This window comes from Lacrimispora sp. (assembly GCF_047605665.1).
Lineage (GTDB): Bacteria > Bacillota > Clostridia > Lachnospirales > Lachnospiraceae > Lacrimispora.
The window spans coordinates 57,672-115,342 of record NZ_JASGFH010000014.1 but is presented as its reverse complement, the minus strand read 5'-3'; the positions used below and the strand labels follow the sequence as shown (position 1 = coordinate 115,342).

51 protein-coding genes, 2 pseudogenes and 1 riboswitch (2 of these 54 cut by a window edge) are annotated in these 57,671 nt (G+C 45.6%); of the genes and pseudogenes, 45 read left to right on the top strand and 8 right to left on the bottom strand.

Annotation, left to right across the window (positions count from 1 at the left end):
• From QM657_RS12825 to QM657_RS12785, 9 genes are all read left to right on the top strand, one after another.
• A protein-coding gene (locus QM657_RS12825) for a response regulator (RefSeq protein ID WP_415067068.1) crosses the window boundary here: on the top strand, positions 1-968 show its 3' portion. The gene continues 550 nt to the left of window position 1, outside the view; only the last 968 of its 1,518 coding nucleotides appear in the window; its start codon lies beyond the left edge, outside the window; the stop codon is at positions 966-968.
• A gap of 199 nt (positions 969-1,167) precedes the next feature.
• Complete coding sequence (locus QM657_RS12820; RefSeq protein ID WP_415067067.1) at positions 1,168-2,337, top strand: glycoside hydrolase family 88 protein; 1,170 nt, start codon at positions 1,168-1,170, stop codon at positions 2,335-2,337.
• A gap of 25 nt (positions 2,338-2,362) precedes the next feature.
• A complete protein-coding gene (locus tag QM657_RS12815) occupies positions 2,363-3,736 on the top strand; it encodes a glycoside hydrolase family 28 protein (protein WP_415067066.1) in 1,374 nt (457 codons plus the stop codon).
• Position 3,737: 1 nt separating this feature from the next.
• Complete coding sequence (locus QM657_RS12810; RefSeq protein WP_415067065.1) at positions 3,738-5,798, top strand: TIM-barrel domain-containing protein; 2,061 nt, start codon at positions 3,738-3,740, stop codon at positions 5,796-5,798.
• Between the two features lie 90 nt (positions 5,799-5,888).
• Positions 5,889-6,779: a family 43 glycosylhydrolase gene (locus tag QM657_RS12805; RefSeq protein WP_415067064.1), complete on the top strand. Its 891-nt coding sequence runs from the start codon at positions 5,889-5,891 to the stop codon at positions 6,777-6,779.
• A 41-nt stretch (positions 6,780-6,820) separates the two neighbouring features.
• Positions 6,821-8,476 (top strand): glycoside hydrolase family 43 protein, encoded by a 1,656-nt coding sequence (locus QM657_RS12800; RefSeq protein ID WP_415067063.1) that lies wholly within the window; start codon positions 6,821-6,823, stop codon positions 8,474-8,476.
• A 219-nt stretch (positions 8,477-8,695) separates the two neighbouring features.
• Positions 8,696-10,684, top strand: a complete 1,989-nt coding sequence (locus QM657_RS12795) for an aconitate hydratase (RefSeq protein ID WP_415067062.1) — start codon at positions 8,696-8,698, stop codon at positions 10,682-10,684.
• A 190-nt stretch (positions 10,685-10,874) separates the two neighbouring features.
• Positions 10,875-11,042: a hypothetical protein gene (locus tag QM657_RS12790; RefSeq protein WP_415067061.1), complete on the top strand. Its 168-nt coding sequence runs from the start codon at positions 10,875-10,877 to the stop codon at positions 11,040-11,042.
• 66 nt (positions 11,043-11,108) lie between these two features.
• The gene (locus tag QM657_RS12785) at positions 11,109-12,401 is read left to right on the top strand and encodes an HAD hydrolase family protein (protein WP_415067060.1); all 1,293 of its coding nucleotides are present in this window, start codon (positions 11,109-11,111) and stop codon (positions 12,399-12,401) included.
• Between the two features lie 45 nt (positions 12,402-12,446).
• On the opposite strand, the gene QM657_RS12780 is transcribed toward QM657_RS12785, so the two are convergent.
• The 3 genes from QM657_RS12780 to QM657_RS12770 all read right to left on the bottom strand — a co-directional run bounded on the left by QM657_RS12780 (position 12,447) and on the right by QM657_RS12770 (position 15,544).
• Entirely contained in the window at positions 12,447-13,268 is an 822-nt protein-coding gene (locus QM657_RS12780; RefSeq protein ID WP_415067059.1) for an MBL fold metallo-hydrolase, read from the bottom strand.
• Between the two features lie 132 nt (positions 13,269-13,400).
• Positions 13,401-14,987: a flavodoxin family protein gene (locus tag QM657_RS12775; RefSeq protein ID WP_415067058.1), complete on the bottom strand. Its 1,587-nt coding sequence runs from the start codon at positions 14,985-14,987 to the stop codon at positions 13,401-13,403.
• On the bottom strand, positions 14,984-15,544 hold the full coding sequence (locus QM657_RS12770) for a PadR family transcriptional regulator (RefSeq protein WP_415067057.1): 561 nt from the start codon (positions 15,542-15,544) through the stop codon (positions 14,984-14,986). The genes QM657_RS12775 and QM657_RS12770 overlap by 4 nt, the downstream gene beginning before the upstream one ends.
• A 174-nt stretch (positions 15,545-15,718) precedes the next feature.
• Between QM657_RS12770 and QM657_RS12765 the strand changes: the two genes are divergently transcribed.
• Both QM657_RS12765 and QM657_RS12760 read left to right on the top strand, forming a co-directional pair.
• Entirely contained in the window at positions 15,719-16,036 is a 318-nt protein-coding gene (locus tag QM657_RS12765) for a type II toxin-antitoxin system RelB/DinJ family antitoxin (RefSeq protein ID WP_415067056.1), read from the top strand.
• The gene (locus QM657_RS12760) at positions 16,037-16,606 is read left to right on the top strand and encodes a Fic/DOC family protein (protein ID WP_415067055.1); all 570 of its coding nucleotides are present in this window, start codon (positions 16,037-16,039) and stop codon (positions 16,604-16,606) included.
• 82 nt (positions 16,607-16,688) lie between these two features.
• Here QM657_RS12760 and QM657_RS12755 read toward each other — a convergent pair whose 3' ends face one another.
• From QM657_RS12755 to pyrB, 3 genes are all read right to left on the bottom strand, one after another.
• Positions 16,689-16,928: a helix-turn-helix domain-containing protein gene (locus QM657_RS12755; RefSeq protein WP_415067053.1), complete on the bottom strand. Its 240-nt coding sequence runs from the start codon at positions 16,926-16,928 to the stop codon at positions 16,689-16,691.
• Between the two features lie 150 nt (positions 16,929-17,078).
• The gene (locus QM657_RS12750; protein WP_415067052.1) at positions 17,079-17,504 is read right to left on the bottom strand and encodes an aspartate carbamoyltransferase regulatory subunit; all 426 of its coding nucleotides are present in this window, start codon (positions 17,502-17,504) and stop codon (positions 17,079-17,081) included.
• On the bottom strand, positions 17,498-18,421 hold the full coding sequence (pyrB, locus tag QM657_RS12745) for an aspartate carbamoyltransferase (RefSeq protein WP_415067051.1): 924 nt from the start codon (positions 18,419-18,421) through the stop codon (positions 17,498-17,500). The genes QM657_RS12750 and pyrB overlap by 7 nt, the downstream gene beginning before the upstream one ends.
• A 242-nt stretch (positions 18,422-18,663) precedes the next feature.
• On the opposite strand from pyrB, the gene QM657_RS12740 reads away from it, so the two are divergent.
• The 7 genes and pseudogenes from QM657_RS12740 (at position 18,664) to QM657_RS12710 (ending at position 25,608) form a co-directional block, all read left to right on the top strand.
• Entirely contained in the window at positions 18,664-19,383 is a 720-nt protein-coding gene (locus QM657_RS12740; RefSeq protein ID WP_415067090.1) for an ABC transporter ATP-binding protein, read from the top strand.
• The gene (locus QM657_RS12735) at positions 19,370-21,190 is read left to right on the top strand and encodes a COG1361 S-layer family protein (protein ID WP_415067050.1); all 1,821 of its coding nucleotides are present in this window, start codon (positions 19,370-19,372) and stop codon (positions 21,188-21,190) included. Before QM657_RS12740 ends, QM657_RS12735 begins: the two co-directional genes overlap by 14 nt.
• The gene (locus QM657_RS12730; protein WP_415067049.1) at positions 21,180-22,541 is read left to right on the top strand and encodes an ABC transporter permease; all 1,362 of its coding nucleotides are present in this window, start codon (positions 21,180-21,182) and stop codon (positions 22,539-22,541) included. Before QM657_RS12735 ends, QM657_RS12730 begins: the two co-directional genes overlap by 11 nt.
• Positions 22,542-22,587: 46 nt before the next feature.
• Positions 22,588-22,669: riboswitch (ZMP/ZTP riboswitch) on the top strand.
• Positions 22,670-22,714: 45 nt separating this feature from the next.
• The gene (locus tag QM657_RS12725) at positions 22,715-23,428 is read left to right on the top strand and encodes an IMP cyclohydrolase (protein ID WP_415067048.1); all 714 of its coding nucleotides are present in this window, start codon (positions 22,715-22,717) and stop codon (positions 23,426-23,428) included.
• Positions 23,429-23,442: 14 nt separating this feature from the next.
• Positions 23,443-24,621 (top strand): phosphoribosylaminoimidazolecarboxamide formyltransferase, encoded by a 1,179-nt coding sequence (locus QM657_RS12720; protein ID WP_415067047.1) that lies wholly within the window; start codon positions 23,443-23,445, stop codon positions 24,619-24,621.
• A gap of 88 nt (positions 24,622-24,709) precedes the next feature.
• Positions 24,710-24,985: pseudogene (locus QM657_RS12715) on the top strand (sigma-70 family RNA polymerase sigma factor); the annotation flags it as partial.
• A gap of 143 nt (positions 24,986-25,128) precedes the next feature.
• The gene (locus tag QM657_RS12710; protein WP_415067046.1) at positions 25,129-25,608 is read left to right on the top strand and encodes a cytochrome b5 domain-containing protein; all 480 of its coding nucleotides are present in this window, start codon (positions 25,129-25,131) and stop codon (positions 25,606-25,608) included.
• Here the strand turns inward: QM657_RS12710 and QM657_RS12705 are convergent.
• On the bottom strand, positions 25,605-25,778 hold the full coding sequence (locus QM657_RS12705) for a hypothetical protein (protein WP_415067045.1): 174 nt from the start codon (positions 25,776-25,778) through the stop codon (positions 25,605-25,607). The genes QM657_RS12710 and QM657_RS12705 overlap by 4 nt on opposite strands.
• A gap of 85 nt (positions 25,779-25,863) precedes the next feature.
• Here QM657_RS12705 and QM657_RS12700 point away from each other — a divergent pair, with 85 nt between their 5' ends.
• From QM657_RS12700 to QM657_RS12585, 24 genes and pseudogenes are all read left to right on the top strand, one after another.
• Complete coding sequence (locus QM657_RS12700; protein ID WP_415067044.1) at positions 25,864-27,534, top strand: recombinase family protein; 1,671 nt, start codon at positions 25,864-25,866, stop codon at positions 27,532-27,534.
• Positions 27,494-27,898: pseudogene (locus QM657_RS12695) on the top strand (sigma-70 family RNA polymerase sigma factor); the annotation flags it as partial. The gene QM657_RS12700 and the pseudogene QM657_RS12695, both read left to right, overlap by 41 nt.
• Before the next feature lie 96 nt (positions 27,899-27,994).
• Positions 27,995-28,633: a TrkA C-terminal domain-containing protein gene (locus tag QM657_RS12690; protein ID WP_415067043.1), complete on the top strand. Its 639-nt coding sequence runs from the start codon at positions 27,995-27,997 to the stop codon at positions 28,631-28,633.
• Positions 28,634-28,752: 119 nt separating this feature from the next.
• A complete protein-coding gene (locus QM657_RS12685; protein ID WP_415067042.1) occupies positions 28,753-29,889 on the top strand; it encodes an ABC transporter ATP-binding protein in 1,137 nt (378 codons plus the stop codon).
• Positions 29,886-31,451 carry a glycine betaine ABC transporter substrate-binding protein gene (locus QM657_RS12680; protein WP_415067041.1) on the top strand — a complete coding sequence of 522 codons (1,566 nt, stop codon included), beginning with the start codon at positions 29,886-29,888 and terminating at the stop codon, positions 31,449-31,451. The genes QM657_RS12685 and QM657_RS12680 overlap by 4 nt, the downstream gene beginning before the upstream one ends.
• The gene (locus tag QM657_RS12675; RefSeq protein ID WP_415067040.1) at positions 31,448-31,726 is read left to right on the top strand and encodes a hypothetical protein; all 279 of its coding nucleotides are present in this window, start codon (positions 31,448-31,450) and stop codon (positions 31,724-31,726) included. The genes QM657_RS12680 and QM657_RS12675 overlap by 4 nt, the downstream gene beginning before the upstream one ends.
• Before the next feature lie 228 nt (positions 31,727-31,954).
• A complete protein-coding gene (gene licT, locus QM657_RS12670) occupies positions 31,955-32,782 on the top strand; it encodes a BglG family transcription antiterminator LicT (protein WP_415067039.1) in 828 nt (275 codons plus the stop codon).
• A 21-nt stretch (positions 32,783-32,803) separates the two neighbouring features.
• The gene (locus QM657_RS12665; protein ID WP_415067038.1) at positions 32,804-33,298 is read left to right on the top strand and encodes a PTS sugar transporter subunit IIA; all 495 of its coding nucleotides are present in this window, start codon (positions 32,804-32,806) and stop codon (positions 33,296-33,298) included.
• 102 nt (positions 33,299-33,400) lie between these two features.
• Positions 33,401-34,837 (top strand): N-acetylglucosamine-specific PTS transporter subunit IIBC, encoded by a 1,437-nt coding sequence (gene nagE / locus QM657_RS12660; protein WP_415067037.1) that lies wholly within the window; start codon positions 33,401-33,403, stop codon positions 34,835-34,837.
• 162 nt (positions 34,838-34,999) lie between these two features.
• Positions 35,000-35,236: a hypothetical protein gene (locus QM657_RS12655; protein ID WP_415067036.1), complete on the top strand. Its 237-nt coding sequence runs from the start codon at positions 35,000-35,002 to the stop codon at positions 35,234-35,236.
• 128 nt (positions 35,237-35,364) lie between these two features.
• Positions 35,365-37,131 (top strand): sensor histidine kinase, encoded by a 1,767-nt coding sequence (locus QM657_RS12650; protein WP_415067035.1) that lies wholly within the window; start codon positions 35,365-35,367, stop codon positions 37,129-37,131.
• Positions 37,124-38,701, top strand: a complete 1,578-nt coding sequence (locus tag QM657_RS12645) for a response regulator transcription factor (RefSeq protein ID WP_415067034.1) — start codon at positions 37,124-37,126, stop codon at positions 38,699-38,701. Before QM657_RS12650 ends, QM657_RS12645 begins: the two co-directional genes overlap by 8 nt.
• A gap of 47 nt (positions 38,702-38,748) precedes the next feature.
• Positions 38,749-39,285, top strand: a complete 537-nt coding sequence (locus QM657_RS12640) for a GNAT family N-acetyltransferase (protein ID WP_415067033.1) — start codon at positions 38,749-38,751, stop codon at positions 39,283-39,285.
• Between the two features lie 281 nt (positions 39,286-39,566).
• Complete coding sequence (locus tag QM657_RS12635) at positions 39,567-40,964, top strand: ABC transporter substrate-binding protein (protein ID WP_415067031.1); 1,398 nt, start codon at positions 39,567-39,569, stop codon at positions 40,962-40,964.
• 118 nt (positions 40,965-41,082) lie between these two features.
• On the top strand, positions 41,083-42,003 hold the full coding sequence (locus tag QM657_RS12630) for a carbohydrate ABC transporter permease (RefSeq protein WP_415067030.1): 921 nt from the start codon (positions 41,083-41,085) through the stop codon (positions 42,001-42,003).
• Positions 42,004-42,033: 30 nt separating this feature from the next.
• Complete coding sequence (locus tag QM657_RS12625) at positions 42,034-42,882, top strand: carbohydrate ABC transporter permease (RefSeq protein ID WP_415067029.1); 849 nt, start codon at positions 42,034-42,036, stop codon at positions 42,880-42,882.
• A gap of 10 nt (positions 42,883-42,892) precedes the next feature.
• On the top strand, positions 42,893-45,175 hold the full coding sequence (locus QM657_RS12620) for a GH36-type glycosyl hydrolase domain-containing protein (protein ID WP_415067028.1): 2,283 nt from the start codon (positions 42,893-42,895) through the stop codon (positions 45,173-45,175).
• A 160-nt stretch (positions 45,176-45,335) separates the two neighbouring features.
• On the top strand, positions 45,336-46,589 hold the full coding sequence (locus QM657_RS12615) for a 6-phosphofructokinase (protein WP_415067027.1): 1,254 nt from the start codon (positions 45,336-45,338) through the stop codon (positions 46,587-46,589).
• 19 nt (positions 46,590-46,608) lie between these two features.
• Positions 46,609-48,636, top strand: coding sequence for a PRD domain-containing protein (locus tag QM657_RS12610; protein WP_415067026.1), 2,028 nt, complete (start codon positions 46,609-46,611; stop codon positions 48,634-48,636).
• A 50-nt stretch (positions 48,637-48,686) separates the two neighbouring features.
• Positions 48,687-49,112, top strand: a complete 426-nt coding sequence (locus QM657_RS12605; RefSeq protein ID WP_415067025.1) for a PTS sugar transporter subunit IIA — start codon at positions 48,687-48,689, stop codon at positions 49,110-49,112.
• Positions 49,112-49,879 carry a nucleoside/nucleotide kinase family protein gene (locus QM657_RS12600; RefSeq protein ID WP_415067024.1) on the top strand — a complete coding sequence of 256 codons (768 nt, stop codon included), beginning with the start codon at positions 49,112-49,114 and terminating at the stop codon, positions 49,877-49,879. Before QM657_RS12605 ends, QM657_RS12600 begins: the two co-directional genes overlap by 1 nt.
• The gene (locus tag QM657_RS12595) at positions 49,863-51,296 is read left to right on the top strand and encodes a PTS mannitol transporter subunit IICB (protein WP_415067023.1); all 1,434 of its coding nucleotides are present in this window, start codon (positions 49,863-49,865) and stop codon (positions 51,294-51,296) included. Before QM657_RS12600 ends, QM657_RS12595 begins: the two co-directional genes overlap by 17 nt.
• Positions 51,293-52,549: a zinc-binding dehydrogenase gene (locus QM657_RS12590; protein WP_415067022.1), complete on the top strand. Its 1,257-nt coding sequence runs from the start codon at positions 51,293-51,295 to the stop codon at positions 52,547-52,549. The genes QM657_RS12595 and QM657_RS12590 overlap by 4 nt, the downstream gene beginning before the upstream one ends.
• Before the next feature lie 125 nt (positions 52,550-52,674).
• Positions 52,675-53,169, top strand: a complete 495-nt coding sequence (locus QM657_RS12585) for a PTS sugar transporter subunit IIA (RefSeq protein WP_415067021.1) — start codon at positions 52,675-52,677, stop codon at positions 53,167-53,169.
• Positions 53,170-53,264: 95 nt separating this feature from the next.
• On the opposite strand, the gene QM657_RS12580 is transcribed toward QM657_RS12585, so the two are convergent.
• The gene (locus tag QM657_RS12580) at positions 53,265-53,642 is read right to left on the bottom strand and encodes a NusG domain II-containing protein (protein WP_415067019.1); all 378 of its coding nucleotides are present in this window, start codon (positions 53,640-53,642) and stop codon (positions 53,265-53,267) included.
• Positions 53,643-54,019: 377 nt separating this feature from the next.
• On the opposite strand from QM657_RS12580, the gene QM657_RS12575 reads away from it, so the two are divergent.
• The 3 genes in view from QM657_RS12575 to QM657_RS12565 are tightly spaced (at most 4 nt apart) and all read left to right on the top strand, a layout consistent with a single transcriptional unit that may run on beyond the window.
• Complete coding sequence (locus QM657_RS12575) at positions 54,020-56,056, top strand: NAD(P)/FAD-dependent oxidoreductase (RefSeq protein WP_415067017.1); 2,037 nt, start codon at positions 54,020-54,022, stop codon at positions 56,054-56,056.
• The gene (locus tag QM657_RS12570) at positions 56,049-57,065 is read left to right on the top strand and encodes a polyprenyl synthetase family protein (RefSeq protein WP_415067016.1); all 1,017 of its coding nucleotides are present in this window, start codon (positions 56,049-56,051) and stop codon (positions 57,063-57,065) included. Before QM657_RS12575 ends, QM657_RS12570 begins: the two co-directional genes overlap by 8 nt.
• 4 nt (positions 57,066-57,069) lie before the next feature.
• A protein-coding gene (locus QM657_RS12565; RefSeq protein ID WP_415067015.1) for a hypothetical protein crosses the window boundary here: on the top strand, positions 57,070-57,671 show its 5' portion. 508 nt of this gene lie beyond the right edge of the window; only the first 602 of its 1,110 coding nucleotides appear in the window; the start codon lies at positions 57,070-57,072; its stop codon lies off the right edge, out of view.

Here is a 57,671-nt window from a genome sequence, read left to right as displayed (position 1 = left end):
ATTACTTAAGTAACCAGAAAACCGGCATTTGTTTTGTCAGAAAAGGAAAGATTGTAATCATCTTAAAAGGCATTTCTGCCAATGAAGCAAAGGGACAACTGGAAGAAATCATAAACGCAGCAAAAGAAGCAGTCCGGCACGATATTGTGATGATCATGGGAGAGCAGATTGATGAGGTGAGGCAAATACCTGCAGCATATGAGCGCTGTCTTGAAATGGAAGAATATCTCTTCTTTAATGATTATTTAAAATCCAGGATTTTAAAGGTTGGGGAATCAGTTTTTTCCTATCCAATGGAAGAAAGTAAATTGCGCGACGCGCGGGAAAAACTGATTCACGGAATCGTTGCTCAGGAGACTGAAGGGTTTGAGCAGCTCTATCAGTGGTTTATCCAGATGGTCTGCTTTATGGCGGAAGGAAAAAAAGAAGATGCATGCTTTTATTTTTGTACCGCCGTACGAATGCTGGAAGAGCGTTTTTTTGAATTAAATCTGGAAGGCTGTAAACCAGACATGAAAGCGTTGCTGGAAGAAAGCCGGAAGTGTGAAAGTTTTAATCAGTTAAGCAGGCATTTTAAAAGCATTTTTGCCGGATATTTGAACAAAATACAGCAGGCCATGACGAATCAGGAAAAGAAATCAATTATTCATGTGAAAGAATACATTGAGAAGCATTATAAGGAGGACTTAAATCTGCAAATATTAGCCGAAGAAATTCATATGAATCCTTACTATTTCAGTGCCTTTTTTAAAAAGCATACGGGGGAAAACTTCAAGACATATGTCAATAAAGTCCGGATGCAGCATGCCATTGCCCTGCTTCTGGGAACTGACATGAAAACATATGAAATTGCTGAAGCTACAGGATATAAAGATCCGCGGACGTTTACAGATGCTTTTTGTAAAATATACCAGGATACTCCTAATTCTTATCGTAAGAGGGTCATTGCTGAAGGGAAAAAACAATAGTATTTCATTAATACAGTATTTTTAAACAACGGTGGATTTAACGGATGGTCAGCCGTTGTTTTTAATTTCAGGCAGGAGTTTGATGGAAAAGCAGAATAAGTAAGTTGAAAGCAGCATGGTTTATTGTTTAATCAAGGGGCTTCCGGTATGATGAAAATCAAAGGAATGTGAATAAAAAAGCAGAGGAGTTAAAGTGATTATGTCAGTAGATGAAAGAACTGTTACCTGGGTAAATGAGGCGGAAAACAGAATTGCGGAAAAGATGGAGTGGCTCAGCGAAAAATCAAAGAATAAAATTCCCTATACCACCATCCATGGAGTCCATGATGACAAGAGCAGTAAAACACAGGAGTTCAGCCTGGATGATGGAATCAACTGGTGGACAAATGGTTTTTGGGGAGGAATGCTGTGGCAGATGTATCATAAAACCGGGAATGAGCGGTATGTGGATATGGCACGGGTCAGTGAAGAGAAGCTGAAACAATGCTTTACTGATTTTTATGGACTTCACCATGATGTTGGTTTTATGTTTTTATTGACTTATGTGGCTGATTATAGGCTTACAGGGAATGCAGAAGGAAGATGTTTCGGCTTGCATGCTGCCAATCTTCTGGCGGGACGTTTTAATCCGGTTGGCAAATTTATCCGGGCCTGGAATGGAGAACCGGGAGAGGGCGGAGCTGGAGATAACCGAGGCTGGGCTATTATTGATTCCATGCTGAATATCCCGTTATTATATTGGGCCAGTGAAGAGACCAGGGATCCGCGGTTTAAACATATTGCAATGATGCATGCAGATACTTTGATGGAATATTTTGTACGCAAGGATGGTTCCGTGCGTCATATTGTTCAGTTTAATCCGGAAACCGGTGAGATGGAACGGGATTACGGCGGTCAGGGGTATGGTCAGGGCTCCTCCTGGACCAGAGGCCAGGCATGGGGGCTTTATGGGTTTATGATGAGTTATATTCATACCGGAGAAGACCGGTATCTGGATACAGCGAAGCGGATTGCCCATTATTTTATCGCTAATATTCCGGAAGATGGATTGATTCCGGTTGATTTCCGTCAACCCAAAGAACCTTTTTGGTACGATGATACAGCAGCGGCTGTTGCCGCCTGCGGCTTGCTGGCAGTGGCGGATGCGGCAGGGGAATTTGAGAAGGAGATTTATCACCGGCCGGCTGTTAAGATGCTGAAAGCACTTTATGAAAATCACTGTGATTTTTCAAAGGACAACGATTGCTTTCTGCAAAAGTGTACGGCTGCTTATCATGATAAAACCCATGAGTTTTCAATTATTTATGGTGATTATTATTTCATAGAAGCAATCTTTAAGTTAAACGGGACCAGTGTATATCTGTGGTAAACAGCCGAACAGGAGGGAAATAACAGTGATCCAGAGAATTGCTGGTTCAGGAGCCATTGGTGATGGAAAAACGGTAAATACAAATATGATTCAGCAAGCCATTGATACCTGCCATGAAGCAGGGGGAGGTACGGTTCTGCTGGAACATGGGACTTATGTAAGCGGAACCCTGTATTTAAAAAGCGGTGTAACTCTGGAGATTGCAGTATCGGCTGTCTTGCTGGCAAGTCCGGATATCAGGGACTACGGGAAAAATACTCACTACAACCGCTATAAAAATGAGACAGATATGGACCGGTGCTTTATCTACGCCGAAGAACAAAACGATATCTGCATCAAAGGCCAGGGGCAGATCAATGGCAATGAGGGGGCCTTTCCAAATCCGGGCAGTATTTACAGGCCAATGCTGATGCGGTTTTTAAGATGTTCCCGGATTCGTCTTGAAGGAGTGAGGCTGATTGATTCTGCTGCCTGGAATACTGCCTTTCTGGACTCATCTTATATTTGGGTGAGAGATGTGGAGATTAAAAATTACCGGAAGTATAATGGTGACGGACTGAATTTTGATGGCTGTAACAATGTTTTTGTATATGGCTGCAGCATAACAGGAACTGATGATAACTTGTGCCTTCAGGCAAGCAGCAGAGAGTATCCGGTTGAGAACATTCATATCAGCAATTGTGAATTCACTTCCATCTGTGCGGCTATCCGGATTGGACTGAAATCAATTGGGGATATCCGCAGCGTTGTGGTTTCCAACTGTACCATGAAAAATGTCTGGAAAGAAGGAATCAAGATAGAGTGTACGGAAGGCGGTAATATCAGTGACATATCTATCAGCAATATCACCATGCGCAGTGTGTCAAAGCCAATCTATGTATTATTGAATAACCGTTATGAACCAGATCAACCTGGTAATTCTATTGATCTGGACCATGTGCCGGAGATCGGCACATTAAAGCGGCTGATGTTTACAAATATCATTGCTGCAGATGGACCGGAGCTTTTCGGGCCTCAGTACCGCTTTGGAAAAGATATTATGGGGGCACCCTGGTTCAATGGAATCAGAGTCGATGCAGAGGACAATCATAAAATTGAAGATCTGACGTTTGAGAACATCCGCTATAGCAGTGCCGGCGGAGTGAAGCTGGCAGATATTCCCGAAACGTATCCAAAAGTTTTGGATCAGTTGATATATCGTGATGAAATTGCCTCCGGCAATTATTATCCGGACTGGAGCAGGACGGCATTTCTGGATATCCGTAATGTGAAAGGACTGTATCTGTCCAATGTTGCGTTTGACAGTCAGAGAACAGATGAAAGACCTGCTTATCTGCTGGAAGGGTGTGAAATCCGAAAGCAGGAAATCTATGTTCAGATGAAAAAGGAAGGGAATTAAGATGCTGGAGAAAATCGCCAATGGTGTGTGGAAACTGGTTCTGGGTGAGCCGGAGGAATTGACACCTGTAAAGTACCGGAAATTTGATATTAACAAGGCTGGGCTTGAATCTCTGCTGCAGCGGGATGTGGTTCCGGAAGTATTTCAGGCTTTAGAGTGGAAAAAAACAAAAAGAGGAATTGCGGTCACTCTGCCAATGGAAACGACTGAAGATATCTTCGGTTTTGGATTGCAGTTGAAAAGCCTGAACATGGCCGGAAGGAAACGAAGAATCAGGGTGAATTCTGATCCGCCGGCAGATACTGGAGAGAGTCATGCTCCGGCTCCTTTTTATGTATCTTCAGCAGGTTATGGATTGTTTGCTGATACCTTCCGTTACGCTGATTTCTTTATGGGCACAAATTCCGTAAAAGGGAGGTCCGCAGGAAAGACAGAGGTGAATCAGATTCACCAAGAGTTTTCAGAATCAGCTCTTTATGCCCTGAAACGGGCAGGTGAAAAACGGACAATTATTATTGATATACCAGGTGTGAATGGAATCACCTTGTATATTTTTTCAGGAATACTAAAAGAAGCGGTGCAGCGGTATAACCTGTTTTCCGGCGGCGGTCCCCTGGTGCCTATGTGGGGGCTGGGTGTGTGGTATCGGACTTATGGCGGAAGTGACCAGGACAAAGTGATTCAGATGGCGGAAGCATTCAGAACGGAACACATCCCGGTGGATGTGTTTGGCCTGGAGCCGGGGTGGCATTCTCACAGTTATTCCTGTACATATGAATGGTCTTATTTATTCCCGGAGCCGGAAAAAATGATTGAGGCATTAAAGACACAGCATTATAAGATCAATTTATGGGAACATGCTTTTGTTTATCCGGCGGCTCCGATTTATCAGGATTTACTTCCTTACAGCGGGGATTATGAAGTGTGGAACGGGTTGGTTCCTGATTTTGCGGATGAAAAGGCAGTTGAGATATTCAGTGATTACCATGAAAAGAATCTGGTGGATAAGGGAATTATGGGCTTTAAGCTGGATGAATGCGATAACTCTGACTATAATCCGTCCAATTGGTCGTTTCCGGAAGTCAGTACATTTCCATCCGGCATGGACGGAGAGCAGATGCATAATGGAATCGGGCTGCTGTACCAAAACTTATTGGATAATATATACCGGAAGAAAAATTTGAGAACATTATCTCAGGTGCGTGCTTCCGGAGCATTAGCGGCTCCGCTTCCCTTTGTCCTTTATTCTGATTTATACGACCACCGGGATTTTATCCGGGGAATTGTTACTTCAGGATTTTCCGGAATGCTCTGGTCTCCGGAAGTAAGAAGCTGTGAAAATGGCGGGGATTTTCTCCGCCGGGTCCAGACGGTGATTTTTTCAGCACAGGCTTTATTAAATTGCTGGCGGATTCCCAATCCGCCCTGGAAACAGGTGGATGTGGAGAAAAATTTACGAAATGAATATATGAAGGAAGAAGTCTATTATACACAGGAAATCAGGCGGCTGCTGCAGCTTAGAATGAGTCTGCTTCCTTATCTTTACAGTGCCTTTATGGAATACCATTTATATGGTACACCTCCTGTCCGGGCAGTGGTGCTTGATTATCCGGAGGATTCAAAAGCAGCAGTCATTGATGACCAGTACTTATTTGGTGATAGTATGATGGTCTGCCCGCTGACCATTGAAGATGGAACCAACCGTACCGTATGGCTGCCAAAGGGGACATGGCATAACTTCTTTTCCGGAGAGATCTTTGAGGGCGGAAGGGAGTATCAAATCAGTGCAGAGCTGGAAGAAATTCCTGTTTTCGTAAAGAACGGTGCATTGATTCCTCTTGCCGAACCGGTGGAATGTGTAAGTCCGGACACTATATTCTGGATAAGGGTAAAATCATTTGGTAAAGGGGAACAGTGTTTTACATTATATGAAGACGATTTTGAATCTTTGGATGCAGAAAATGGAGCATATAACCAGGTTTTGATTTCAAGGGATCAAGAAGGCGGGATTTCCTGGGAACGCCGGGGGACACAACCCATTAGATATGAATTAGAAATATAATGAGACTGGAAAGGGGAAACAGATGTGAAAAGCAGTGTTTTTTTACCATTAGATAATCAGGGTAATGTTTTACATGCTCATGGAGGACATATGGTAAAGCAAGGGGACTGGTATTATTGGATTGGTGAAAACCGAACAGAAAATCATAAGGTATCATGCTATAAGTCCATGGATTTGGTGAATTGGAGTTTTTGCAATCATTTGCTTACCACAAACAGCCGGGTAAAAAAACACGATAGGGCCACTGATCTCACATTGGATATCAAGGGCCGGCAGGCAGATATTGGGACAGGATGCAATATTGAGAGGCCCAAGGTGCTCTATAATCCAAATACCGGCAAATATGTGATGTGGATGCACTGGGAATTACCGGATAATTATTGTGAGGCACGGTGTGCAGTTGCTGTCTGCGATACCATTGACGGAGAGTATACCTACCTGGGAAGTTTTCGCCCAATGGGCCATATGTCAAGAGACTGTAATGTTTTTCAGGACGAAGACGGAAGTGCTTATTTTATTTCTGCGGCCAGAGATAATCTGGATCTGCACATCTACAAACTGACAGAGGATTATCTGGCTATTGACCGGTTAGTGTGCATTCTTTGGCCGGGACAGGAGCGGGAGGCACCGGTATTGTTCAAACGGGGAAATTATTATTTTATGCTGACTTCCGGATGCAGCGGATGGTCGCCCAATCAATCTGCTTACGCCTATGCTAAGACAATAGAAGGGCCTTGGTCAGAATTGTATTCTTTGGGCGATGAGACAACCTATGGCTCACAGCCCACATCGGTTCTTCAATTGAAGAATTCCCAAACAGGAAGCTTGGAACATTGGTATCTTGGAGACCGGTGGAAAGGAAGCGGAGAAAAGTATTACATGTCTGAATATGTATTATTGCCATTGCATTTTAAATCGGATACGGAATTGCATCTGGAGTGGAGAGAAAACTTGAATTTCAATATAGTCAGCAGCGGATAAAACTGATCTGTAGTTATTACCGATAGAAGGAGATAAGATAAATGATAGTAAAGAATCCGGTTTTAAAAGGTTTTCATCCGGATCCATCAATTATCAGGGTGGAAGATGATTACTATATTGCAACATCAACATTTGAATGGTGGCCGGGGGTATCCATTCATCATTCCAGGGATCTGGTACATTGGGAGTTACTAACCTATCCGCTTAGCCGCATTTCACAGCTTGATCTTCGAGGTGTTGGGCCTTCCCAGGGGATATGGGCACCGTGTCTTACTTATCATCATGGAATTTATTATCTTGTTTATACAGTAGTCCGGTCTTTTTATTGCAATATGTATGATACTAATAACTTTATGGTAATGGCAGATAACATTTTAGGGCCCTGGTCAGAACCCATTGCACTAAATAATTTTGGTTTTGACCCCTCATTATTTCATGATGATGATGGCAGAAAATACATGGTCAGCATGGTTACGGATCACCGGGTACCGAAAAAATATGCTGGAAGGCTGGTTTTACAAGAATACAGCAGTGAAAAAAAGTGTATGATTGGTCAGCCCAGGGAAATCTATGCAGCGAAAGACATTTTCCTGGAAGGTCCCCACATATTAAAACGGAATGGGTATTATTATCTGCTTTCCGCAGATACCGGAACCGGAGAAGGGCATGGGGAAACGATTCAGCGTTCTTCTTCCATATGGGGGCCCTATGAAATGTACCGGCCAAAGAACATTCATAGAACAAGTGATACAGAGGCTTTTTCAATTTTAACTACCAGACATCATCCGGATTATCCAATTCAGAAAGCCGGACATTGTGATCTGGTAGAGGCAAAAGACGGGAGCTGGTATTGTGTTTATTTAATGGGAAGGCCCTTAAAGCAGCGCAACCCAGATGATGCATTGCGTTTTCCGGGATGCCGCAGATATCCTCTGGGCAGGGAGACTGCAATTGCCCGGATGGAGTGGACCCCAGATGGCTGGCTTCAATTAGCCAATGGAACTAATCTTCCGGATTTGGAAACTGAGATCAGCGGCCATGAACCGCATCTGTTCTTATCCAAACCCGTAAGAGATGATTTTGACTCAGAAATCCTTGACTTGGAATTCCAGTCACTGCGCATTCCGTTGGATGAATCATTTCTGTCTCTGAATGTCCGGCCGGGTTATTTAAGACTCTTTGGACGGGAAGGACTGGCTTCTTTGTTTGCTCAAAGCCTGATTGCCAGACGCTGGACATCATTTCATTTCCGGGCGGCGGCTAAAGTGGCCTTTGAACCAACTGTATTTAAGCAGATGGCGGGACTGATCTGTATGTATGATCATGAAAACTACTTATATTTACATATTACTCATGATGAGGATATTGGCAGATGTATCTCTGTTTTAAAAGCAGAAAATAAAAATTACAGCTATCCTGTTGGTTTTATAGCCATTGAAGATGGTGAGGTCCAACTGGAAGTGGAGGTTCATGAAGAAAAATTACAGTTCTATTATAAGACAGAAAAGAGAAATAAACAAAAAATAGGTACATCTATGGATTGTAGTTTTATGTCCGATGAGGCATGCAATCAAGGCTGGTTTACCGGCGCCATGGTAGGGATGTGCTGCCAGGATCTCACCGGAAGCCGTCTTTATGCTGATTTTGACTGGTTTGATTATGAAAACCTTATGTGCTCCTCCTTTGAGAAAATATAATAATTTAAGAAGCTTGCCGTAGTTTATTCAATATGGCAGGCTTCTTTTTATCTATAACTATAGGAAAAAGTATATAAGTATTATAGGTATCAATATATTTTACTTATGGCATGAAGGATACTATAATGGTTATAAGGAACTTTCTTTCATTGTAATAATTGGAGGTTCTGATTATAATTATTTGAAGAAGTAAAGGTTTAAAGGATGAGGAGGAAAAGCATGGGTAAATCATTGACGAGAAAGATTATAGAATCACATTACGTTTCAGGAAGCATGGTGCCGGGAGAGGATGTTTTTATTAAGGTGGACCAGTCATTGACTCACGATATCAATGCTGTCATGACCTATCTGGCATTTGAAGCTATGGGTCTTGACCGGATCGGTATTGACTGCTGTGTAAGCTATTTAGATCACAATTTATTGTACTTAGATCACAAAACACCGGATGACCATATTTATCTCCAGTCAGCGGCCAGGCGTTTTGGCGTCCATGTATCAAGACCCGGAAATGGAATCTGCCATACCGTTCAGGTATCCAGATTTGCCGTTCCAGGTCAGATCTGCATGGGAGGGGACAGCCATACTCCCCACAGCGGTTCTGTGGGAATGCTCTGCATCGGTGTGGGCGGCATGGATGTGGCGACGGCCATGACAGGGCTTCCCATGCGCCTTAGTATGCCGAAAGTGGTGAAGGTGTATTTGACCGGAGAATTGCAGCCCGGATGCAATGCAAAGGAAGTTATACTGGAAATGCTGCGCCGTGTCAGCATCAAGGGCGGACTTGGCAATGTATACGAGTATGTGGGACCGGGAGCTGCAAAGCTGGAGGTTCCGGAGAGAGCCACCATTGCCAACATGGGAGCGGAAATGGGAGCCACTGCCTCCATTTTCCCGGCAGATGAGCAGGTTCGTAAATTTATGGCCGCTCAGGAACGGGAAGGGGAGTACATAGAGCTTTTACCGGATGAGGATGCCGAATATGACGGCTGTATGGAAATCAATTTAAGCGAACTGGTTCCCCTCATTGCCTGTCCCCATCAGCCGGATCATGTCATTCCCATCAAGGATACAGAAAAGAAGCCGGTTCAGCAGGTGTTTTTAGGAAGCTGCACCAATGCCAGCTATTCTGATATTGCCAAAGCTGCATTGGTATTTGACGGACATTTTGTCCATGAAAATGTGAGCTGTACCTGTGCTGTTTCTTCCAGACAGGTATACCGTGATCTGATGCGGGATGGTTACATCGATATGCTGTTACATGCAGGCGTCCGCATGCTGGAGCTGGCCTGCGGCCCGTGCTGCGCCATTGGGCAGAGCCCGGCAACCGAAGGGGTGGCGGTGCGCACTTCCAACCGGAACTTTAAAGGGCGGGCAGGAAATCCCAATGCAGAGATTTATCTGGTGAGCCCGGAGAGTGCGGCTGCAACAGCCATCATGGGAACCTTTGCCTCGGCAGAGGATATTATAGGGGCAGATATCGTAAAATTAAAGGACATCAGGGAACCGGAGCATTATACCGTTGAAGATTCCATGATCATCAAACCCCTTCCGGAAGAAGAGGCAAAGAAAGTGGAAATCGTGAGAGGTCCCAATATTAAATACCTTCCCATCCCGGAAGCGCCGGAGGCCTCCATGCGTATTTGCGTCAGCTTAAAGGGAGGAGATAATATCACCACCGATGATATCACCCCTGCCAGTGCGGAATTCAGCAGCATGCGGTCCAATATTCCTTTGATGTCGCAGTACTGCTACCACCGCTACGATCCGGATTTTGCCGCAAGGGCGAAGGAAATGGGGCAAAGCATTATTGTCGGCGGTGAAAACTACGGACAGGGCTCCTCCAGAGAACACGCCGCAATCAATCCCATGTTCCTGGGCGTTAAGGCGGTGATCGCAAAAAGCATTGCCAGAATTCATAAGGGCAATTTGATCAATCACGGGATCATCCCCATGCTTTTTCAAAATCCGGAGGATTATGAAAAGATTGAGTTGGGCGATGAATTGGAATTTGAGAACTTCTTAAACCAGATTGAAGCCAGACGGGTGACCGTTCAAAACAGGACGAAAGGTTTTTCCTTTGACGTGAAGCTGGAATTATCGGATAATGAAACAGAGATTATTTTAAGCGGAGGCCAGTTATCTTATTTGAAAAAACAGCTTGCCGCACAGAATGGTGAAAAAGAAATCTCTGACCACTGCGACGGGTGATTCCGGAAACAGTTTTACCTGCAGGAATGCTTGTTTAAATGGTATGGATTTGCTATAATAGCATAAGATGGTAAATTAAAATTCAACATCCCCAGAAACGGGGACCGTACTGGATGAGAAGAATATAGGAAAGACAGAGAGTCTCATTGATGATAACAGGAACCGGTAAGGGGAAAGGAGGATCATATCCATGCAGCAGCAGGAACAGGGCAAAATGCCGGAGTTTCATATTTTTGGAAGCCACGTTATGAACACCACCGGCAATATGGGTGCTGACAAGGCAGAAAACAAGCTGAACAAGGATGAGAAGACAAAAGAACTCTTTGAAATGGTAGACGATTACATTGAACAGGCATAAGGAAGCAGGGACCGCCGACGAAGGTTGTATGGCGGTTCCTGCTCATTTTAAAGGTTGGGTGAAAAAATGGAAGCAGAAAAGAGAATTGGTTTTAAATTTCCTAAAATAGGGCAGAGGATTATCCGTTCTGTGTGCGCGGTTTTTATCTGTTTTATCATTTATTATTTAAGAGGGCAGGAAGGAAGCCCCTTTTATTCGGCTCTGGCGGTGATTCAGTGCATGCAGCCCTATAAGGACAGCACGGCTAAGATGGCAAAGCAAAGGGCAATCGGTACGTTTATCGGGGCCTTTTGGGGGCTGGCCGTCATCATGATTGAGCTCTATCTGTTAAAGGATGGGATGGAGATGACTGCCCTCACATACCTGATCATATCCCTTGCAACAGGATGTGTCATATATACGACAGTCTTTCTCAACTTTAAAGATATTTCATACTTTGCATGTGTCGTCTTTCTCAGCATTACAGTCGTTCATATAACAGATGCCAATCCCTATATTTTTGTCATAAACCGTGTGCTGGATACCCTTATAGGAATCGGTATTTCCATTGTTGTGAACTCTTTTCATCTGCCAAGGAAAAGAAACCAGGATATTCTGTTTGTGTCAGGCGTGGATGAGGTGCTGCTGACAGCGGATGAGCATTTAAATCCTTACAGCATGGTTGAATTTAACCGTCTGATTGAGAGAGGGGCCAATATTACGGTATCCACAGGAAGAACGCCGGCTTCTCTGATGGAGGCCATAGGTCCTATCCGTTTGAAGCTTCCTGTCATCGTCATGGATGGGGCGGCTTTGTTTGATATACGAAAAAAGTCCTATCTTTTGACATGTGTTTTGCCTTACCACCAGTCCAAAGAGATCATGGAGTTGTTGGATCAGTCAGGAGTCAGCTATTTTGCCAATGTGGTCATGGATGATGTGCTGGTGATATATTATGAGGAGTTAAAGAACTCGGCAGAACAGGATATTTACAGCAAATTGAGCAGATCATATTACCGGAACTATGTGAAACGAAGACTGCCGGAAAATGAAAACGTGATTTATTTTATGGTAATTGATTTAAAGGAGAAAATAGAAGAGGTCTGCAGCCGGTTAGAGAGGGAAGGATTTACAAAGAAGTATAAAATACTGACCTATGACTCAAAGGAGTACCCCGGATATGCGTATATAAAGATATATAATAAAGAAGCAACCAGAAAAAATATGCTGGAAAATCTAAAGGAAATGCTGAAACTGGAAAAGAGCGTGGTGTTTGGCACCAATCCCGATACATGTGATGTTCTGATACAAAATTTTGACAGCAATAGTCTGGTGAAATCCATCCGGAAGCTGTATGAGCCGGTGAAGTTTTTCAAATGACAGCAGGAGAGGACGCAGTGTGTTTATGCGTCCTCTCTTTTTGTGTTACAGGTCAATGATTTCCAGATCATCAGGTATGAAAAGGCAGCCTGTAAAATACTGTTTTCCTTCTTCCTGATACAGCGCTTTTCTCTGGGGAAGCTGTTTATCCTCTGTATGATAGAGAAGGAGATTTTTAACCTGCCATTGCTCTGCATGAGTGCAGGCGTCTTTTACGGTATCGTGATTTTTTTCATAGGGCTTAAAGATGTCCTTATCCCTGTAAAGGCATAAAACCTCACGGAGCAGCCAGTCGCTGCCTGCCGCATAGACAAGCCCTGCTTCGGTACAGGGTTCATCGCCGAGACATGTAAGTCTTTTACCATTTTTTAAAGTGACGGTAAAACCAAATTGTTTCATCTTTTTTGATTGTATATCGAAAAAGTGAAATTCATATCCGCAGATAGGGAGAACCTGCTTATCTTCAATTCCTATGAGAAAAATCCTTTTGTCCACATGTTTATAGAACTTGGGCTGAATGGTGAGTTCACCGATTGTGCGGATGACAGGGATGAGGTCATTATGGCAGTAAATCCGCAAATCTCCCGTGTAATCGCCTTTGTTCATGCCGGTTCCTATGACCCGGATGAGCCAGAACAAACCAAAGAGGTGGTCTGCGTGGCCGTGGCTGATAAATATGTCATGAATCATCCTGTAATCAATGCCGGAATCGTGAAGCTGCCGCAGGATTCCGTTTCCCCCTCCGCAGTCAACCAGAACCATGGAGCCGGAATTGCGGATTAAGTAACACGTGTTGTAGCAGTGAATGGCGGTTGCATTGCCTGTACCCAGCATAATTAATTGTTCATCTGTATTGGAAGTCGGCATCTTTTTATCCTTTCGGTGAAATGTGATAGCTCTATGAAGTATTTTAAATCCACTGGTCACGGTTTTGCAAATAGATAAAAGTTATGGCAGCGTTTCTTTATTATTATACCGTATTTCCTGTACCACATGCTTTTAGCTTCTGGCATAGCGGGCTGGATACCATTTCTGGAACCATGCTGTAAAAATCCCCATAAGGGCAGGCATGACAGAATTGATTAAGCCGATGAAAGTTGAGAAGCCGGTGCCCATGATTAAGTAAGTCCAGATGGGAGTGATGAGATATAACGCTCCCCAGGCTGCGGTCAGTATGCGGTTTATTTTTACAAATAGGGGATTGGAAAAGGCGGTTTCTCCGCCGTAGCTTCCGGCACTGTAGCGGGCGGTTAAAGGAATCCTGGCAAATGCACCTAAAATCCACATCAGCCCAAACAGCAAATAGCTGCCTGGAATCACAAGCCTGGTGTCTGCACCCAGCAAAGCAGCAAGGGAAAGACAGGCTGTGATGGGAATAGACACCTGCTCATATACAACGGGCCGGAATACAAGCCAGAATAAGGGGGTAAGGGAGGCGGCTATAATGCCTGCCGAACCTCCGATTACAGGATCGGCAGCCATGGCGGACCAGATCACGAGCCATGGCAGGAGGAGGGCTATCATGCTGGTTTTTCTCTGTGCCTTTTCTTCCTCTGTTTTCCCAGGGGAGAGCAGGGGAAATAATTGATCCCATTGAAGCATCAGGTTAAAATCACCGAGGACCTTATACATGTGCTGAAACAGCGCTTCCTGCCCTGAAATCTCATTGCGGGAAATGGCGCGCCAGACCTTAAAGGGTGTTTCGATTCTGGTGGTGTATGGCTTAAAGCCGTCTGTTATGACCTCTGCTCCCTGTTTTGTCAGCAGAATCTGATACGTTTTATTGAGGTCCGTATAGAAAAATTCCAGCACACGTTCTGCGCCGTCCGGTTGATAGAATGCCGCCATCTGGGTTATAAAAAGAAGGCTGTCGTCTGTCTGAATGCCGGAGTCTTCGCTTTTAGAAATGCCCCAGGAAGCATCGGCAGCTTTTTCAAACACATCACGGGGAAACAGGGGCGTATCAATTTCTGCCTGGGTTTTGGGATCAATGCCTCCGGAGACATATTGGGCTCCTGCCTTACGGACAATTTCCAGATATCCGTCTGTGCGGCTTTTCAGCTCCGGCACACGAAACAGTTCTCCCTGTCCGCAGAAGATTGTCGTATAGCGGCCTTTTCCGCAGAAGTGGTCAAACATGGAGGTGACTGCATCGTAATTCCCCGTTGAAGTCCAAAAGCCGCAGGTGGATATGACAATATGCTTTTGATCAGTCAGATCATACCTTGGGGGATGAGAACCGTTTTCGCTTTTCTCTGCCATAAAAGGAAGGTTTAAAGGGAGCTGGCGGTCAATTAAATTTTTAAGACTGCCGGGAACACTGAAATAATACAGGGGAAAAGACCAGACAATCACATCGGCATCAATTATTTTATGGAGGATTTCGGCCATATCGTCATGGATAACACATGTTCCGGGGGTCTTGTTCCAGCAGGAAAAGCAGCCTGAACAGCCCTTTATATCAGCTCTTGCCGCATGGATTATCTCTGCATCCGCCCATCCGGCACCCTGCAAAAAGGCGCGGGTCAGATGCATGGTATTGCTGGAGGCTCCTTTCGGAGAGCCGTTTAACACTAAAACCTTCATGATTTCATCTCCTCTAAGGCCGTGATCGCTTTATCCGCCCAACTGAGACCTGCCTGAAAAAACTCATCTCCATAAAGCGCCGCTATTTTCCAGTATTTGATTCTTTGATCGTCCTTTACAATTGCTCCGTATTCGGAGATTGCGCTGCGGGCGGCGTTCATCTTCCTGATCTGTTCAGAACATTCTTCCCGGTATGTGTAAAGCATGTTCAGCGCATCTTCGGTGCTGGTTTCTCCGGCGAAAAATACGCGCATCAAAAAGGCACTTTTAACGCCCATGGCATCGGAAATATCGGATTTTGGATTGGAGAGCCAGTTTTTCAGTTCTTCTTTTCCAGTATCGGTTATGGTATATACTCTTTTATTGGGTTTTTCATTTTGTATGACACGCCGGCTGGTCAGCCAGCCCTGCTGTTCCATGGTGTTTAATTCCCGGTAAACCTGGCTGGTTTTTGCCTGCCAGAAAAATGAAAGAGAATCTTTAAATGCTTTATCCAGTTCATAACCTGTCATAGACCCATAATTCAAAAGCCCCAGCAGTCCGTGTTTTAGTGACATATGAAACACCTCCATTTTTATATTATACAAGTTGAATATAACACATTGAGAATATAGTGTCAATACAGAAGGGATTATTAACCTTTTAAGCGGATTTTCTATTTTTAAGAGGCGTATATATGTATTGACGCTGTCATGACAAAAGGGTATAATAAATGACAGGAGGTGATTGAGTTGGCTAAATTACAGGTAAGAACAGATGAAAAGGTAAAAGAGCAGGCAAGTGCAATTCTTGAAGAATTGGGAACAAACTTATCATCAGTAGTAAATATGCTGTTAAAGCAGATTGTTTTGACAAAAAGTATACCGTTTGAAATAAAGCTTCCTCAAGTTTATACCGCTGAGGAAATGATCGGAGAAATACAGTCCTCCATGGCTATGGAAAATATGGATTTGTCAGGAGAAGATATTGAACTGTTAAAATCGTATCAAGAGTCAGAGGACAGGGAACAGATGAGAAAGCAACTGCTGGATGAATATATGGAGGTCTGAGTGAGTGATAAGATTTATTGCTATCCGGATTCGGACGTATTAAAAAATAGACTGAATATACGGGATCAGGAAAGACTTTACGAAGCAGAGAAAAAATTAGTAATGTTTCGATTAAATGATTTGCTGGAGTCACCGGTGAATGGTAAATTTGACTTTAAGCATTTGCAATTGATTCATAAATGTCTTTTTCAGGATGTGTATTCCTGGGCTGGAAAAGTACGGACTGTTGATATTGCAAAATCAAATTTATTTTGTAAAGTCCAATTTATCAATATGCAGGCGCAGGATATATTTGATAAATTAAGGGAAGAACGCTATTTAGCCGGATTACCTAAGGACGAGTTTATAAAAAAGATATCCTATTATTTTTCTGAAATTAATGCACTCCATCCATTCAGGGAGGGAAATGGCAGAACTCAGAGAGAGTTTATACGCCAGCTTGCCCTGTATAACGGTTATATGCTCTATTTTGCCAGGACCAGCGAAAGTGAAATGCTGGAAGCCAGTGCAGACTCCTTTTTATGTAATTACGATAAAATGGAGGCTTTATTTAAAAAAATACTTTTCTAAATGTATGCAGAAACTTTAAAATACCTCCGCTGCCTAAGCTGTCACTTAAGCGGCGGAGGTATTTTGGAAGTATGGACTGTTGTTAAGAATTCTTTTCTTCCGGTGCTTTGCTGTTTTCTGCAATATCAACCCTGTATTCCATAATTTCTTCCACCTTACAATCCAGGATTTTGCAGAGCATATCAATGGTGTGAGTGGAAACAAAATTATTCTTTTTCAAGCGGCCAATCTGCCCGGCACTGACTTTGCAGTATTTGATCAGATGATACTGGCTGATATTCTTCTTTTTCATGGTTTCCCATAATCTATCGTAGACAATCATGTCGTCACCTCCACCCCCTATTAAACCTTGATTACCCGGCAATGCATATTATCTATAACTGGATAATTGAAAAAGCGGAAGGAAAGGGGTGATATTCCGACAAAAAAATACCTGGAAACTCCCCGTCAGGAGGTCCCAGGCAAAATGGAATTACTTTGTATATTTTTCCTCGCAGTATCTGCAGCGGTAGGTTTCGCTTTCCTCATCTGTGAGATAGAAGGTGTGAGGCAGTTCCTGTTCAATGGAAGTGATGCAGCGCGGGTTTTTGCAGTGAATCACGTTAGTGATCTTTTTGGGAAGGCATAAGGTTTTCTTTTCCACAATGGCATTGTCCCGCACGATGTTAACTGTGATGGTGTGGTCAATAAAGCCCAGGATATCTAAATCAATGTGGTCTAAGCCGCCTTCGATTTTAATGATGTCTTTTCTTCCCATCTTGCTGCTTCTGGCATTTTTGATGATAGCTACCTGGCAGTCCAGCTTGTCCAGTCCCAGGTTATAATAAATTTCCAGACTTTTTCCGGCTTCAATATGGTCTAATACGATTCCTTCTTTTAATCCGCTGATGTTTAACATGTTTTTTCTACCTCCAATAATGTCATGATAAGAGCCATTCGCACATAAACACCGTACTGTGCCTGTTTGAAATAAGCGGCTCTTGGGTCATTGTCGATTTCTACGGAGATTTCATTGACTCTGGGAAGAGGATGGAGCACGAACATATCCTGTTTGGCCAGCTTCATTTTTTTCTTGTCCAGAATGTAGCAGTCTTTTAAGCGGATATAATCCTCCTCATTGAAGAAACGCTCTTTCTGAACGCGGGTCATGTAAAGGATATCCAGTTCAGGCATGGCATTGTCCAGGCTGTCCATTTCAACGAATTCCATGTTGTTGGCCCGCAGCACATCTTCTCTGATGTATTCAGGAACCCGTAATTCAGGAGGGGAAATTAAGATAAACTTGATATTTTCGTATCGTACAAGAGCATTGATCAGAGAATGAACGGTACGGCCGAATTTCAAGTCACCGCATAGGCCGATGGTTAAGTTGTTTAAACGGCCTTTTAAAGAATTAATAGAAAGCAGATCAGTCAGGGTCTGGGTCGGATGCTGGTGACCGCCATCTCCTGCATTGATGACCGGTATGGTGGAATAATTGGCTGCCACCAACGGTGCGCCTTCCTTGGGATGCCTCATGGCACAGATATCGGCATAGGAGGAGATAACACGGATTGTATCGGCAACACTTTCTCCTTTTGAAGCAGAACTGGAATCAGCAGAAGAAAAGCCCAGTACACTGCCACCCAGATTCAGCATAGCAGCTTCAAAGCTCAGACGGGTTCTTGTACTTGGCTCATAAAATAATGTGGCTAATTTCTTTCCATCGCACACATGGGAATATTTTGGAAGATTTTCTTCGATATCCTTAGCTAGATCTAAAAGCTGTTGTGTCTCTTCAACACTAAAGTCTAAAGGGTTTAATAAATGTCTCATAAGAATCTCCTTTATCGATTACGTTGTGATTTCAAAGTCTATCCCATTATATAGTATTCATTCAAATATTTCCACCACTTTTTTTAAATTTATAATATAATTATTTTCCCCTGGTTTTCCCTGTAAGGAATATGTAATAAAGTGTAAGAAAATTAAGGATGGCTGATTCTGACATCTTGTTGTATAATGTGTATACAACTTAAAGTGAGGAGGTATCCGCTTTGGTGAAAGGCAAAACACCTATGATCCAGGTCAAGGATCTTTATAAGGTGTATCAAGTGGGAAATACCAAGGTTTACGCGTTAAACGGCGTGGACTTTACCATATATAAGGGAGAATTCTGTGCTATTGTAGGTCCTTCCGGTTCCGGTAAATCCACCCTTTTGAATATGATGGCAGGTCTGGAAAAACCCTCAAAGGGAGAGATCGTCATCGCCGGAAAGCATATTGAAAAGCTTTCGGAAAATCAGCTGGTCGCATTCCGCAGAAAGCACGTGGGATTTATCTTTCAGTCCTATAACTTATTAAAGACCATGAATGCGGTGGAGAATGTGGCCCTTCCCCTTTCCTTTCGGGGAATTCCAAAGAAGGTCAGGAATGAAAAGGCAAAGGAATACATAAAGCTGGTAGGTCTGGAAAAGCAGATGAAGCATCTGGCTAATGAAATGTCAGGAGGACAGCAGCAGAGAGTGGGAATTGCCAGGGCTCTGGCATCAGACCCTCAGATCATCTTTGCCGATGAGCCTACGGGAAATTTGGATTCCAAGACCACCAAGGAAATATTAAACCTGATGCAGCGTATCGTCAGGGAACAGAATCAGACATTGATCATGGTCACCCATGATAATTATATCGCCCAGTTTGCTGACAGGCAGTTTCATATTGTAGATGGAAAGATCGTTAAGATAGAAGAACAGCATCACGAGGATGCCAAGGAGGATACAGGAAATGCAGAGGGTTAGAAGAGGAATTTTGTGGCTGCTTGCGGTCATTATGGTTATTTCGGCTGTGCCGGGGACGGCTTTTGCCAGGCCGGGATATGATCGTTATATTGATGTGAAAAAAATCCAAACCGGAAAAACAGGGCAGAACATGACCATTAATATGGTGTTTACCAATATTGATGATATCGATTTGGAAGGTGTGGCAATTCGTTTTGATGAAGGATTGGCAAATCAGGAAAGCGATGCTTTTGAGGATGGAGAAACCTTTACCGGAAGCGTTTTTCCTTTTGAAATCACGACAGAGACTTTTGATAATAAAAAGATAGGAAATGTGAAGAGCGGAAGCTCCAAGACGGTTTCTCTCACGGCGAGGGTCCGGAGAGACGTTGCAGACGGCTATTATTCAGTGCCTTTGGAAATTGTAACAAATGCAACTGTTAAAAACGACGGAAGCGGTCTGGCACGTGAAAAGATTAACATCTGGATCACAAAATCCACCTCAACCACAGAGCCGGACGAATCCGAAGGCGATATCCGTTTTGAACTGGGAGAGGGCCAGAATACCCCCTTTGGTGTCTATCCTCAGGTCATGAACTTTGATATCAACTTCCGCAATTCCTCTAACATCACGGCCTTTGATGTGAACATCCGCATGGGCCTTGATCAGGACAGCACCAAATTTCCCTTTGACATCAATGACGGAAGCTACAACCGGCATTATGACAAGATCGGCGGCGGAGAGACGGTTGCGGTGCCCTACAGCATGGCCATCCGAAAGGACGTATACAGCGGGTATTACCCCATCACCTTTACCATAGAATACCGGGACAGCACCGAGGGAGAGATTCAGAAATCAGAACAGATTTTCTACGTGAAGGTGCAGAACAAAGAGAGAGAGGAAAACAACGGAGATTTCGACCCCAACGACAGAACGAGGGCCAGAATCATTGTAGACGGATTCGAAACCATTCCGGAGACCATTTATGCAGGAGAAGAATTTGAACTGATCCTTCATATGAAAAATGCTTCCGACCACGTTGCAGCCAGCAACATCCTGTTCAGCCTGGAATCGGAAAAGGTGACGGACAGTGCGGTATTTACCACAGACGCAGGCTCTTCCTCCTTTGTTGTCAATAACCTTGGAGCAGGACAGACAACGGATTTAAGGGTCAAGCTAAAGGCCGGGGCCTGGGTGGACCAGAGAACCTACGCCATAACCATCAATGAAAAATATGACAGCCCTGAATTTAAAAATGCCGAAGAAAAAGTGACGGTGGACATTCCGGTCAGACAGGTAGCCCGTCTGAATACGGGGACCGTTGAAGTGATGCCGGATTCCATTACCGTAGGCTCAGAAACCAATGTCATGTTCCCCATTAACAACACAGGAAAGGTACTCCTTTACAATGTGATGGTATCCTTTGTGGGGGACAGCATTCAGCAAAACAGCAGCTATGTAGGAAACATCAAGCCGGGAGAGACCGGAAACGTGGATGTTATGATCAGCGGAGCAGCACCTACCATGGATGACGGAAAGGTCAAAATTCTCATCACCTACGAGGATGAGAACGGAGTGGTCAGCGAGCCAATCGAAAAGGAACTGACCCTGATGGTGACAGAGCCTGTGGACCCTGGCTTTGATATCGGCGATCCCGGAGAATTTCCGGCAGACGGAGAGGTTCAGGGCAGTGCGGGACCGGGAAAAGTCCTTATTCCGGTGCTGGCAGTCGTGGTGATCGCTGCTGCAGCCGGCATTGTTTTCGTACTGAAAAGGCGGAAAAAGAAGGCACAGGAGCTGGGAGAGGAAACAGATAATGAGATTTAGCGATTTGCTTTCCATGAGTGTAAACAATTTAAGACGCAGGAAGCTGAGAACATTTTTAACGGTTCTGGGAGTTTTGATCGGTACGGCTTCCATTGTGGTTATGGTGTCTTTGGGTATTGGTTTTAATGAACTCACGATGGAACAAATTGCTTCTTATGGAAGCCTTACGGAAATCACCGTGTATTCCAATGCCATGTGGGGCGGAAATGACGGCAGCAATGAGCCTGAACATATGACTGATGAGGTGATTGATCAGTTTAAGCAGATTCCCCACGTCAACGACGCCTCCCCTTTGCTGGAAACCAATGTCCTCATGTTTCAGGGGGCCTATCAGGCCAATATCAACATTATGGGTGTCAGCGAAGGGTATATGAAGAAAATCACCTTAAAGGAAGGAACACTCCCTGAACCGGGAAACAAAGACTTGAAAATGGTTATCGGAAACATGGTAGCCAGACAGTTTTATAACCCAAAGAAAATGAATTACGATTACTACGGAGACCCTTCTTCTGTGCCTGATATTGATTTCATCAATAAGCCTTTATTTGTGATCTTTGATGTGGAGGCCTATTACAATTCCCAGGGCGGCGGAACCGGGCCTGATGGAAATCCCATTAAGCCGCCGAAAAAATACCTTCTTTCCGCCGCAGGACTTGTGGAGGGAGGAATGGAGGATTGGAATAACTACAGCTATGGGGTTTATGTGGACTTGGAGTCCTTAAAATCCCAGTTGAAGCAGATATTTAAAAAGAAGCCCATACCCAACCAGCCGACCAATAAAAAGGGAAAGCCTTATAATTATTTCATTTACCAGCAGGCCATTGTGGAAGTGGATGACATGGCAAATGTGACCGCGGTGCAGAAGATCATCACTGATATGGGATACCAGGCCAACAGCAACATGGAGTGGCTGGAGCAATCCCAGAAACAGGCCAAGATGGTTCAGGCCCTCTTAGGAGGAATCGGAGCTGTTTCCCTGTTTGTAGCTGCAATCGGAATTGCCAATACCATGATGATGTCCATTTATGAGAGAACGAAGGAAATCGGAATTTTAAAGGTTTTGGGATGCGATATGAGAAATATCAGGAATATGTTCCTTCTGGAGTCAGGCTTTATCGGATTTTTAGGAGGAATAACGGGAATTGTTTTCAGCTACGGCGTATCCCTTCTCATCAATAAAATCCTTGCGGGACGGTTTATGGGAGGTGTGATGGGAGATTTATCGAGGATTCCTCCCTGGCTTGGAATGACAGCCATCTGGTTTGCCGTATTTGTGGGCATGGCTGCCGGATTCTTCCCGGCCTTGCGGGCCATGAAGCTGAGCCCTCTGGCTGCCATACGGAATGAGTAGCTCAAATTATACTTGCATTTTAAGCAGCAATATTATATGATGTTGGAGAGGTACGTGCGACTGGCGGATCAGTGGGATAAAACCACAGGGAGCACGATACAAAAAAGCCGACCGCCTGGGCATTCCTATGGGATGTCCAGGTGGTTTTTTGTGTTTTGGCACGGAAAAGGAGGATGAATATGGTTTCTTTAAGAGAGGATTTAATGAACAATTCCTATCCGGGAAGAGGGATCATTATGGGGAGGACGCCTGATGGAAGAAAGGCGGTGGCCGCTTACTTTATCATGGGAAGAAGTGAAAACAGCCGAAACCGCATCTTTGTGGAAGACGGGGAGGGGATACGGACTCAGGCCTTTGACCCTTTAAAGCTGGTGGACCCAAGCCTGATCATTTATGCGCCTGTACGGGTCATGGGAAGTAAGACGATTGTGACTAATGGAGATCAGACTGATACCATCTATGAGGGCATGGACAGGCAGCTCACCTTTGAACAGTCCTTAAGGTCCAGGGAGTTTGAGCCGGACAGCCCCAATTACACACCCCGCATTTCCGGCATCATTCATATGGAAAAGGGCCGTTTCAACTATGCCATGTCCATTTTAAAAAGCAGTTACGGAAACCCTGATTCCTGCTGCCGGTATACCTTTGCCTATGAAAAGCCTCTGGCAGGAGAAGGCCGGTTTATTCATACTTATAAGCATGACGGAAATCCTCTTCCCAGCTTTGAGGGAGAACCGAAGCCGGTGGAAATTCCGGATGATATAGAAGCTTTTACCGCTGCGATCTGGGAAAGCCTCAATGAACAAAATAAGGTTTCTCTTTTTGTGAGGTACATTGACGTGGAATCAGGTCTTTATGAGACAAGGATTGTAAATAAAAATAAATGACAGGAGTGCAGAAGATGAAGGAATTACAGTTGAAATACGGATGCAACCCAAACCAGAAGCCGTCCAGAATCTTTATGTCAGGCGGAGAAAACCTTCCTATTGAAGTGCTGAGCGGCAGTCCGGGATATATTAACTTTTTAGATGCATTTAACGGCTGGCAGCTTGTAAAGGAGTTGAGAGAGGCGACAGGCCTGCCTGCGGCTGCTTCCTTTAAGCACGTTTCTCCCGCGGGTGTGGGAGTCGGACTTCCTCTTGACAGCGTTCTTGCCAGGGCCTGCTGGGTGGATGATTTAGAGGAACTGTCTCCTTTAGCCTGCGCTTATGCCAGGGCGAGGGGGGCGGACCGGATGTCCTCTTTTGGGGATTTTATCTGTTTATCTGATATCTGTGATGTATCCACTGCCAGACTGATCAAACGGGAGGTATCCGACGGAGTCATTGCTCCGGGGTATGAGCCGGGAGCCTTACAGATTTTAAATGCAAAGAAAAACGGCAAATACAACGTAATCCGGATAGACCCGGAGTATGAGCCGGAACATCTGGAGAGAAAACAGGTTTATGGAATCACCTTTGAACAGGGGAGAAATGAACAGAAGATCAACGGAGACCTTTTTGAAAATATAGTGACAAAGAACCGGGACATCCCGGATTCAGCCAGACTTGACCTGATCATTTCCCTGATCACCTTAAAATATACCCAGTCCAATTCCGTGTGCTTTGCAAAGGATGGACAGGCCATTGGAATCGGGGCGGGGCAGCAGTCCAGGGTCCACTGCACCAGACTGGCCGGAAATAAGGCTGACAACTGGTTTTTGCGCCAGTCCCCACAGGTTTTAGCTCTTCCCTTTGTGGATGAAATTCGCCGGGCGGACCGGGACAATGCCATTGATACGTATATCGGAGAGGAATACATGGATGTGCTGGCAGACGGAAGATGGGAATCCATTTTTAAGGTGAAGCCTGACGTATTTACACTGGAGGAAAAGAGACGCTGGCTGGACACCATGACAGATGTATCCTTAGGCTCTGATGCCTTCTTTCCCTTTGGAGACAACATTGACCGGGCCTATAAGAGCGGGGTTAAGTATGTGGCCCAGCCGGGAGGCTCTGTCCGGGATGACCAGGTGATTGAAACGTGTGATCAATACGGCATGGCTATGGCATTTACAGGTCTGCGTCTGTTTCACCATTAAAATAAGTACCAGCCAATATTTTTGGTAAAAGCACTTTAGCCAGCGGGCTGGCATAAAATGAGAGTAAGTAAGTTTAAGGTGGCTTTCTTTGAAAACTTTTCCGAAACCTTTAACTGCGCGAGAGGAACGAGAGTGTCTGGAACGATACCAGGAAGGGGATCAGGAGGCGAGAGCCACACTCATCGAACGGAATATGCGCCTGGTGGCCCATGTGGCTAAAAAATATCAGAATACGGATTACGATATGGAAGATCTTCTTTCAGTAGGAACCATTGGACTCATTAAGGCAGTTAACACCTTTCACCCGGACAGAGGTTCAAGACTGGCCACTTATGCGGCCAAATGTGTGGAGAATGGTATCCTATCAAAGCGGCTCCATACGGGTTGTTGAAAATCAGGTTTAAAAAGCCTGCCTCCCTCATATATTGAAAAAAACGCAGTGCATGGCCGGGGCCTGCCTTTCGGTCAAGCATATGCGTTCCATCAATTATCAGCGGAGGTTTTTTCATGGAATTAAACTTATTTCTGGATTTTGTGAGTAACAGCGTCAGGAAAATCAACAGTGATGTAGAAAAGATTCATTTAAGCCAGGGCGACGGCGATCAGGCCCTGGACCGTTTAAGCAGTGAGGCAGTTATGCTGGAGCATCATATCCGGTATTTCATTGAAGCCCATCAGCTTGGCCTGGACAATATACAGCCTTCTTATGAGCCGGTCCAGGTGAGCCAGACAGATCCTGAACCGGAAGAAGAGGCTCCCCCAAGATATTTTACCTTAGAGGAGCTGGCTGCTTATAACGGAAAAAACGGCGCTCCGGCCTATGTTGCAGTCAACGGAGTCGTGTATGATGTGACCAATAATTCAGTCTGGAAGGGCGGACCCCATTTTGGCCTTGAGGCTGGAAATGATCTGACGGAGCAGTTTTCCACCTGCCATCCCGGAGCCATGGTGCTTCGGATGCTGCCTGTAGTGGGGTATTTATATTAAGAGGATGGAAGTTCTGTCAGAATTGCTTTCACAAGAGCCTGTTTCTGATAATCAGGACAGGAAAGCTGCCGTACATACAGAAGCACTTCCTGATTATGTATGACAGCAGCTCTTTTTTCCAGTTCCTTTTTATCCTTTTCTGTTTCCGGGCGATATACGATCATATTCATTGGGAGCCTTGGAGTATGTAGTTATTATAATGTATGATATGACCCATGTCCTGTATGTTTGGGATAGGGCCGGGGAGAGTGTTTGGTGGAAGTCAGGAAAAAGCAGTTTGCTATTTACTCCAGAAAGTCAAAGTTTACAGGCAAAGGAGAAAGCATCGGCAACCAGATCGAACTGTGCAGGCAGTACATATCGGCTCATTACGGAGAAGACTTTGCCGGTGACGCTTATATTTATGAGGATGAGGGCTTTTCCGGAGGGAATCTGGAAAGGCCCCAATTTAAAATGATGATGCAGCAGGCAAAAAAGAAGAAATTTACGGCCATAGTCTGCTACCGCCTTGACAGAATCAGCCGCAACATCGGTGATTTTGCCAGCCTCATTGAAGAGCTCAATGAACTGGAGATTTCCTTTATCTCCATAAAAGAGCAGTTTGATACCTCTTCTCCCATGGGAAGGGCCATGATGTATATTGCATCCGTATTTTCCCAGTTAGAGCGGGAAACCATAGCCGAGCGAATCCGGGACAACATGCTGGAGCTTTCCAAGAGCGGCAGGTGGCTGGGAGGGAATACGCCTACAGGCTATAAGTCAGAAAGCATGACCTCTGTGACCATTGAAGGAAAGGTGAAAAAAGCCTATAAGCTGCAGTTGATTCCGGAGGAAGGGGAGGTGATCCGGCTGATTTACCGGAAGTTTTTAGAAACAGGCTCCCTGACACAGACAGAGACTTATCTCGTTCAAAACGGGTACAAAACCAAGTTCGGGCGGCTGTTCAGCCGGTTTGCCATAAAGGGGATATTGACCAATCCGGTCTATATGGCGGCTGATCAGGACGCTTATGAATACCTTTCTGAAAAAAAGGTGGATTTATTTGCCGGTCCCGAAGAATTTGACGGCAGTTTCGGGGTGATCGCTTACAACAGGACCCTTCAAAGGCAGGGGAAAGCCCAAGAGAAGAAGGACATGGAGGAGTGGATCGTGGCGGTGGGAAAGCATGAAGGGCTGATTCCAGGGGCCATGTGGGTCAGCGCCCAAAGGCTGCTGGAGCAGAATAAGTCCAAGAACTACCGAAAGCCCAGAACCAATGTGGCTCTGCTGTCCGGGATTTTATTCTGCGGAAACTGCGGGGATTACATGCGCCCCAAGCTGTCGGGACGGTATAATGAGCAGGGGGAGCAGACCTATTCTTATCTCTGTGCCATGAAGGAAAAAAGCCGGATGAAGTGCTGCGCCATGAAAAATCCCAACGGAAACAGCCTGGATGCCATGGTAGTGGAGGAAATTAAGAGACTGTCAGAGGACGGAGAAGAATTTAAAAGACAGTTGAATCAGAGCAAAAAGCTTTTAGAGGAGAGCGGGCAGGAGCTAAAGGCGGAGGAAATCCGCTTAAAGGAAGAGGAAAAGGCAACAGGAGAGGAGATTAAAGGACTCGTATCTTCTCTTGGCAAGGCATCGGGGAGCGGAGCGGAGGAGTATATTCTAAACCAGATTCAGGAGCTCCATAAGAAAAAAGAGGAGATCGGGCAGAGGATCAGGGAACTGGAAGAAGTCTCTGCAAGCCGCAAGCTGTCTGAGCTGGAATTCCAGGTTTTAAAAGAGAGCCTTTCCTCTTTTGGGGAAGCCTTTGAAATGGCTGATGTGAAGCAGAAGCGGGCTGCTATCCGCAGGCTTGTAAAAAAGGTTTTCTGGGATGGAGAAACGATTCATCTGTATTTATTCGGCTCAAAAGAGCCGCCGTGTGACGGTTGCAAATGAAATACTCATGCTGCTTCGTGCAAATAAAAAATATTCAAAAGAGGTTTCTTTATTTGAACCCATCGGCGTAGACAAGGATGGGGAGACCGTGAGCCTTGTGGACGTCATTGAGATGGAGAATAAGGAGACTCTGGAGACTATTATTTTAAAGCAGGATATTAAGGAGTTGTACGAAGCATTTGACAGTTGTTTAAAGGATAATGAGAAGACCATAATCAGCATGCGGTACGGGCTGAGAGGGGGAAAGGAATACACCCAGAGAGAGATCGCCGATTTAATGGGAATTTCCAGGTCCTACGTATCCAGGCTGGAAAAGAAAGCCCTGGAGCGTCTCAGGGCAGAATTAAAAAAAAGCGGTGTGTAGCAGGAATATATTTTGCAGCTTCCACCTTGCGCTGTTATAGGTTTTAGGCTATACTGATGTTGTTTTATAATAACAGGCAAAGGAAATGAGAATTACATGGAGATAGAGACAAAACATAAGACAGCGATTCCCCGCTATCAGCACATTGCGGTAGAAGTGGCGTCCCGGATTGCCAATGGGGAATATCAGGAAGGGGAAAAGATTTACGCCCGTTCATCTCTTGCCAGCCAGTACAGCGTATCACCGGAAACTGCACGGCGGGCGATCTGCATACTCAGTGACTTAGGAATCGTGTCCTCTGAAAAAGGCAACGGGATCATCATCAAGTCCCAGAAAAAGGCGGCAGAGTACATTCAGCAAAACGGAAAGCGTCAGACCATTGACACCATCAAGGAAAATGTTTTAAAAAGTGTCAGCCGTCAAAAACTGGAAATGGAGCATTTAAACGACTGCTTAAAGGACCTCATAGAAGCATCAGTCCACTTCCGGTCCATGAATCCCTTTATGCCCTTTGAAATACGGATCACAAAGGAATGCAATTACTTAAATAAGACAGTGACGGAAATCCAGTTCTGGCAGCGCACCGGGGCCACAGTCATTGCAGTCAGCAGAAACGATATTGTCATAAAATCTCCCGGACCATACGTGGCTCTTTCTGAAAATGACACCATATATTTTATTACCCAGGACGACACTGCGGACCGGGTAAAAGAATTCTTATATCCCTCCAAATAAGACCTTCATCATAACGCTTAAAGCCCGGTGGCTTCAGGCGTTATTTTTTTGAAATTTGACAAAGTGACAACTTTGTAATATAATTAAGTTGTTACTTTGATAAAAAGGAGGGAAAAAACATGATACAGTTTGAACGGATTTCAAAATCCTATAAGACAAAAAAGGTTCTGAATCAAATTACATTTTCGATAAAGAGCGGGAGCCTGGTAGCGATTATCGGAGAGAGCGGATGCGGCAAGACCACACTCTTGAAAATGATCAACAGGCTGGTGAAACCCACATCAGGTACGATTTATATTGACGATAAAAGCATCGACAGTATGGATGAGGTGGCTTTGCGGAGGAAAATCGGGTATGTGATCCAGCAGACAGGGCTGTTTCCTCACATGACGGTCAAAGAAAATATTGAACTGATTCCAATGCTTGAAAAAATGTCCCCCAGTGACATGGAGGAGAACACCAGGAAGCTGATGCAGATGGTGGGCCTTGACTGTGATGAGTTTTTGCACCGCTACCCGACGGAACTCAGCGGAGGACAGCAGCAGCGTGTGGGGGTGGCCAGAGCCTTTGCCACTGACCCGGACATTATTCTGATGGATGAACCGTTTTCAGCTCTGGACCCTATAACGAGGTCAGACCTCCAGGATGAGCTGGTGCAGCTCCAGGCAAAGCTGAAAAAGACCATCGTTTTTGTGACACATGATATGGATGAAGCCATTAAGATCGCAGATATGATCTGCATCATGAAGGATGGCGATATCCTGCAGTATGATACCCCGGAAAATATCTTAAACAATCCGGCAGATGAATTTGTTTCCAATTTCGTAGGAAAAAACAGGATATGGTCATCACCGGAATTTATTAAGGTATCCGATATCATGATAGACCGCCCTGTTACGGCTGCCAGGGATTTATCGGTGCTCAAATGCATTGACAAGATGCGCCAGAACAAGGTTGACAGCCTTCTCATCGTGGAACGGGACAGCAGGCGTCTGGCAGGGATTGTCAAGGCGGGCAGGCTCAGAGGCGTAGAAGACAGAAACCAGCTGGCAGAGCAGTATATGTACGAGGACTTCCCCACTCTTTTGCCGGAACAGTGTATTCTCGATGCTTTAAAAATTGTGACGGAAAACCAGGTGTCCACAGTTCCGGTTGTGGATGACCAAAGGCGGCTTATGGGCCTTATAACACGAAGCAGTCTGGTGACCACTTTAAGTCAGCAGTATTTTGACTATGAAGGAGGAGAGACGGAATGAAATTTTTAAATTATATATCAGGTAATTATCCACAGATTCTTTCGCTGCTCATTGAGCATTTGAGGCTGACCGCCGTATCCGTAGGTCTGGCTATTTTAATCGGTGTACCTCTCGGTATTTTTATTTCTTATGCGGCCAAATCCAGCAAGCCTGTTTTGTCGGTTGCAAACATCATCCAGGCCATTCCCAGCATGGCTCTTCTCGGTGCCATGATCCCATTACTGGGGATCGGTGTTGTTCCTGCCATTGTTGCAGTTGTGCTTTATTCTCTGCTTCCCATTATTAAGAACACTTATACAGGAATTGAAAATATCAGTCCCCAGACCCTGGAGGCTGCCAGGGGAATCGGCTTAACACCTTTTCAGGTGCTGACCAAGGTACAGATTCCTCTCGCCCTTCCGGTCATTATGGCCGGTGTGAGGATTGCCTCTGTAACGGCAGTCGGATTGATGACCATGGCTGCGTTTATCGGTGCAGGCGGTCTGGGATATCTGGTATTTTCCGGTATACGTACGGTGAATAACAACCAGATTCTGGCGGGAGCCATTCCTGCCTGTCTGCTGGCACTGCTGGTGGACTTTCTCCTTGGACTGGTTGAAAAACTGGTGACGCCTATCAGCCTTCAAAAGGGCGACAATTCTCTTAAGAAGAAAAGGCGGAAAGCCCAGAAGGCAGTGCTTGCAGGGGCCGCAGGGCTTCTTGCAGTGGTCTTTCTTTTAACCTCAATAGGCGGTGCCGCGCAGAGTACACGCACTGTCTCAGTTGGTTCCAAGGATTTTACGGAACAGGAGATTCTCGGTAATCTGGTGGCGGATTTAATCGAAGACAGAACCGATATTTCTGTAAACAGAAGGCTGAGTCTGGGCGGGTCCCAGGTGTGCTTTGGCGCTATCCAGACAGGAGATATTGACCTTTATATTGATTACACCGGAACGGTATACAGCGACGTTCTTAAGCATACGCCAATCAGTGACGTAGAGCTGGTGTACGAGACTGCCAGGGCTGAGCTTAAGGAGCAGTTTGACTTGGAAGTGCTTAAGCAGATGAGCTTTAATAATACGTATACACTGGCAGTCACCCAGGAGATGGCAGCGGAAAATAACCTGGAGAAAATAAGTGATCTTTCCAGAATCGCTGATACCCTGGTTTCAGGAACTACTTTTGAGTTCTCCAACCGGGAGGATGGACTGCCTGGGCTTTTGAAAACATACGGTTTTCAGATGAAAGAAAATATCACCCTGGATGGTTCTCCCCGCTATACGGCTCTGGAAAACGGAGAGGTCAATATTGTGGATGCTTTTGCAACCGACGGACTTCTTAAAAAATTCGGTTTAAAAACACTGGAAGATGATAAAGGATTCTTTCCGCCTTATTACGCCATTCCCGTTGTCAGGGCGGATACTTTGGAAGAATATCCGGAAATTGCGGCTGTTTTAGAAGAACTGGCGCCGGTTTTAACCGATGACGTCATGGCTGAACTGAATTATAGAGTAGATGAACTTCAGCAGTCCCCCGCTGATGTGGCCAGAGAATTTTTAAAAGAAAACGGATTGATTTCATGATTTTAGGAATTTTGCTCTTTGCTTTCTTATCCTTTGTTTTTTCTTCTCCCAGGCATCACCGGCTCATGAGCAGTGAGCCGGTCCTGTCGCCAAGGGAGGAAAAAGCCGGTGTTTTGTTTGGGCGGTATACGGGGGATGCTGCCGTTGTGCTTCTGCTTTTGTGGGTGCTGAGAGCTTTCAACCTTCCCTGGATTCATGTGATTGCAGGAGGTGTGCTTTTTCTGCGCACTCTGGCATTTCTTATTTATATGGCCGGTATTTTAATAGAAGATTAGGGCATTACACCTGGAACAGAAGCGAAAATGGCCATGGCATAAACTTATTTATAAAAAGTATATAAAAAGTATGAAATTCGATTGACTTTTTTCTAAAAAGCTGATATAGTGTCTATAAGTTAATAATAGTGGATTGTTACTGGAAAGCAGGCAAAACCAATTTTGATTGAAGAAATAGTGTTTTATTTCAAAATCAGGATTGGTTTTTTTATTTGCAAGGTGGGTGATATGAAAATTGACAAAATCATCAATAACAATATTGTAAGTGCGCTGGAGCCTGATGGCAAAGAAGTGGTCATCATGGGCAGGGGAATCGGCTTCGGTGCAAAAATGGGAAAAGAAATCCCTGAGAACAAAATCGAAAAGGTGTTCCGTCTGGACAGCCAGAACAGCATGGACAAATTTAAAGAGCTGTTGGTAAACCTGCCCCTGGAGCACATCCAGGCTTCAACGGAAATCATTAATTACGCCAATCTCGTTTTAAACAGAAGTCTCAACCAGAATATCTATATCACGCTGACGGACCATATCAGTTTTGCCATTCACCGTTTTAAGCAAAAGACCGTATTCAGGAATCCTCTTCTCAATGAGATAAAGACATTTTACAAAGAGGAGTATCTGGTGGGTGAATATGCAGTGGCTCTGATTGAGCGGAGAGTGGGTGTGACCCTGCCCGTGGATGAGGCGGGATTTATCGCTCTTCATATTGTAAATGCAGAGCTTAACAGTGTGATGCGGGATACCATTGATATTACGAATCTGATTCAGAACGTGGTGAAAATCGTGAAAGAGTATTTCACCATGGAACCGGATGAAACTTCTTTGAATTATCAGCGGTTTGCCACTCATTTGAAGTTTCTTGCCCAGAGGATTATTTCAGGAAAGATGTTAGACAGTGAAAATGCGGAATTTAACAATTTAATATCTGAAATGTATCCGGAGGAATATCAGTGCAGCTTAAAGGTCAGGGATTATATCATTGAAACCTACCATTATAGCGTGACCGAAGAAGAGACCGCATATCTGGCGGTTCACATCAAGCGGATGAGAATGTAGAAAAAAGGAGAAGCGATGAGTATGTTTCATTCATGGAAAAAGATGCTGGGAAAAGGCAGTGAGAAGGAAAGAGAGCAGATTCTGGCACCAATGGAAGGAAGGACAGTGCCTCTCAGTGAGGTCAATGACCCGGCTTTCAGCCAGGGAATTCTCGGAAAAGGGATTGCCATCATCCCTGAAAAGGGAAGGGTTGCGGCACCGGCTGACGGAGTGGTTACGGTTTTGTTTGAGACAAAACATGCGGTCAGCATTACCACAGACAGTGGAGCTGAGATCATCGTACATGTGGGACTTGATACGGTCAACTTAAAGGGCGACTATTACACTGCCCATAAAAAGCAGGGTGACCGGGTAAAGGCAGGAGAGCTTCTTCTGGAATTTGATATAGAGGCGATCAAGGAAGCAGGGTATGAGGTGATCACGCCGGTTTTGATCTGTAATGCACAGGATTTTCCGGATATGCTTTGCCATACAGGGATACATGTGAAAGAGCTGGACCCGGTCATTGAACTGTAGCCGGCTGAAAAAGAATTGTAAAAAATCATTTGATCTGAACCTGCATTTTCGCAGGAATGGATAAACACGTCCGCAGGACAAAAAGAAAGGGGTTTCTTTATTATGATGAAGTATTTGCAGAAATTGGGAAAATCATTGATGCTTCCGGTAGCATGTCTTCCGGCAGCGGGTATTTTAATGGGAATCGGATACTGGATCGATCCCACAGGCTGGGGTGCCAACAGCGCCATTGCTGCCTTTTTGATCAAGGCAGGAGGAGCCATCATTGACAATATGGCAGTTCTCTTTGCCATCGGTGTAGGTGTGGGAATGGCAGATGACCATGAAGGTACTTCTGCTTTGGCAGCCATTGTTTCCTGGCTGATGATTCAGACCATCCTGTCTCCAGGCGTGGTCGCCATGTTAAAGGGTGTTGATGTCAGCGAAGTGAACGCTGCTTTCGGAAAGATCGGCAACCAGTTCATCGGTATCTTATCCGGTATCATCGGTTCTTCCTGTTATAACAAGTTTAAGAACACCAAGCTTCCGGATGCACTGGCCTTTTTCAGCGGAAAACGTTCCGTAGCCATTGTGACAGCTCTGGTTTCTCTGGTTGCGTGTCTCGTTCTGTTCTTCATATGGCCGGTGGTATACTCCGGATTGGTGGCATTTGGAAAAGGCATCATCGGTTTGGGAGCAGTTGGAGCAGGTATTTACGGATTTTTCAACCGGCTTCTGATCCCGATTGGACTTCACCATGCTTTGAACTCCGTGTTCTGGTTCGACGTTGCAGGTGTGAATGACCTTGGAAATTTCTGGGCAGGCACAGGTGTTCTGGGCCAGACAGGCCAGTACATGACAGGTTTCTTCCCAGTAATGATGTTCGGACTTCCGGCAGCCAGCCTTGCCATGTACCATACGGCAAAGCCGGGCAAGAAGAAAAATGCATACGGTCTGTTGCTGGCAGCAGCAGTCTGCTCCTTCTTTACAGGCGTAACAGAGCCTCTGGAGTTCGCATTCATGTTCCTTGCACCGGGACTTTACTTAATTCATGCAATTTTAACAGGTATCTCTCTGACCATTTGCGCCCTGCTTCCGGTACGTGCAGGATTCAACTTCAGCGCAGGCTTTGTTGACTGGTTCTTAAGCTTTAAGGCTCCGATGGCCGTAAATCCTCTGTTCATCATTCCTCTGGGCCTTGTTTACGGAATTATTTACTACTTCGTATTCCGCCTGGCAATCCAGATGTTTAACTTCAAGACTCCGGGACGTGAAGATGACGAGGTAGAGGAATCCTTTGTAACCCTTGCCAACAGTGACTATACTCAGGTTGCTTCCATTATCTTAGAAGGCCTCGGCGGAAAAGATAACATCACCAGCATTGATAACTGTATTACAAGATTAAGGATTGAAATCAAGGATTACAGTCTGGTAAATGAGAAGAAGATCAAATCAGCCGGTGTGGCCGGTGTGATCAGGCCGGGAAAAACCAGTGTCCAGGTAGTTGTGGGAACACAGGTACAGTTTGTAGCAGATGAATTTAAGAAGCTTTGCAGATAGATTCAGACCATAAAAAAGCAAGGGCGGGTGGCTGCCCCTGCTTTTTTATTTGCCCTGTTTTATCAAAATTGTAAGGATTTCTGCCCGCATTTTCACATCTTGTCTATATTTTCAATATTATATAGTATGAATGAAATCGAAAGGAGGTGCCATATATGAGTTATGACAGGCGTGAGGGCAGAGGCCGCTGCGGTCCGGATGGATGGAATTGCAGACATGACCGCGACAGAGGCCGCTGCGGTTCAGATGGATGGGACTGCAGACGTGACCGTGATAAAGACCGCTGCGGTCCTGGCGGATGGGACTGCAGGCATGGCCGTGATGACGGCCGTTGGCGTGACTGGGGTTATGGCCGGAGTTTCTGGCGTTAGGATAAAGAGAATATGGAAGCAGTTTTGATCAGGAGAAGGGCCGGATAACCCTCCGGAAATACCGGACTATGCAAAATAAAATGCTACTGTTCAAGAATAAATTATGTTATACTGAATTCTGATAAAGGTCAGACCCAGAGGAAAGGGCGAAACGATATGAAAAAATACCGAAGACTCAGTTTTCAGGTGAAGCTGCTGGGGATTTTTCTGGGAATTACATGTTTATTCGGCGCAATTTATGCGGCCTATTATAATATTTCCAGAACCATGCTCCGGAAAAATATGATCGCTTATTCAGAAATATATGTGGACAGCATCAGCAGTTCCATTACAAATATGGTTCAGGAGATAGACCGTCTCAGCATGACCTTTCTGCTGCAAAATGATATGATCCGGGACTTAGGGAAGGGAATACCAAAGGAGCTTCCGGAATACGGGGATTATTACAGAAGAGTCCGGTATTCCATTGAACAGATGCTGAACATCCGGATGGATATTGAGGGGATTCTGATTGCAGATTCCTATGGAAGAGTTATATCCGGAGGTCCCAATGCTTCCTACCGTGACGGAGCGAATATCTCAAATGAAAAATGGTACCAGCAGTTTTCGGAGTCAGAAAAGATGTTTCAGGTTATGCCTTTGAAGAAAACCAATGCCATGGAGGTGTTCTCCATTGTGAGAAAACTGAGAAGCTATGAAGAGATGAAGGTAAACGGCATTGTCTGTATTGATATGAAAAAGAGGCTTCTCGATGAAATATGCAATAAGACCAGATTAAACCAGAACAGCGTTCTGCTGTTTGACAAGGATAAAGCACTGTTTTATGTGTCCGGCGAGAAACCGGATGAGAGGGAAATAACGGAGATCACAAAAAAACTGTCCCCGGAAAATGGAAATTTCCAGGTTCTGGGAGGCAGAAAGGCCTTAAACATCAGCTTAAATTATTCGGAATATTTAGATATGTACATTGTATACATTGTCCCCCAGAGCGTTTTGATGAGCGGTCTCAATGATTTGAACCGCATTGCCGTTCTCCTCCTTTTCCTGGGAGGAAGCGCAGGCATTGGCCTGGCAGTGGGGGCTTCCCGTGTGATGAGCAGGGGCGTAGGCAAGGTGATGCAGGGAATGCAGGCCATTGAAGCGGGAAACCTGGATGTGGAGATTGAGGTGGAAAGCAACGATGAAATCCGCACCATTGCCGGGGGACTCAACCATATGGTCAAGCGGATCAAGATATTAATGGAAGAAAAGTCCCAGATCGAGGTGAAGAGAAAGGAAGCGGAAATGATGATGCTCCAGAGGCAGATACGGCCTCATTTCCTGTACAACACCCTGGATGGAATCCGCATGAAGGCCCTGTTAAATCAGGATCACGAGGCTGCGGAAATGATTGAAAAGCTCAGTGTTCTCCTGCGGAGAACCACGGATTTAAAGACAGAGGAAGTGACGGTCAGGGAAGAACTGGAGTATGTCAATTCCTACATTGATTTGCAAAACCTCCGCTTCCGGTATAAGTTCCAGCTCATCACCGATATTCCTGAGGAAGTCAGCGAGCTGGTGATTCCCAAGTTTTCGCTCCAGCCCCTGATTGAAAATGCCGTTCATCATGGCCTGGAAAAGAGGAAAATAGACCGTCAAATCCGCATCAGTTCGGAGCTGACAGAGGAAGCTGTCCGCATTATCGTATATGACAACGGCCAGGGAATCAGCCCGGACAGGCTCCGGGAAATCCGAAAAACCTTAGAAGACCCTCAGATGCAGGAGAGCGAACATATCGGACTGAACAACATTAACATAAGGCTGAAATTGCACTACGGAAAAGAGTATGGGCTTACCATTGACAGTGAAGAAAATGCAGGAACGAGGCTGACCCTGCATCTGCCCAGACAAAGCTCCGGCAGAATCGGAGGAAACGATGTATAAAGTGGTTTTAGTGGATGATGAAGAACTGATTATTGAAGGAATGCAAAAACTGGTGGACTGGCAGTCTCTGGGCTGTGAAGTGGCTGGCGTTGCCTATGACGGGGATGAAGCTCTGGACATTGTCAATGAGGTAGAACCCCATATCTTAATCACGGACATCCGGATGCCTGCTATGAATGGGCTGGAAATGCTGGATTATGTAAAAGAGCGTTTTCCCGATATTGTCATCATGATCATGAGCGGATACAGCGACTTTGAATACGCCCATCAGGCCCTGGAAAAAGGGGCTGCCTGCTATATGTTAAAGCCGGTGCTGGAAAAGGAATTGACAGAAAGGCTGGCCCAGGCCGTAAAAAAGCTGGAAGAAAAAAGACAGAAAAAACAGGAAGAGGAAGAAATCACAGTCCGCCTTTATCAGATGGAACGGGGGGCCAGGGAGAACTTTCTCAGGAAGCTGATCAAAGAGAAGATGTCTGAGGCCTATATCAAAAAGATGTGGGAGGGGATGAAGCTGTGCAGGCCCGGAGAATATGTGACTGCAATCGTTTTGGGGGCGGATACGCCTTTGCAGGATGCGGGCGGTTCTGTCATCAAATTTGCCATTGACAATATTATCGAAGAGATTTGCGACATGTCCGAGAACCTGGAAAGCGTTTCCTTAGGGGACGAGCACTCAGCCATATTTATGATGTGCGGGCAGGATGGCCGGGAGCAGGAAGCGGCTGCCGTTATAGGCAAAATACAGGAAACAGTAGAACAGTTTTGCAAAATCCGGATGTCGGCAGGCATCAGTTTCGTCCATCTCTTTCCTTCCTGCGTAAAGGAAGCGTATGAGGAAGCGGCTGGGGCGCTTGAAAAACGGTTTTATGAGTCCATTTCCATGCACATTTATAAGGGAGCAGTGGTCAGAACGGAAGTTTCCTTTAAAGAACTGCGGGAGTGCGGAGAAAAGCTTTTAAGCGGAGTCAGCAGCCAGGAAGAAAAGACGGTCCAGATGTATTTGAGGCGGATTTTTCACATGATGCTCAGTTCTTCCATGGAATTGGAAGATATCTATAATGAAGTGAAACGGCTTTTAATGGGGTATCAGGGAATCCTTCTCAATCACCAGAGCCAGAAGGGAACGTATGAAAATCTCCAGGTGATTCAGCCGGAATATCTTTATCAGTTTAAACTGGGAAAAGAGCTGCAAAACTGGTTTGAAACGGTCACTGTTCAGGTAATGGAATTTTTAAAGAAAGAGCCTTCGGAGTCTTCGGATTTGATTGACCGGATAAAATTTTATATTTCTAAAAATTACCGGACAGCCACCAGACAGAATGTCGCGGATTACTTTTTCCTCAATCCCTCTTATTTAAGCCAGTTGTTTAAGGCGGAGACAGGGGAAGTGTTTACAGAATACATGACCCGCATTCGCATGGAAGAAGCGAAGAAGATGCTGGAGGAGACCAGCTATAAGATTCAGCACATTGCAGAACTGGTGGGCTATACTTCGAACCAGCATTTTACCAGAACCTTTAAAAAGTATACGGGGTTTTTGCCGGTGGAGTATAAGAAGAAATTCGTGTGATATCATCTGCAACCATATTATAATTGTTTTTTTAAGGAGTAAAAGATATGAAAATAATGACCTCTCGTTTACAATTGCGTCCTTTTACAGAACAGGATATTAACGATGTTTTTGAGTATTGCAGCCAAGAAGGCATTGGGGAAATGGCAGGCTGGAGTGTTCACGAATCAGCGGTTCAAACTCAGAAAGTCCTTTCCGGCTGGATACTAGAAGGACGGAAATTGGCAATAGTATGGTATGAAAGTAAAAAAGTAATTGGCCATATTTCCATTGATGAGGACTCAGAAGAGGGACGGGAGGATACTAAGGAGTTAGGGTGTGTTTTGAATCGCACTTATCAGCGACAAGGCATTATGACAGAAGCTATAAATGCAGTTTTAGATTATCTTTTTAACCACGGAATTTCATATGTATGGGCCTGTTGTTTTCAGGAAAATTTAGCATCAAAAGGTATGATTGAAAAGTGTGGATTTGTGTTTAAACAGGAAGGAATTTATGATTCTAAAGACCTTCAAAAAAAGTTTTCTTCCTACGAGTATTGCCTTTCAGCCGAGGAATGGAACCGTGGACAAGTAAATTTATAGACAGATAGATGTTAAATACACTACTAACTATCAGTATTAAGCTGTTAATTTTTTTTGTTGCAGTACGAACTGAAATTTACCGACTTACATAATAATAGCCGTAGGAAAAATCCTACGGCTATTATTATACAAATATCAGGCCATTGTATTAAGAGATAAGGAAAGAGAATCATTTTTTTTATAACCTAACAAAAAGTTAATTCAGGCATAACGGCAGGTTCACAAAAACAATCCGGAATCGGGTATAATGATGCTACTAACAATAAAGGAGAGATGTATTTATGAAAAAGGTGAAACAATTTGCCGCATGTGCTCTGGCCGGCAGTATGGTGTTATCTGCAGTGGGCTGCGGAGGAACTTCCCCTTCAGGGACAGGTACAGAGACAAAGGCAGGAAGCTCTGCTGCCGCAGAGTCAGGGGAACCTACAGAAATCCGCATCTGGACTAAGGCCAGCGGCCCTGACCAGGGAATCCAGAAGCTGATTGAAGCCTTCAATGAGTCTCAGAACGAGGTCCATGTAAGCTATGAATATTATGGCGAGAATTACGCCAGCGTGGTTCAGATGGCTATATCCGGTGATTCTGCTCCGGACATCCTGGAGTGCAGCGGCGGAATTACGGTTCAGACTCTGGCAAAGCAGGGAAAGCTGGCACCTATTGAGGACTGTTTAACCGATGAGATAAAGGAAAATTACAATCCCAGCGCCTTCACTCCTGAGGAATTTTATCTCGACGGAAAACAGTATGCCGTGCCTGTAAGAGTGAGCGCATACCGTCTGCTCTATAATAAAGACCTTTTTGAAAAAGCTGGATTAGACCCGGCAGCTCCCCCAAAGACCCTGGAGGAAATGCGGGAATATGCCAAAAAGATCACAGAGGCAGGAGGCGGAGAAGCCTATGGCTTTGGACTTCCTTTAGGCGTTGCCCAGATATGGGAGCGTGTCATCGATCCTATTTCCTATGCGACCAGCGATGTACAGCGGTACGGCTGGAATGTGGGAACCAAGTCCTATGACTTCGGCGCAAACAAGAGATATTTTGAATACTACACAGACCTGATGAAAGACGGCTCCTTATTCCCCGGATATTTGACATTGGGAATTGACACCTTAAGAGCCAACTTTGCAGCAGGAACCATTGGAATGTATATTGACGGAAACTGGATGCCAGGCAGCTATGCCACCCAGATGGATACAAAATGCAACTGGGATGCAGCTCCCCTTCCTGTATTTGAAGGCGATAAGGCAGACAAGTATTGGGCGGAAGGCGGCGTGAACTGGGTCGTTACCAACGGAAAGAACGTGGAAGCTGCAAAGAAATTCTATACCTTCTGGCTTTCCAATCAGACCATTGCCAACAAATACATGCCTGTTCCCAGAAATGACAACAGGGCCAATGCACTGGAAACTCTGGGAATTGAAGATTTGAAACTGCAGGGCGTGGATTACAGCTTTAAGACCGATGATCTGGATATTCCGAAATTTGAACCTCACAAATTCATCAGCCTGGAGGGCGACGACAGAAATGCCGTATTCACAAACCTCTTTGCCAAGGCTGCCGAAGGCGCGGATATTTCATCTGCCCTTGATGAGGCCATCGAAGACCTGAACAAGCGTTACACACAGGGCCTGGAGGATGCGGTTTCAGAAGGCTCCATTGCAGAAAGCAGTGTGAAGTAATAAAAACAGTTAAGCTGCTGCAAAACGAAAAGAAATCTTATGTGAGATCGGACAGTTTTGCAGCAGTTTTTATGCCTTATAGGAAATCTCCATGTAGGATCGGATCAGAAATGGGAAGGTGAGTAAAGTGAAAACCAATAACAGGAAAAAGGGCTTTTTAGCCACTCTTGGAACGTATAAGCAGCCATATCTGATGATGCTGCCCACAATAATCTTGGTAGTGCTCTTCGGCATATACCCCCTTATCTATGTGTTTTATTACAGCTTTTTTAAATACGATGGATTCTCTCCGGCAATCTTTGTCGGGTTAAGAAATTATATCCGCATTTTTAACGACGGGACCTACTGGAATTCAGTCATTAACACGCTGCAGATGGGAGTTGCCATCCCGCTGGTTCAGATTCCCTGTTCCCTGCTTCTGGCTGTGCTGCTGAATAAACGGTTCAGAGGCCAGAGCCTTGCCAGAGCCGTGATCTTTGTGCCTAATATTACCAGTACGGCCATTATGGCCATTGTTTTTTACTTCATGTTCGCTTCCTATAACGGAATCATAAACGGAGTCTTGATGAAGCTGGGCCTCATTGACAAGGCCATTGAATGGTTTGGAAACGGGCTGATGGCAAAAATCGTCATTGTCCTGTTCTGTACCTGGAGCGGAGTCGGATTTTATATGGTGCTGTTTTTATCCGCCCTTCAAAGCATTCCTTCTGAGGTATATGAAAGCTCCAAGGTGGATGGGGCAAACGGAGTCCAGACTTTTTTCCGCATCACCATTCCCATGATGGGAAGCATGTTTCAGACGATTACGGCTTTGTGCATCATGAATGCCCTGAAATTATTTGACTCCGTAAAGGCGCTGACCAACGGGGGACCGGGAAATTCCACAGAGGTTATGACTATGTATATTTACCGGTACTTTTTTGAGACTATGGGAACATCCCAGCAGGGATATGCTTCTGCAGTCAGCATCCTGTCAACGGTTCTGGTCATGATGGTTACCATGATTTATATCAGAAGCACCCGAAAGATGAATTATTAAGGGTTAAGCCTTATTTGCAAGGAGGAAAAAATGTCGAGAAAAGCAAATCGTACTAGAAATATGTTCCTGCTTTATGCAGGACTGACCATAATCATCTGTCTGCTGGTGTTTCCCCTGATTTATGCTGTGGGAGGTTCTTTTAAATCCACGGAAGAATTTCTTTTAGGCGGCATGAAGGTGTTTCCAAAAGCCTGGCATCCGGAAAATTACGCAAAGGCATGGAAACAGGCCAACTTTGCCAGATACACCTTTAACAGCGTGTTCTTTGCCGCAGCTTCTGTCCTGGGAATCATGGTCACCACTTCCATGACCGGGTACACCATGTCCCGGTGCAATTTTCCGGGAAAAAATTTATTAGCCGGAACCTTTGGATTTATGATGTTCCTCATCGGTGCGGTCACCCTGTTTCCTATTTTCCAGTTGTGCCGTAAGCTGGGGCTTCTGGATTCTGTCTGGGGAATGGTCATCACCCAGGTGGCGACGGCACAGCCATTTTTCTGCATTCTCGTTTTGGGATACTGCAACGGCATTTCCAAGGAAATCGATGAAGCTGCCATCATTGACGGGGCCAGCTTTTTTAAGGTATACACCACCATCATGCTTCCCATTATGAAACCCATTCTGGCTACCACGGGAATTCTGGCTTTCCGGGATGCATGGAACAACTATATGATGCCCCTGGCCTTTACCTTGTCCCGGTCAGAGCTGCGCCCCTTGACCGTAGGCGTGGTGCTTTTAAAGGACCAGGGAGACGGCGTTGCCGCATGGAGCACCATGCTGGCAGGAACGGTGATGTCCATTGCGCCCATTCTGGTGGTATATCTGTTTTTGAACCGTTACTTTATTGAAGGAATTACAGCAGGAGCAGTGAAAGGTTAAGGAGGAAGTCATGAGCGAATACGGATATTTTCAGAAAGAAGGAAGGGAATTTGTCATCACCACTCCTGACACACCAAGGCACTGGTACAATTATCTGTTTAACGATCAGTATGTCACCTTTACTTCCCAGGTGGGATTTGGAGAAGGCATTGTCCAGGGGTATTTAGGAAGGAGAATCATGCTGGTGGACAGCCGCCAGGTGTATATTTCCGATGCTGAGACAAAGGAATTCTGGCTGGCCAACGGGCTTCCCTTAAGAAGGCAGTATGAAAGTTTTAAATGCATCCATGGAATCGGGTATTCAGAAATATCATCCCAGTACCAGGGGATAGCTGTCAGTTGGCGCCTGTTCGTTCCCCAGGAGGCCCCGGAAGAAATCTGGACCGTCAAGGTGAAAAACAATTCCCAGCAAAAGAGAACCGTCAAAGTCATCCCCTATGCCAAAACAGAAGCAGACGGCGTTTACCGCGCCCAGGGATACAATGTTGATACAGCCGGTTTAAGAGAGGAATACAACGGCATTGCCACCAGGTCTTATGCGAAGATAGAAAGCAGCCAGTTTCAGGAAGTATCGGCCTATTTCCTCGCAGATAAGAAGATCACCGGCTATGACACCAGGAAAAATGCCTTTATAGGAACCTATGGAAACGAACAGGACCCGGATGCCATGTACCGGGGAGGCTGCACGGGAAGCGAGTGCAATGCGGAAAAGATATGTCTGGTTCTGGAAAACACAGTGACCCTGGAGCCGGGAGAAGAGGCAGAGTTTCATTATGCTCTCGGAATTGCCCTTTGCCGTAAGGAGCTGGAGCAGGCTGCAAAGCGCATCAGCGGAGGAAAGACAGAGGAACGGCTGGAGGCTGTGAAAAAGCAGTATGAAGAGGAGGAAAAGGGAGTCACCATCCATACACCGGATGAATCCCTGAATTTTCTGGTCAATGCCTGGACAAAGCACCAGACCAATATGGGCAGCAGATGGGCCAGAGTCCGCCACAACGGATACAGGGACATGGTGAGCGACAGTGAGTGCATGGCGGCCTTCAATCCGAGGCTGGCCTGGGAACGGTTCAAACGGGCCCTGACCTATCAATACAGCAGCGGATATGCCCCCAGAACATGGCTGGATGGAGAAATCCGGGACAATAACTTTGCCGACTGCGCCGTATGGATTCCCATGGCGGCCGCCTCTATTGTAAAGGAGCTGGGCGATGCCTCCTTTCTGGAGGAAGAGGTAGAATTCAATGATAAAACCTCTGCCAGCGTATACGAACACGTGAAGCGGGCCGTGGAATTTCTCTGGAATTTTAAAGGGGTACATGGGTTGATCAAGCTTTGGGGCGGCGACTGGAACGATATGATGAATCAGGCGGGACTGGAGGGAAAAGGCGTAAGCGTGTGGCTGTCCATTGCCTGGTGTCAGGCAAACAGGCAGTTTGGCCTTCTGGCGGAGGCTCTGGGAAAACAGGAAGATTTGTTCTTTTCCCGGATCCGGGGACAGGAAATGAAGGATGTGATCAACGAATTTGGCTGGGATGGAGAATATTACATCTGTGCCATCAACGATCAGGGCGAGCGTCTCGGTTCCTCAGAATGTGAGGAAGGAAAAATATACTTAATTCCCCAGCTCTGGGCCATCATGGCTGATGTGGCCGATGAGGAGAGAAAAGAGAGCATTTTAAAGGCAGTGGACAAATACCTGGAAACTGATTTGGGAACTCTGGTTTCCTGGCCTGCTTACCACAATTACATTCCGACTATCGGCCAGATGACCCAGAAACCGGCAGGAGTCCATGAAAACGGAGGCGTATACCTCCACCCATGCTGCTGGAAGCTGGCTGTTGACAGCATGATGAAAGACAATGACAAGGTGGAAATGGGTTTAAAGAAGATTCTTCCTTTTCATCATGAATATCATGAGAAAAAATGCGAGCCCTATATTATGTGCAATTCCTACTTCAATGAAGAGACGGGATACAGGCTGGGAACTGCGGGCCAGACCTGGAGGAGTGCGACCGGCGCATGGCTGACCAAAGCCCTTTTACAGTATGTGCTGGGGCTGAATGCGGAGCTGCCCGGCCTTAAGCTGGAACCGTGTCTGCCAAAGGACTGGAGGGAATGCTCGGTGGTAAAGGAATTCCGGGACTCCGTTTATGAAATCCGGTTTATTCAGGAGGAAGAAGGGGGATGCAACAGGATTAAAAGCATGACAGTCAACGGGGAAACATGGGAGTCAGAATTTCTTCCAAATGAAAAGGGGATGAAGTATCAGGTAGAAGTCCGGTTATCCAGATAATATGCAAGGCTTGCGGTTCTCGCAGCAGGAAATAAATCATCACTCTTGTCATCTTTTTAAGGTGACAAGAGTTTTTTTCTTTTCCTTGAGTTTCAACAGGAAATGCCTTTATAATAAAACCATGAAAGAAATACATCAGCAAAAAGAAGGTTGTACAATTATGAGTGGAAATCTTTTAATAGCCCAATCCGGCGGACCTACGGCGGCGATCAATGCAACTTTGTCAGGAATTCTCCGGGTGGCTGCGGTAACCGGGCAGGTGAAGAAGGTATATGGGGCAAGAAATGGAATTGAAGGGGTCTTAAATGAACAGTTTATGGATTTACAGCCCCTTATGAAAAATGTAAATGTCATGAAGCATCTGGCCTATACACCAGGAGCGGCTCTGGGTTCCTGCCGTTACAAGCTTGAGTCCGGCAGCAGGGAGGATTCTGAAAAAATAATTGAAATTTTCCGGCGCTATGGAATCACCTATTTTCTTTACATAGGAGGGAATGATTCCATGGATACGGTGATGAAACTGGACCGGTATTTAAAGGAAAATCACATAACCGACATCCATATCATCGGAGCGCCGAAAACCATTGATAATGATTTGGCAGGAATTGACCATACACCGGGGTTCGGCTCTGCGGCCAAATATATTGCCACAACCTTTGCGGAACTGGAACGTGATATTATGGTGTATGACAGACCGGCCGTAACCATTGTAGAGGTTATGGGCAGAAATGCCGGCTGGCTGACGGCGGCCTCTTCCCTGGCACGGGTCAATGGCGGCAAAGGACCTGATTTCATCTATCTCTGTGAGCATCCATTTCATATGGAATCCTTTTTAAATGATCTGGGGAATAAGTTAAGCAGGGAAAAAAGTCTGCTGATAGCAGTCAGCGAGGGGATTAAAAATGAGGATGGGGATTATATTTCCTCCGCCATATCAAAGGGTGGTGCCGACATGTTCGGCCATTCCTGCATTGCCGGTGCTTCAAAGGTTCTGGAAGAGAGCATCCGTAAGGAGATTGGCTGCAAGGTACGTTCCATTGAATTGAACTTAATGCAGAGATCCGCCATGCATGTGGCAAGTGAAACAGACTTATCAGAGTCCGAAATGCTGGGTATGAAGGCCCTTCAACTGGCTCTGGAAGGAAGAAGCGGGGAAATGGCTTCTCTATGCAGGAGAGAGAAATCCGGCTATGAGGTGGCGTATACCTCGGTTCCCATAGAGAACGTGGCTAACAGTGAAAGAAAAGTGCCTCAAATATGGATTAACGGGCAGGGGAATGATGTGGAGGAAAGGCTGATTGAATATATGTATCCATTAATTCAAGGAGAAATCAATCTGGAATATCATAATGGGATTCCACATCAGTTGATACTAAGCGCAGAATCTCAGGAATTGGTTGAAAGAGCTCCATAATATCGGAAGGAAGAGAGATATGCAATTTTCACCCAGACTTATTCAAATATTATTTTTGCTCATTAATACGGAAGAACATATCCCGGCGGCAACCCTTGCAAAGCATATTCAGAGCAGCAAAAGGACGGTTTTCCGTGAACTGAGCTATATAGACCGGCAGTTGGCCTCCTACGGGCTGATCCTGGATACGAAATCAAAAAAGGGGATCTGTATCATCGGAGAGGAAGCGGGAAAAAAGCGACTGTTGGATTCCCTGGAAAGGTCTGGAATCAAAGTTCCGCAAAACCGGGAAGAACGCTGCAATCAGTTGATCCAGGTGCTTTTGTGGCAGGAAGAGCCAAATAAGCTATACGCCTATGCAGCCAGGTTTCAGGTCAGTGATACTACTATCGGCAAAGACCTGGAAAGAGTAGAGCCCTGGTTTCAAAAGAACCACATCACGATTATAAAAAAAACAGGTGTGGGCATTTATCTGGAGTATGAAGAACCGGATTACCGCAAGGCCTGTATGAGATATATTTTTCAAAACATGGATGATCCTTTTTCCATATTATGCGATCTGGTAGATGAAGACATCCCTGAAAAGGTATCTGCTTCTATACAGATGGCAGGCAGTGCCAAGCTGAACAACATGGCAAAAATCTCCTGTACGGACTTAATGATCTATTTCTGTATTATGATACACCGCATTCGAAGGGACCGGAGCATCCTCTCTGCAGTTTTGCTTACCAAAGAGGACCGGCGGTCTTCGGATTTCGGTCTCGCAATCCGGCTGATCGAAGTTTTAAGCCAGATGTTTCGGCTTGAAATTTCGGAACCGGAGCTGACCCACTTATATATTTATCTAAAGGGGATAAAGCCCCAGCACATGAATGATGATATTTCAGAAAGCAGTTTTTACGACCTGGAATGCCTGATATTTCAAATGATACACCAGTACGATCAGAAAATCGCTTTTCAGCTAAAGCACGATGAAATTTTAATAAAGGGCCTGCTGGCACATCTGCGCCCTACGATTGTGCGGATGCAATACGAAATCGGAATTCACAATCCATTTCAGGAGGAAGTGATGTCCGAATATCCGGAGGTTTACCGAAAGACGGAAAATGCCGTCAGGGTGCTGGAAGACACCTTGGGCCTGGAAGTGCCGCCGGAAGAAACCGGGCTTTTGGCCCTGCATTTTGGAGGAGCGCAGGTGAGGCTTGGGAACCGGGAAAAGCTGATGAAAAAAATTGCCGTAGGGGTTATCTGTGCCAGCGGAATCGGTATTTCCACACTCATGGCCTCCAGGATATCCCAGGCGTTTCATGGAAAGGTGAGGGTGAAAAGCCTGACTCTTGGAAATATAGCAAAAGGTATTCCCAATGATATTGAACTGCTGGTGTCCTCTTTTGAAATTCCGGATGCAGCTTATGAATATCTGCGGGTAAACCCCATGCTGACGGAAGCGGATATTTCCGCTATCTCAGAGAGAATTGATTCCATAACAAAACTGCTGCCGGCCAGTCTGGAGGAAGCGGGTAAAGATATCTTTTCTAAAATTGATGAAATTGAGTTAATCAGCAAGGAAATCCGTTCTATTTTAAAGAGTCTCGATATATACCGGGTGCATTCCTCTATATCTTTTCAGGATATGGTCAGGTTAGCGTCAGAAACTGCTGATGAAACGGACGGCTCAAGCAATGTGATTTATGACGATCTGATGAAGCGTGAGGCTCTATCCACCCAGGTAATACCGGAATTCCGGTTTACGTTGCTGCATGCAAAGACAACGGGAGTCAGCAATTCCAAGTTCTTTATTATCTGTCCGGAAACAGGCGTATTTTCAGAACCTCATTTTATGGAGTCCGCTGTGGTCGTGGTTATGCTCATTCCAAATGATGACCCCAGAGAAATGCTGGCAATATCAGTGATCAGCCATGCATTGTTTGAAGATGACACGTTTTTTGACGATATCAGGGCCGGGCGGAAAGAGCCGGTCAAAAAATATACGGAGAAGCTTTTAAGAACCTATCTTCAGGATAAAGTGAATGAAGTTGATAACTAGGTTGAAGGCAATAAATTTTGGCCTGATTAAGGCGGTAGAGAGGAGACAGCATGCTGAAAGAAATGCTGAAAAATAAAATTACGGTTATGAATCAGGCGGGGGGCTGGCAGGAAGCCATACGCATTGCAGCGGTGCCGCTTCTGGAGGAAGAGTTTATTCAGGGGGAATATGTAAACGCAATGATTAACAGCGTACAGGAAAACGGTCCTTACATTGTGATCCTGCCTCAGATCGCAATTCCCCATGCAAGGCCGGAAAACGGGGTGTTGAAAACGGGGCTGTCCATGCTTAAACTTTCAGATAGTGTGGTATTTCCGGGATCAATAGAAGTCCGGCTGCTGATCATACTGGCAGCAAAGGATTCTGACCGGCACATGGAGCTGATTTCTGAATTGGCAGAGGTGTTGATGGAAGATGATATTGTCAATGGAATTCTGGCGGCAAAGGTCCCGGAAGAGATTATGGAGCTGTTGTGATGGAGAAAAAGAGGTTTTCATTTCATGTAAATGGGCTGCCGGTTGAGGCAGAGTATTATGAAAAAAATATTGAGCAGATATTCATTCCGCTTCTGGCTGAGTTAAACCTCCGGTTTTTGCAGAAGGGGAGCAGATTGATTGTATACCTGGCGGCGCCTCCCGGTACCGGTAAGACGACACTGGTTCAGTTTCTGGAGCATTTATCCGGCTCCATCCGGGGCATGGCGGGAGTCCAGGCCATTGGACTGGATGGATTCCATTATCCCCAGGACTATTTGGAGTCCCATGAAATAAAAAAAGACGGCAAGCTTGTTCTCATGAAGGATATTAAAGGCGCTCCGGAGACCTTTGATATAGAAAAAGTAAGGAAGGGTATTCATGCCTTACAAAGAAGTGACGTAAAATGGCCAATTTACGACCGGACTCTGCATGATGTGGTGCCGGATGCGCTTCTGGTAACAAAGGATATTATTTTAATTGAGGGGAATTGGATACTCCTCGATGAAGATGGGTGGAGAGAACTCATCTGTGATTCTGATTTTAGTATTTTTATTACTGCAGAGGAAAGGATGCTGAAGGAACGCCTGATTGCGCGCAAAATAACAGGCGGACTGACAGCCCGGCAGGCAGAGGATTTTTATGAAAGAAGTGACGGAAAAAATATCCGCCGTGCACTTTCTTCCCGCCTTAAGCCTGATTTACTTCTTCATCTGCAGGAAAACGGAGAGTACACCGTAGAAGGAGATTGGAATGGAGAAAAATTATAGGGCCAGATTACAGGCATTTGGGGGATTTTTAACAGGTATTGTTATTCCGAATATGGGCGCGTTTATCGCATGGGGTTTTTTAACGGCATTATTTATTCCGACAGGCTGGATTCCAAATGAAGCCTTCGGCAGCATGGTTTCACCGATGGTGATTTATTTACTCCCTCTCCTTTTGGCATATTCGGGGGGAAAACTGGCAGGAGGAGAAAGGGGCGCAATTGTGGGAACCATCGGTACCTTCGGATTGATTGTGGGTTCGGACATTCCCATGTTTTTAGGAGCCATGATCATGGGACCTTTAAGTGCCTGGATAATTAAGAAATTTGACAAAATGATCGATGGAAAGATACCGGTGGGCTTTGAGATGGTGATAAACAATTTTTCTCTCGGCCTCATCGGACTGGCGCTTAGCTTGGCCTCCTATGGACTGATCGGGCCGGTAATCCAGCAGGCGAATAACGGGATTACCGTCATGATCGAGGGATTGGTGAAAACCGGGTTTTTACCTTTGTTATCTCTCATTAATGAACCGGCCAAGGTGCTGTTTTTGAACAATGTGATTGACCAGGGAATCTATTATCCCCTTGGCATGCAGGAGGCGCTGAAAGCGGGGAAATCCATTTACTTTATGGTCGCGTCAAATCCGGGCTCCGGCCTTGGGTTACTTCTGGCATACACCATGTTTGGAAAAGGGGCGTCAAAGAAGACGGCTCCAGGTGCGATTATTATCCACTTTTTAGGCGGTATTCATGAGATTTATTTCCCTTATGTATTGATGAAACCAATTCTTATTATCAGTATGATTTTAGGCGGCGGGACAGGAACTTTTATTTTCAGCCTGTTCGGTGTGGGATTAACGGCAGGGCCCAGCCCAGGTTCTATTTTTTCCTATCTGATGCTGACCCCCAAGGGAAATTTCCTGGGTGTGATTGCCGGAGTTTTGGGAGCAACCGTGGTAAGCTTTGTGGTGAGTTCACTGATACTGAAAAATTCCAAGTCGGAAAGTGAAGATGACCTGGAAGAATCCATTGAAAAATCCAGGAATATGAAGGCGGAGGGAAAGGCAGTTCTGTCTTCAAAGCTGGGGGCTTCCATACCTCAGGGGGAAATCCTTAAGAAAGAAATCCGTTTTGTTGCTTTCGCATGCGACGCAGGGCTTGGGAGCAGTGCCATGGGAGCAAATGCTTTTAAAAAGAGGCTGGAAAAGCAATTCTTAGATGTGGAAGTCAATAATTACGCCATTGAAAAGGTGCCGGAAACGGTTGACGTGATTGTGACTCATAAGAGCCTTGAAAAAAGAACCAGGATGGCCTGGCCGGATAAAAGAATTGTCACCATAGAAAACTTTATGAAAGATGAGCAGATCGAGAGTTTACTGAAAGAAATTCAGGATCAGAACAATAAGGAGCATAAATGAAGACAAGAGCAGCAGTATTAGCGGGTAAAAAGAAGGTTCTGATCAGGGAATTTGACCTGCCTCCCATCACAGAAGATGAGCTTTTGGTAAAAATCATATCCAACAGCAAATGTCTGTCTACTTATAAGGCGGCAATCAGGGGAGAAGAACATAAAAGAGTGCCGGCTGATTTGGCTGAGCACCCGGTAATCACCGGACATGAATTTGCCGGCATCATAGAAGAAGTGGGAGAAAATTTAAAAGGGCGGTATCAGGCAGGACAGAAATTTGTCCTGCAGCCGGCCATGGGGCTGGAATCCGGCTATTCGGCAGGGTACAGTTATGAACATTTTGGCGGAAATGCCACCTACTGTATCATTCCCAAAATCGCCATTGATTTGGGCTGTGTATTGCCTTATGACGGGACTTATTTTGCAGACGCCTCTCTGGCAGAGCCTATGTCCTGCATTATCGGAGCTTTTCATGCCAGTTACCATACCACACCTTACGTTTATGAGCATCAGATGGGAATCAGGCCGGGCGGCAGGATGGCACTTTTAGGCTGTGCGGGACCGATGGGACTGGGAGCCATTGAGTATGCCATAAACGGGCCTGTGAATCCCTCCCTGGTTGTTGTGGTGGACATTGACGGAGAACGCCTTAAAAGGGCTTCTGAGCTGATTACGGCAGAAGCTGCCGAGGCTAAGGGAATTACGCTTCAGTATTTAAATATCTCAGGACAGGATGGGGCGGCTGTTTTGCTGGCGCTGACAAAAGGCCAGGGATATGATGATGTCTTTGTATTCGCAGCCGTTTCCGGTCTGATGGAACTTGGCGACGATATTTTAGGCAATGACGGCTGTTTTAATTTCTTTGCAGGCCCTACGGATAACAGGTTTAAGGTTCCCTTTAATTTCTATAACGTGCATTATGAAAGCACCCATCTGGTTGGTACATCAGGGGGGTCCACCGGTGACATGCTGGAGTCCCTTGAGCTGTCCTCCTGCGGGAAAATCAATCCCTCTTTTATGGTAACCCATATCGGAGGACTGGATGCGGTGCCGGAAACCATTTTGAACCTTCCGAGTATTCCCGGTGGAAAAAAGCTGATTTATCCTCATATTGAGATGGAGCTGACAGCCATTGCAGACTTTGAGAAACTGGGAAAAGAAGACCCGCTGTTTCGCGGTCTGGCGGAAATATGCGGGAGGAACCGGAATGTATGGTGCGAGGAAGCAGAAAGATATTTGATGGAATATAAGCAGATTATTTGAAGCAAAAACATTTTTCCCTTTTGAAATTGGTTTTTATTGACATGGAAAAGCTTATCAGGCATACTATTCCCATGCAGAGGATTTCTGTCAGGAAATTCAGAGAGCAAAAGAAGGGAGAATGCCATATGTTTCAATCATTGAAAAAAATGTTCGGCCAGGGAAATGAAGAAAAAGGTGAAAAGATATTAGCTCCTGCAGAAGGAAGTGTCATTCCTCTCAGCCAGGTCAATGACCCAGCTTTCAGCCAGGAGATTCTTGGAAAAGGACTTGCCATTGTTCCTTCTAAGGGACGGATTGTGGCTCCTGCCGACGGTGTGCTTACCATGGTGTTTGAGACAAAGCATGCGGTCAGCGTTACCACGGACAAGGGCGCTGAAATCATCATCCATGTAGGACTGGATACGGTCAGATTAAATGGAGAACATTATACCTCCCATAAGAAGCAGGGGGATCGTGTAAAAGCAGGAGATCTGCTTTTGGAATTTGATATGGAGGCTATCAAAGGCGCCGGATACGAAGTGGTCACTCCGGTCATCATCTGCAACCACCAGGAGTTTCCCGATATGGTATGCCATACAGACAAGGATGTAAAGGAACTGGATGTGGTTATAGAACTGTAAATTATTGATAAAACAAAATAGGTGAACAAAGAACCCCGATCGCCGGATACAGAGAAAGAGGCTGTATTTAAACATCGGGGTTTTTGTTTACTCTTTTATTCTTCACCTTCCACAGTGACCACCACCCGGTTGGGCAGGCAGACGATCAGTTCTCCGCTCCTGTGGATTTTCCCGGTGCGGACACACACCTTGTCCGGGCAGGAGGCATCCGTAACGCTGCAGTAACCGTCTTTGATGATCAGGTGGTTTGTGCTGCCGCCGTAACCGTCAATGGTCATGTCCACGTCTTTATGGAGGTCCAGGGTAGTGACAGTCTTTCCGTCTACGGTGACCACCACCTGTTCCGCCGGCTTTCTGTTGCGGACATAAAATGATACGGAAAGCAGCCCTGATATGACCAGAATAGCGGCAATGAGAATCCGCTCTCTTTTTGGTATGATCTTCAGCTTCTTTAAATAGTTCAATTTTGCCACCTCATGTTTCTCTTAAATGTTCTGAGGCTCTATTATAGCATGATTGTTCTGATTATAAAACAAAAAAAACAGGAAATGACTCAATAACAGATTTATTTTTAACGAAGATCATAAAAAAACGAAGCCTGTCAAATTTTCACAGGTATAAGCAGCTAAAATAGTCTGTTTTTGCCGCTTATAGAGCTCCAGGCAAGGATACAGGCCGTCTTCTTCACTTCGTTAACGTGGTGCAGCCATTTCGGAAAATAAAATGGATAAATTTTTAATGAGAAAAAGTTATGATTTTGTAAGAAAACTATGGTAAAATTTTCTCCAGCATGTTATAATCCTGTCAAAGTGGCTTTTTGTTAACCGCTATTATACAAGGAGGAAAAGACTTGAAGAGAATAGTAGTGTTGGGTGCCGGCTATGCCGGTATTTTAACTGCCAAAAAACTGGAAAAAAAGCTCCGTAAGATGAAGCTGGACAATGAGGTGAGCATTTCCATCATCGATAGACATCCATACCATACCATGCTCACTGAGCTTCATGAAGTGGCAGCCGGCAGGGTGGAGGAAGACAGTATCCGCATCAGTTTAAAAAAGGTATTTGCAGGTAGGAACGTAGAGATCATCACAGACACCATCAGCCATATTTCCATTGAGGAGAAAAAACTGAAGGGAAGCCTGCGGGAATACGAATACGATTATCTGGTCCTGGCCGCCGGATCAAAGCCCACCTTTTACGGTGTGGGGGGTGCAGAGGAACATTCTTATAAACTCTGGTCCTATGAAGATGCAGTCAGATTAAAAGAACATATCCATGACGTGTTCCGCAAAGCGGCTTGTGAGCCGAATGAGGAAGTAAAGCGCTGCCTCCTGTCATTCTATGTGGTAGGTGCCGGCTTTACCGGTGTGGAGATGGCAGGTGAACTGGCAGAATACATGCCTTTCCTGTGCGAACAATATGAGATTGATCCGGAATTTGTTTCCATGCATAACGTGGATATTTTAAGCCGGTCAGTCCCAATCCTTCCGGAGAAATTATCCGGCAAGGTGGAAAGACGCCTGGAAAAGATGGGCGTAAAGGTAATGATGGAAACCAGTGTGACCGCTATTGGAGAGGATTTCATCGAACTGAACCATAAGGGCAGTAAGAGCTGCTGTCCGTCTGCAACCGTGATCTGGACAGCCGGTATTGAGAGCGCAGACATCACCGGAGAAGCTGCAGAGACGCTGGAATCCGTAAAGCGCGGAAGAATTCAGGTGGACTCTTACTTAAGGGCCACGGATCATCAGGAAGTATACGTGGTCGGCGACAACATGATGTATGTGCCTGAGGGAGAGGATGAGCCGGTTCCCCAGATGGTGGAAAACTGTGAGCAAAGCGCTCATACCGCTGCTCATAACCTGGTATGTTCCATTACAGGCACGGGAAATATGGAGGAATACAAACCATCCTTCCACGGCGTCATGGTTTCCGTAGGCGGCCGCTACGGTGTTGCACGGGTGGGACTTCCCAACCACATGTTTAACTTATGTTCCTTCTTTGCCATGCTTTCCAAGCATTTCATCAATGTTGTTTATTTCGTTCAGGTGCTGGGCTGGAATAAGGTTTGGAGCTATGTATGCCACGAGTTCTTTACCATACGCAACCGCAGAAGCTTCCTGGGAGGCCATTTCTCCAACAGGACCCCAAGCTTTTTGCTGGCCCCTATGCGGGTGTGGCTGGGCGCTGTATGGGTGTTTGAGGGCATTATGAAGATACTGGAAGGCTGGATGGACCAGCCGATGCTGAGCGCATTCTTTGGCGGGGCCAATCAGTACTTTAACAATATTCTGGCTCCCTACGGGATATCAGGAATCGGAGGGGCAGCCCCTTCCGCAGATGCGGTTTCCAGCGCAACTTCCGCAGCAGGAGCAGCGGCAGATGCGGTAGCCAGTGCTACGGGAGCAGCAGGAAGCGCGGCAGAGGCGGTTTCCAGCGGTGTGGCTGTTTTCTGCTGGAACATTTTAGGAATGATCGATGCCACTCTGGTCAGCTCCGTGGGCCTATCCCATGCGAAACTATCAGATTATGCCTTTAAGATTGACTTTGCACCTATGAACTGGTTTGTAAACAGTGTGATCATTCCCAACGGCGGACTGCAGCTCTTCATGCAGCGAGGCATTGTGATTGCGGAGATACTGATTGGCCTTGCCCTTATGGCTGGCTTATTCAACTTCCTTTCTTCCGCAGCGTCTCTGGTGCTTCAGGTCATGTTCGTTTGTACCACCGGACTTTACTTAAACACGTTCTGGATGATCTTTGCCGGTATAGCAGTCCTGATCGGCGGCGGCAGAACCCTTGGCCTTGACTATTACGCTATGCCATGGCTTAAGAAAAAATGGAGAAAACTTCCCTTTATAAGGAAGTGGTATTTATATAATGACTAATAGAGAATTGTTGGGGGATCCGGTCCAACTGCGTTATGAGTTTGAAGAAGCTTTTGATCTGATGGCACTGTCTGTGGAAAAACATCTGTCTGCAGCCCCTGCCGTCATCAGGAACTATACAGCCCATCTGGCAAAATCCACAGGCAAATTCATCCGTGCCTATGGACTGCTGGCCTGTTCCATGGATGAAGAGGATAAGGTCCCGCCGGAAGCCGTCACACTGGCCTCTGCAGTAGAACTGCTGCATCTGGCTACGCTGGTTCACGATGACGTGATTGACGATGCTGATACGAGGCGGGGAATCGAAACTCTTCAACAGAAATTCGGCAAAAAGGCGGCAGTCATCTGCGGGGATTACTTATTGTCCCTGGCCCTTAAACTGGCGGCTTCCATTCCTGAAAGAAATGAATATAACGCATTGGATATGCCCAATTACCTGTGCAGGATATGTATGGGAGAACTCCGTCAGGAAATTAACAACGGAAATCTGGATTTATCGGTTTACCGCTACTTAAGCATTATCAAAGGAAAGACAGCCGCACTTTTTGAAGCCTCCTTCCACGGCGGTGCCATGCTGTCCACAAAGGATGAAAAAAAACTCCGCATGTACCGGAAAGCCGGAAACCATGTGGGAATGATCTTCCAGCTCATGGATGACTGCATCGATTATGAGATGGAAGAGGCGCAGGCAAAGAAAAATGTCCGGTCTGATTACGAAGAAGGGGTTGTAACCCTTCCTCTCATCCACACGATGAAACAGGACGAGAGCTTTTCCGGGCAGGTAAAAGGCGGCCTGGTTTCCGCCAGGGAACTCTATGACAGGGTTTTGGAAGCGGGCGGAACCGTTTATACAAAGGCTGTTGCCGGCAGGTATTATGCAAAAGCGTCAGACGCCATCGGGAATCTGGAACTATCCCAGGCCAAAAAGGCCCGGATCATGACCGTGGTGGACAAATCTTATTACGGTATCAAAAATCATAAAAATATAAAGCAACACAAGGAGGAGTAATTCTATGAAAAAACAAGTATTGGCTTTAAGCTGCGGTCTCATTGCTGCAGCATCTATCCTGGCAGGGTGTTCTTCTAACTTAAAGCAGGCACCAACCACAGCCGCTGCTACAGAGGCACCGACAACTGCAGCACCTGCAACAGAAGCTGCAACCACAGAAGCTGCAAAGTCTGAGGCAGGCGGAGCACTGTCCACCGGTTTTTCAGTTCTTACCTCTATCGGTAAATCTACAGATGCCGGTGAAAAAGACGGCCTCGCAGAGGTGGATACCATGTTCGCAGCCGTATTGGTTGACGATAGCGGCAAGATCGTCGATTGTAAAATCGATTGCATCCAGAGTAAGGTTAACTTCTCTAAGGAAGGTAAAGTGCTTACCGATCTGGCTACTGTTGTGGAGACCAAAAACGAACTGGGAGAAAAGTATGGCATGAAAAAAGCTTCCAGTATCAGCAAAGAGTGGAATGAGCAGGCTGAAGGTTTTGCCCAGTATGTAATCGGAAAAACAGCCGATGAAGTAAAGGGAATTGCTGTTTCTGCTGACGGTCTTGCAGATGATGCAGACTTAAAGGCTACCATTACCGTTCATATCGGAGATTTCATCCAGGT

What these genes read in the sequence shown, in the direction of transcription:
- QM657_RS12820 (WP_415067067.1), top strand. Translation starts at nt 1,168, where the DNA reads ATGTCAGTAGATGAAAGAACTGTTACCTGGGTAAATGAGGCGGAAAAC.
- QM657_RS12810 (WP_415067065.1), top strand. Translation starts at nt 3,738, where the DNA reads ATGCTGGAGAAAATCGCCAATGGTGTGTGGAAACTGGTTCTGGGTGAG.
- QM657_RS12805 (WP_415067064.1), top strand. Translation starts at nt 5,889, where the DNA reads ATGGTAAAGCAAGGGGACTGGTATTATTGGATTGGTGAAAACCGAACA.
- QM657_RS12800 (WP_415067063.1), top strand. Translation starts at nt 6,821, where the DNA reads ATGATAGTAAAGAATCCGGTTTTAAAAGGTTTTCATCCGGATCCATCA.
- QM657_RS12795 (WP_415067062.1), top strand. Translation starts at nt 8,696, where the DNA reads ATGGGTAAATCATTGACGAGAAAGATTATAGAATCACATTACGTTTCA.
- QM657_RS12790 (WP_415067061.1), top strand. Translation starts at nt 10,875, where the DNA reads ATGCAGCAGCAGGAACAGGGCAAAATGCCGGAGTTTCATATTTTTGGA.
- QM657_RS12785 (WP_415067060.1), top strand. Translation starts at nt 11,109, where the DNA reads ATGGAAGCAGAAAAGAGAATTGGTTTTAAATTTCCTAAAATAGGGCAG.
- QM657_RS12780 (WP_415067059.1), bottom strand. Translation starts at nt 13,268, where the DNA reads ATGCCGACTTCCAATACAGATGAACAATTAATTATGCTGGGTACAGGC.
- QM657_RS12775 (WP_415067058.1), bottom strand. Translation starts at nt 14,987, where the DNA reads ATGAAGGTTTTAGTGTTAAACGGCTCTCCGAAAGGAGCCTCCAGCAAT.
- QM657_RS12770 (WP_415067057.1), bottom strand. Translation starts at nt 15,544, where the DNA reads ATGTCACTAAAACACGGACTGCTGGGGCTTTTGAATTATGGGTCTATG.
- QM657_RS12755 (WP_415067053.1), bottom strand. Translation starts at nt 16,928, where the DNA reads ATGATTGTCTACGATAGATTATGGGAAACCATGAAAAAGAAGAATATC.
- QM657_RS12750 (WP_415067052.1), bottom strand. Translation starts at nt 17,504, where the DNA reads ATGTTAAACATCAGCGGATTAAAAGAAGGAATCGTATTAGACCATATT.
- pyrB (WP_415067051.1), bottom strand. Translation starts at nt 18,421, where the DNA reads ATGAGACATTTATTAAACCCTTTAGACTTTAGTGTTGAAGAGACACAA.
- QM657_RS12740 (WP_415067090.1), top strand. Translation starts at nt 18,664, where the DNA reads ATGATCCAGGTCAAGGATCTTTATAAGGTGTATCAAGTGGGAAATACC.
- QM657_RS12735 (WP_415067050.1), top strand. Translation starts at nt 19,370, where the DNA reads ATGCAGAGGGTTAGAAGAGGAATTTTGTGGCTGCTTGCGGTCATTATG.
- QM657_RS12730 (WP_415067049.1), top strand. Translation starts at nt 21,180, where the DNA reads ATGAGATTTAGCGATTTGCTTTCCATGAGTGTAAACAATTTAAGACGC.
- QM657_RS12725 (WP_415067048.1), top strand. Translation starts at nt 22,715, where the DNA reads ATGAATATGGTTTCTTTAAGAGAGGATTTAATGAACAATTCCTATCCG.
- QM657_RS12720 (WP_415067047.1), top strand. Translation starts at nt 23,443, where the DNA reads ATGAAGGAATTACAGTTGAAATACGGATGCAACCCAAACCAGAAGCCG.
- QM657_RS12710 (WP_415067046.1), top strand. Translation starts at nt 25,129, where the DNA reads ATGGAATTAAACTTATTTCTGGATTTTGTGAGTAACAGCGTCAGGAAA.
- QM657_RS12705 (WP_415067045.1), bottom strand. Translation starts at nt 25,778, where the DNA reads ATGAATATGATCGTATATCGCCCGGAAACAGAAAAGGATAAAAAGGAA.
- QM657_RS12690 (WP_415067043.1), top strand. Translation starts at nt 27,995, where the DNA reads ATGGAGATAGAGACAAAACATAAGACAGCGATTCCCCGCTATCAGCAC.
- QM657_RS12685 (WP_415067042.1), top strand. Translation starts at nt 28,753, where the DNA reads ATGATACAGTTTGAACGGATTTCAAAATCCTATAAGACAAAAAAGGTT.
- QM657_RS12680 (WP_415067041.1), top strand. Translation starts at nt 29,886, where the DNA reads ATGAAATTTTTAAATTATATATCAGGTAATTATCCACAGATTCTTTCG.
- QM657_RS12675 (WP_415067040.1), top strand. Translation starts at nt 31,448, where the DNA reads ATGATTTTAGGAATTTTGCTCTTTGCTTTCTTATCCTTTGTTTTTTCT.
- licT (WP_415067039.1), top strand. Translation starts at nt 31,955, where the DNA reads ATGAAAATTGACAAAATCATCAATAACAATATTGTAAGTGCGCTGGAG.
- QM657_RS12665 (WP_415067038.1), top strand. Translation starts at nt 32,804, where the DNA reads ATGTTTCATTCATGGAAAAAGATGCTGGGAAAAGGCAGTGAGAAGGAA.
- nagE (WP_415067037.1), top strand. Translation starts at nt 33,401, where the DNA reads ATGATGAAGTATTTGCAGAAATTGGGAAAATCATTGATGCTTCCGGTA.
- QM657_RS12655 (WP_415067036.1), top strand. Translation starts at nt 35,000, where the DNA reads ATGACAGGCGTGAGGGCAGAGGCCGCTGCGGTCCGGATGGATGGAATT.
- QM657_RS12650 (WP_415067035.1), top strand. Translation starts at nt 35,365, where the DNA reads ATGAAAAAATACCGAAGACTCAGTTTTCAGGTGAAGCTGCTGGGGATT.
- QM657_RS12645 (WP_415067034.1), top strand. Translation starts at nt 37,124, where the DNA reads ATGTATAAAGTGGTTTTAGTGGATGATGAAGAACTGATTATTGAAGGA.
- QM657_RS12640 (WP_415067033.1), top strand. Translation starts at nt 38,749, where the DNA reads ATGAAAATAATGACCTCTCGTTTACAATTGCGTCCTTTTACAGAACAG.
- QM657_RS12635 (WP_415067031.1), top strand. Translation starts at nt 39,567, where the DNA reads ATGAAAAAGGTGAAACAATTTGCCGCATGTGCTCTGGCCGGCAGTATG.
- QM657_RS12625 (WP_415067029.1), top strand. Translation starts at nt 42,034, where the DNA reads ATGTCGAGAAAAGCAAATCGTACTAGAAATATGTTCCTGCTTTATGCA.
- QM657_RS12620 (WP_415067028.1), top strand. Translation starts at nt 42,893, where the DNA reads ATGAGCGAATACGGATATTTTCAGAAAGAAGGAAGGGAATTTGTCATC.
- QM657_RS12615 (WP_415067027.1), top strand. Translation starts at nt 45,336, where the DNA reads ATGAGTGGAAATCTTTTAATAGCCCAATCCGGCGGACCTACGGCGGCG.
- QM657_RS12610 (WP_415067026.1), top strand. Translation starts at nt 46,609, where the DNA reads ATGCAATTTTCACCCAGACTTATTCAAATATTATTTTTGCTCATTAAT.
- QM657_RS12605 (WP_415067025.1), top strand. Translation starts at nt 48,687, where the DNA reads ATGCTGAAAGAAATGCTGAAAAATAAAATTACGGTTATGAATCAGGCG.
- QM657_RS12600 (WP_415067024.1), top strand. Translation starts at nt 49,112, where the DNA reads ATGGAGAAAAAGAGGTTTTCATTTCATGTAAATGGGCTGCCGGTTGAG.
- QM657_RS12595 (WP_415067023.1), top strand. Translation starts at nt 49,863, where the DNA reads ATGGAGAAAAATTATAGGGCCAGATTACAGGCATTTGGGGGATTTTTA.
- QM657_RS12590 (WP_415067022.1), top strand. Translation starts at nt 51,293, where the DNA reads ATGAAGACAAGAGCAGCAGTATTAGCGGGTAAAAAGAAGGTTCTGATC.
- QM657_RS12585 (WP_415067021.1), top strand. Translation starts at nt 52,675, where the DNA reads ATGTTTCAATCATTGAAAAAAATGTTCGGCCAGGGAAATGAAGAAAAA.
- QM657_RS12570 (WP_415067016.1), top strand. Translation starts at nt 56,049, where the DNA reads ATGACTAATAGAGAATTGTTGGGGGATCCGGTCCAACTGCGTTATGAG.